Source organism: Kitasatospora sp. NPDC058492 (assembly GCF_042720685.1).
In the GTDB taxonomy this organism is placed as follows: Bacteria; Actinomycetota; Actinomycetes; order Streptomycetales; family Streptomycetaceae; genus Kitasatospora.
This window is the reverse complement of the sequence record NZ_JBHXMU010000064.1, coordinates 1-50,657: the sequence shown is the minus strand read 5'-3', so window position 1 is coordinate 50,657 and position 50,657 is coordinate 1. Positions and strand designations below refer to the sequence as shown.

Genomic DNA, 50,657 nt, shown 5'->3' with positions numbered 1-50,657 from the left:
TCTGCGGCTTGACGCCCCGTCCGACGTTTCAAACTCTAGCCGATCCCCGCTCCGAAAAGCGAATCGGCCGCAATCCAATAAAACGAACACACCGATATACACACCGAGTCTCGCCCGCACACGGCAAGCCGACCCGGCCCGAACCGGGACGTGGTGTTTCGAAAGGATTGGCCGCCCCGGGACCGTCCGCGCCGATGCGTGTCCGGTGCTCCCTGCCGAGCGACTGGCTGACAGTACCCCTCCTCGGCGCCCGAAACAAATGCCCGGCCCGGGGCGCGTGCCCGCCGAGGTCTCGCACGGAACAACGGAACAGACGTGCTCGACCTCGGCGGACGCAACGTCGGCGGACGCAACCCCTACGAACGCGACGCGCAGGCTCAGCCGACGGCGCCGAGGATCGGTGCCCAGGCGGCACCGGTGAGTGCGGCCACCGCCTGCGGCTCGGAGAGTGGAGGAGCGGGACGGGTCGGCTTCGGCGTCTCGGCGCCGGTGCCGCCGCCGGTGCTGTTCCACTGCACCATCTGAAGCTGCGCGCCGGTCGACTTCAGGGTCACCGTCACCGTCCAGCGGCGGGCGGTGTCGGGACGGACCGGGTGCGCGGCCGCGTTCTGCTGGAACATCACCAGGGCCCCGCCGGGAATCTCGGCGCTGCTCGGCAGCTCGCTCATCTTGCAGGTGTCACCGTCCTTCTTGGGCTGCCGCTCGCAGCTCAGCCCGTCGCCGTCCTTGAGCGGCAGTGGGAGCCGCAGGGCCGAGACGCCGACGAAGGCGGCGCCGTGCCCGTCGTCGAGGACCAGTCCGCCGTTGGCGACGCGCCCGTTGGACGGGTCCGAGGGGTTGTTGCTCTGCCCGCTCTCCGCGCTGAACCGGCCCCCGGGGAACGTCGCCTCCAGGGCCTGGATCATCTGGGTGTCGGTGATCGCGGAACGCGGCATCGCCATCGCCACGATCCCGATGTCGGATCCTTCGGAGTGCATCCCGGAGAGCACGTCGGGGATCACCACACCGGCTGCCGCGATCACGGCGCAGACGCCGACCCCGGCGATGACACCCGCCGTACGCCGACGCCGGCGGCTCCGCCCGCGCTCGACGGTTCCGCTCAGGAGCGCGGTGAGATCGGGTTCGAGGGAGTCGGTCGTGCGGTCCAGGGCGTGTGCGAGGTCTGCTTCGAACGGCATGCTGGCGTCACCTTTTCTGTCGCTGATGCTGATGGGGGCTTTGCGGCGGTGGACCTGGTCGCGCACCGGTGCTCAGTGCGCGACCAGGTCGGACAGGCTGTCGCCGAGCAACGCACGCAGCTTGCCGAGTGCCCGGGTGCCCTGGGAGCGGACCGCGCTGCTGCTCAGCTTGAGCATCCGGGCGGTCTCCTCGATGCTGCGGTCCTCCCAGTAGCGCAGCAGCAGCACCGCCCGGTCGCGGGGCGGCAGTTGGCCGAGCGCGTCCAGCAGGGTGAGCCGCAGTGCGGTGTCCGGGCCCGCCGCCGCGCTGTCGGGCATGGTCCCGATGGGGCGCTCGCCGCTGCTCCGCCGACGCCGCAGGCTGAGGAAGGTGCGGACCAGGACCGTCTGGGCGTAGGCGGCCGGGTTGTCCGCCTTGGCCACCCGCTTCCAGTGCACGTACACCCGGCTGAGGGCTTCCTGGACCAGGTCCTCCGCCAGATACGTGTCGCCTGCGGCGAGGACGTACGCCGAGCGGTACAGCGCCTTCGCCCTCGCGGCCGCGAACTCCAGGTACTCATCCTCCTGTGCTGACTTCACTCGGTTCCCGCCTGTTCCCTTGTCCTGTGATCCCCGTGCATACCCCTCATGACTACGTAAGGCGTCAGCATGTCGCGCGGGCGAGGCACCTTCTTTTTTTCACCGGTCTTTTTTCACCGGTGCCGCGTCGACTGCCCTCCACGGACACCCGCGTCTCCCCGTGGCGGCCCCTGGACGGCCCGTGAACGGCCCCCGAGCGGCCCCGGCCAGGGGTGATGCGGTCGGTATCATGCGCCCGGGGGTTCGTTTGCAGGCAGAGGGGAACGGTCGGTGGGTGGGTTGCGGTTCACGGTGCTGGGACCGATACGGGGGTGGCGGGACGGCGGCGAGCTCGCACTCGGGTCGCCGCAGCAGCGGAACCTGCTGCTCTCGCTGCTGCTGAGGGCCAACCACCCCGTGTCGACCGGTCAGCTCGTGGACGACCTGTGGGGCGAGGAGCCGCCCGCCAAGCCCATGGCCGTGATCCGGACGTACGTCCACCGCCTGCGCCGCGTCCTCGGGCCCGCCCCGCTGACCTCGCTCAGCGGGGGCTACCTGCTCACCGTGGATCCGGGGGAGCTGGACATCCACCGCTGCGAGGAGCTCGTCGGCACGGCGAAGGAGTTCAGCGGCGCCGGGGAGCACGCCCGCGCCGCCGCCGCGCTGCGCCTGGCGCTGGCCCTCTGGCAGGGCGAGCCGATGTCCGGGCTCTCCGGCCCCTATGCCGAGCGGCAGCGCGGCGAGTGGACCGAACGCCGGGTGACCGTCCTGGAGTCGTGTCTGGAGGCCGAGATCGAGGCCGGACCGTCCGGCGAGGCCGTCGCCGAACTGACCGCGGTCGCGGCCGAGCACCCGCTCAGGGAACGGTTCTCCGAGCTGCTGATGCTCGCCCTCTACCGGGCCGGACGGCAGGCCGAGGCCCTGAACGTGTACCGCGAGACGGACCGGCGGCTGCGGGCGCAGCTCGGCGTCGCCGCCGGGCCCGGTCTGCGCGAGTTGCAGCGCCGGATCCTGGTGGCCGACACCGCCCTCGTGGCGCCCGCGCCGCCCCGGCCCGACACCACCACCACGGCCCGCCCGCCGTTCCACGCGCCGATCCGGCCGACCCAGGTACCGGCCGACCTCGCCGACTTCACCGGCCGCGAGGCGCAGACCGAGGCGGTGCGGGCCGTCCTGCTCGCGCCCCGCACCGTGCCCGTGGCGACCGTGTCGGGCCTGGGCGGCATGGGCAAGACGGCCCTGGCCGTCCATGTCGCGCACGGGCTGGCCGCCGACTTCCCCGACGGCCAGCTCTACGTCGACCTGCACGGGGCCGACGGCCGCCCGACCCCGCCCGAGGAGGTGTTGGGCGCCTTCCTCCGCGCCCTCGGCGTACCGGCGGAGGCGCTGCCCGCCGGGCTCGCCGAACGCTCCGCCCAGTTCCGCTCGCTGCTCTCCGGCCGACGCGTGCTGATGGTCCTCGACAACGCCCGGGACGCCGAGCAGATCAGGCCGCTGCTGCCCGGCCGGCCCGGTTGCGCCGTGCTCGTCACCAGCCGGGCCAGGCTCGGTTCACTTCCCAACGCGCACGTCGTCGAGCTGCCGGCCTTCGCCCCGGAGGAGGCCCTCGACCTGCTCGGCCAGGTGGTCGGTGGGCAGCGGCTGCGGGCCGAGGCGGACACGGCCAGGGAGCTCGTGCGGCTCTGCGGCCACCTCCCGTTGGCCGTGCGCATCCTCGCCGCTCGCCTCTCCTGCCGGCCGGGCTGGACCATGGCCCGGCTGCTCGACAAGCTGTCCGAGAATCGTCGCCGGCTGGACGTGCTGCGCACCGAGGACCTCGCCGTCGAGTCGGCGTTCCGCTTCGGCTACGACCAGCTGACGCCCGACCAGGCCCGCGCCTTCTGTCTGTTGGCGGTGCCGGACGTGCCCGACCTGTCGCCGGGCGCCGTCGCGGCGGTGCTCGACCTGCCCGAGCACGAGGCCGAGGAGCTGGCCGAGTCGCTGGTCGACTGCTCGATGCTGGAGACCGCGCCGCCGGACCGCTACCGGTACCACGACCTGCTGCGCGCCTTCGCCCAGCGGCTCACCCCGGACACAGCTGATACAGCTGATACAGCAGCCGACGTCGAGGCGGGTACGGGCTCGGGCGCGGGCTCGGCTCCGGCGGCGGACCGCCCGGCCGCCATCCTCACCCGTCTGGTGATCCGCCAGCACGCCGAGACCGTCGCGGCCCTCGGCCCGGCCGCCACCCGCGCCGCCCTGACCGGCTCCGGCGCACCGTACGCCGTCGACTGCCGCGTGGTGGCCCGCGGTCGCGGCGAGTACCAGGGCATCGGCGCTCTGGTCGGCCAGTACGCCGGGCTCCCCCGGCCACCCCGGCTCGATCTGGCGGCCGAACTGCTGCTCGGCGGCAGCCTGTTGTGCGAGACCGGCCAGGCCGCCCGGCCGCTGGGGCACGCGGCCAAGGTCCTGCTCCAGGCCGCCGTCCGGCAGGGCGACCGAACGGCCGAGGTCAGGGCCCGGCTGGTGCTCGGCCGGCTGCTGACCGAGGTCGGCTCCGAACCCGCGGCCCTCGGCGAGCTGCTCAGGTCCCGCGACCTGTGCATCGCCCACGGCCTGCCGGGGCCGCTGCTCGCCCTGGCCCACGCCTCGCTGGCCGCCCTGTTCGTCCAGGTCGGCCGGCCGGGCGACGCGGTCGACGGCTTCGCGGCGGCGATCGCGGTCTGGGAGCGGCTCGGCGACCGGCGCTCGGTGGCGGGCGAACTGCTCAACCTGGCCGGTGCGTTCACCGAGCTCGGCCGGCCCGAGGCGGCGGTCCGCGTCGTCGACCAGTCACTGCTGATCTGCCACCAGCTCGCCGACCACGAGCTCCAGGCGCTCGCCCTCGACTCGTTGGGGACGATCGCCCACGATCGCGGCGAGTTCGAGCAGGCTCTGAGCCACCACCGCGGCGCCCTCGCCCTGCTGCGGCCGGACGACCGGCGCCGGACGGGCCGCACGCTCCTGCGGCTCACCGAGTCGCTGCGAGCCGTCGGCCGCGGCGACGAGGCGGTGGAGGCGGCCGGCCGGGCGGTCGAGGTGCTGACGCTCGACGGCGACCGCCGGGGGCGGGGGCTGGCCCTGGCGGCGCTCGGTGACGCGCTCGCCGACCGCGGCGCCGCCGAGGACGCGGCCCGGGCGTGCCGGTCGGAGGCCTACGACATCCTGGCCTCCATCGGCTCCCCCGAAGCCGACCGGCTGCGCGCCCTGATCGGCCTCGGCGGAACCGCCGACCGTCCCCGCCGGCAGTGGCCGTCCTGGCTGCCGGCGTGATCCTCCCCTCGCCCCGGGGGTGTTCGGCTGCCGGCCGGACGGCTCAGGACAGCGCCCACACCTGGCTCTCCGCGTTGGAGCAGGCCGCCACCCTGACGTAGTTGGCGACTCCGTCGGACGTCAGGCAGCCCTTGGTGGTGCCGTTGACGATCTGGTAGCCGCCCCGGACCGGCACGAAGGACCAGAGCTGGTTGTCGTTGTACGGCGGGCTCGTCCAGATCTGCACGCGCCCGTCACCCGTGTCCAGGTCCAGCACCTTGGTGTAGTTGCTGGAGGCGTTGCGCAGGAAGTACTTCCCCTCGGACAGCTTTTCCAGCCGCCACACCTGGGCCGGCGTGCCGTTGACGGCGAAGGTGCCGACCCGGTTGCCGTTCTCGTCCGCGGAGTAGGAGTTGTCCAGCGCGCCGTTGACGCCGGTGATCTGTGCCTGGGAGGGCAGCTGCGGCTGCGGCTTCGGCTCCGGCGTGGGCGGCGTGGGCGGCGTCGACGTCGCGGACGGCGTGGGCGTGGGCGGTTCGTGGGAGGCGGGCGGGGACGGGACGGCGGAGGTCGGCGCGGGCGAGGCGGGGTTCTGGCTGGCGGTGGGCGCGGCGGAGGCCGAAGGGGACGCGGCGGGGGCCGGGTTCGGCGTACCGGGCCGGACGGGCGCGGTGGGGCCCTGGCCGCCGGTGGCCGTGGCGGAGGCGGGAGGGGACGCGGCGGAGCCCCGGGTGGGCGTACCGGGCCGAACGGGCACAGCGAGGTCCTGGCCGGCGACCGGCGCGGGTCCGGCGCCGGGCGTGGGGCTCCCGCCCGCTTCCGGTCCGGTCGACGGCACCGGGACCGTCGGCTCGGCGGGCTGTTGTCCGGCGGGTTGGCGGTCGGCTGCCACCGCCGCGGGAACGGCCGGGCCCGCGACGAGGCCGGCCACCGGGCCCGCGACGGCGGCGGCGTCCGGAGCGTCGTCCTCGTCGGACCGGATCACCGTCGCTCCGGAGGCCCCGACCACGCAGAGCAGCGACAGCGCCGTCACCCCGATCAGCCCGCGCAGGCGGAACCTGGCCCACCGTGCGCGTCCGACGACCGGCAGGGGCCCGACCGGGACCAACGCCGGCGCCGTCTCCTCGGCCGGTGCGAGGGCGTCCCGCACCGCCGCGGCCATCGCCGCCGCGTCGGGCCAGCGCTCGCCGGGCTCCTTGGCCATCGCCCGCTCGACCAGCGCCCACACCGGCGCGGGCACGTCCTCGGGAAGCGGCGGCACGGGCTCCGTCAGGTGCTTGAGGATCAGTTCGAGGGCGGTCTCCCCGTCGAAGGGGAGCTTGCCGGCGAGGCATTCGTAGAGGACGACGCCGAGTGCGTAGAGGTCCGCCGAGGCGGTGACCGTCCCGGTGGAGGCCTGTTCCGGCGCCTGGTAGGCGGCGGTGCCGAGCACCATGCCCGGTACGGTCAGCCGGGCGTCGCAGCCGGGCCGGGCGATGCCGAAGTCCGCGATCACCGTCCGGTCGCCGCGGACCATCAGGTTGGCCGGTTTGATGTCCCGGTGGACCACCCCGGACTCGTGCGCGGCCTCCAACCCCTCCAGCACCTGGAGTGCCATCCGGAGGGTCTCCTCCACCGGCAGCGCGCCGCGGCGTTCCAGCACGGCGCTCAGCGGTTCCCCGTCGATCAGCTCCATGACCAGGTAGCCGACCGAGGGCCGCCCGTCCACGGCGCTGTGCCCGTAGTCGTACACGCCGACGATGCCCGGGTGGCGCAGCTGCGCCATGACGCGGGCCTCGGCGTGGAAGCGTTCGGCGAAGCCGGATTCGTCCAGCAGGGCCGGCTTCACCACCTTGACCGCGACCCGGCGGCCCAGGACCTCGTCCTCGGCGAGCCACACGTCGCCCATCGACCCGCCGCCCAGCAGGTCTACCAGCCGGTAGCGGTTGGCGAGCACGGTGCCGCGCATGATACTCCCTGAATCAAGCCCGAGGACCGGAGCGAATCCGGAGACCGGCCCGGTTCCATGGGCGCACCTTGGTCCGGGGCGCCCTCCGAGGATCATGACACCGGCAAAACAACTACTGGCTTTCCATCATATGAATCACGGTCGACTCAAGCCATTCCCGCCCCATGCCCCGCCCCACGCCCCCACGCCTCGACGGCCGGGTTGACGGCCGGGTGGGGCGCCGCAGCCGGCCGGGTGGGGTGGCAGGCACCCTCCCCCAGCCACGACCGGTCACCAGTCACCGGTCCACTCGAACGAACGCCGTCGTCGAGCCTTGCGGAAGCCGTCGGCCGGGAGGCGGCTCGTCCTCGGTCCCGGACAGCCGCGGAGCAGGCCGTCAAGGCTCCCCGAGCGCCGGACCGACTTCTCGCGTCAAAGGTTCGTAGCAAAATTACCTGTCACTGGAATGCAGGTCACCGGGCCTTTTCGCATCGCGCCCCCGGACCGGCCGACCTAGCGTGGTTCGCGGCGCTCCTCCCCGACGTTCCTCGCCGCACGCGAGCCATGGGACTGAGCCGCAGATCCGCCCGAGCACAGCTTCGGCGGCAAACGAACAGATGAATTCAGAAAGGCTCAACCATGGGCTTCAACCATGTCGACGCGGTGATGGCCGTTCCCGACAAGCCGAACCAGTTCTGGGTGTTCTCCAACACCGACTACCGGCGCGTCGAAATCACCGTGACGAGCAGCCACCCGTACCCGGACAAGCTCGTCAGCAAGGGCACCATCCGCGAGGACTGGCCCAGCCTGTCGGACTTCGCGAAGATCGACGCCGTCATGAAGGTCCCGGACGGCAGCAACGAGTACTGGGTCTTCTCCGGCGACCGGTTCGTGCGGATCAACGTCGCCAACGGGGAGCCGCACAAGGACACGAAGACCTACGGTCCGGCGCCGCTGAGCGAGTGGGAAGGCCTCACCAAGGGCTGACGGCCGCCTCGGGTGCCCGGACCGCACCTGGCCCGCCGCACCCAGCACTGGACGCCCGGCCGGGCCGACCCCGGCCGGGCGTCTCACGTACCCGTACGCGCCCTGGCCTTCGAGCCCCCATCCGCCCCGCTCACGTTCACCCGCTCCGATCGGAGACCTGCCCATGGGTCAGTTCGTCACAGACGTCAACGTCCTGGTCGCCTACGACGACCCGGTACGAAGTCCGTTCCACACACCCACCGGGTGGGAGTGGATCGACGTCGACCTGAACAAGGGCGCGCACGGCGCCTACCTGTACCTCGTCTTCGAACGGTCCGCCGACGACCGGCCCGTCACCGGCATCCGCGTCCTGAAGGACGACGAGAAGCCGCCCGCCGGGTACCAGAAGCTGCCGGTCGACCTCAACAGGGGGACGCCCGTGCACGGCACGGCCCTGTTCCTGGCCGTCACCCGCCAGGAAGGCGCAGGCCGGCCCATCGTCGACCTCACCGTCACGTACTGGCAGGACGGATCGCAGGAGATCCCTCCCGAGACGGGCTACACCCGCGTCGACACGGATCTCAACAAGGGCGCCAAGGGCGACTTCATCTACCTCGACTACCTCCGGGCCACCGAGAACGCACCCTCCGGTTCGCCCGCCACGCCGGACCAGGAGAACGCGTGAACACTCCCCACTCCCCGCAGAGCGCTCCGTCGCTGCCGGACTCGCTGCTGAAGGCCCTCAAGCGCAAACCCCGCCCCGGCGGCCTGAAGGCCATCCGACACGTGGTCTTCCTGATGCAGGAGAACCGTTCCTTCGACCACTACTTCGGCAGCAACTTCCGAGGAGTGCGCGGGTACGACGACCGCAACCTCGTCACGTTCCCCGGGACCGGCGGCCACACCGTCCTCGACCAGCCCGACCCCGACCATCCGTCCAAGCCCCAGAGGCCCTACCAGCTGAGGCCGGACCAGGGTACGGCCGAGCCCGCGGCCCACACCTGGCCCACCGGCCACCAGGCGTGGAACAACGGCCGCTACGACCAGTGGATCAAGGCCAAGGGGACCGTCACGATGGGCTACTTCGACCAGCCGGAGGTCGTCGGCACCTACCGGGCGCTGGCCGAGCGGTTCACCGTGTGCGACGCCTACCACTGCTCGGTGATGAGCGAGACCACCTCGAACCGCAACTACCTCTTCAGCGGATTCGGCGGCTGGGAGCCCGACGGGTCGCGGGTCACCGGGTCGACCGCGCACGACCGCGAGGACCCCGGGAAGAGCTTGGACAAGGACCTACGGAAGCTGGGTTACAACTGGTCCAGCTACCCCGAGATCCTGGAGGTCAACAACGACCCCTTCGGCGCCGACGGTATCAGCTGGCGCGTCTACCAGGGCTGGGACAACTACTACGACAACAACCTGGACTTCCACGCCGAGTTCAAGCGGATCTTCCAGACCGTGCTGGAGAAGGCCGAGCTCAAGTACCTGAGCCTGTACGACTTCTACAAGGATCCGGGTCAAGTTCAGCAGACGGACGTGGAGGCCCTCGCCAAGGCGGTCGCCGCCCTGCCGCCGGCCGACCGGAGCCTCTACGACCGCGGGCTCTTCCGCTGCCCGCCCCCGCCGGACTCGAAGCAGAACCCGAAGAACTACCGCGACTTCGTCTACGCGTTCGCCCAGGATGTGGCGGCGAAGAGGGTCCCCCGGGTCTCGTACCTGGTGCCCTCGGACGCGGACTCGGAGCACCCGGGCGACGGCGGTTCGGCCCCCATGGCCGGTGAGGAGGTCGTCGCCCAGGTCCTGGACGTCATCGCCTCCGACGAGGACATGTGGGACTCCACCGTGCTGTTCATCAGCTACGACGAGAACGACGGCTTCTTCGACCACGTGCCGCCGCCGGTGCCCCCGCAGGGCGTCGACGACGAGTACGTCGGCGACCAGCCCATCGGTCTGGGCATGCGCGTACCGATGATCGTCGTCTCCCCGTGGACGGTGGGCGGCTACGTCAACTCCCAGGTCTTCGACCACACCTCACAAGTCCGTTTCCTGGAGGAGTGGTTGGGCGTACGGCAGCCCGCCATCAGCCGCTGGCGGCGCACCGTGGCCGGCAACCTCACCTCGGTCTTCGACTTCGACCGCACCGGCGACCCGCCGTCGCAACCCACCGACCCCACCCGGCGTCTGGCCCGCCCGCTGCCGTACCAGCCGGACGCCCACGGCGCCCTGGACCAGCAGCAGGGCGCGTTCGTCCTCCAGCCGACCAACACCGGCGCCGCCTCCGTACACCTGACCCTGTACGACAACGTCGGCACGTCCGGCAGCTACGACGCGCCCCGGCACTTCGACGTGCTCGGCACCACCACGCCCGCCACCAAAGTGCCGGTGCGCGAGGGAAGTTACGACTTCTACCTCACCGGCCCCAACGGATTCCGCCGCGAGTTCGCCGGGAAGGCCGCCGGGGCCGCAGCCGACACCTCCGTGGCCACCGCCATCGCCGCCGCCCCGAAGCGCACCCTCACCCTGACGATCACGTCGCCGAGCGCCACGCCGCAGGCCGTCACCCTGGCACCCCGGCACTACAGCACCGCGAAGGCACTGACCGGGACCGTCGTCACGGGCAAACCCCTCGTCCTCGCCTGGGACACCGAGGACGCCGGCGGCTGGTACGACCTGGACCTCGCGATCGCCGAGGACGCGTCCTTCCGCCGCCGCCTCATGGGCCACGTCGAGAACGGCCACCCGAGCATCAGCGGCTGAACGGCGAAGAGGCCGGCGCCGGGGCGCGGCGCCGGCCTCTTCGGGTATGGGGTGTTCTACCGGCGGCCGCGGGCCGGTGCGGGGTTGAGCTTGGCGCTGAGCACCGACAGGAAGGTCGGGAGCCTGTCCACCGCGGTCTTGGGGACGGGGGTGACCTGGACGGTGTCCCGGACCACGTCCTGCACGACGAGCTTGTAGGTGCCGCCCTCCTCGACGAGTTCGGCGGCGTAGAGCAGTGTTTCTTCCACCAGGGGTCCCTCCGGTTGTCTGTCGTACGGCGGGTCAGGAACCGTTGAGCCAGGCGTTCCACGCCTTGGTCGCCTGCTCCTCGTCCGCTCCCTCGGCGAACAGGTGGTGGCCCAGCCAGATCGGCCAGTTCCAGGAGCTGCCGTTGTAGAACCGGTACAGGGTGTCCGGGCCGCGCAGACCGATGAAGTCGGGGCTCAGGTAGTCCACGACCACCTCTTCCGGGCCGCCGTCCGCGCCCGGGAGGTCGAGTGACAGCCGGTCGCCGACGGCCGTGTCGTCGGCCAGGCCGAGGCGCCGGCGCAGCGTGGCGAAGTCGGCGGGGTCGGCGGTCGGTCCGGGCCGGGCGGCCTTGACGTAGACGGCGGTGCGGTCGGCGAAGTGCGTCAGGTACTGGGCGAGGCTGTGCTGGTAGAGGTCGACGTGCTTCTCGGCCGCGTCCGCCCTGGTGTCCCAGCCGTCGTCGACGACGCCCTCGTGCACCCAGTGGATCCCCATCCGCAGGTGGCTCGACGTGCCGTCGGCCGCCTCGATGTGGTAGCTGAGGGTGTTCGAGAAGCCGCCGTCCCTGGTCGCCCGGACGGCGAAGTGGTGCGGCGGCTCCCAGGCCACGACGGTGCCGCCGCCGCGGGAGACCGTCCCGCCGACGTGCGGCTCGACCTCCATGGGGTACAGCCAGCTGAGGTTGCCGGCGCCGGTGGCGATCGCCTGCCAGACCTGGTCCGGTGCGGCGGGCAGGTCCTGTTCCCGGCGCACCTGGAACTCTCGGGCCATGGTCGGTTCTCCTTCGCAGTCGATGGTCTTGTCGTTCGGTGGGGTTGTCGTTCGACGGGCTTGTCGTTCGACGAGGTTGTCGTTCAGTAGGTGAGCGGCAGGGCGCACAGCCGCCGTTGCAGCGGGTTGGGCCGCCAGTCGAGGGCCGTCCCGTCGGCGAGTGCGAGGCCCGGGAGCCTGCGGACCAGGGTGCCGACCGCCAGTTCGGTCTGGAGCTTGGCGAGCGGTCCGCCAAGGCAGAAGTGCGGGCCCGTGCCGAAGGTCAGGTGCCGGTTGCGGGTGCGCGCCAGGTCGAGTCGGTCGGGGTCCTCGAAGCGGTCCTCGTCGCGGTTGGCCGCGCTGAGGAACAGGTACACCAGCTCGCCCTCGCGCAGCATCCGCCCGCCGATCTCGACGTCCTGCGCGACGACCCGGACGATCGCCTGGGTCGGCGTGTCGTAGCGGGCCAGCTCCTCGACGGCGGTGCGGATCAGCGCCGGGTCCTCGCGCAGCCGGGCCAGCTGGTCGGGGTGGCGCAGCAGGGCGAGGGTGCCGTTGCCGATCAGGTTGGCGGTGGTCTCGTCCCCGGCGGTGATGAGGACGAAGCAGGTGGACAGCAGTTCGGAGTCGGTGAGCCGGTCGTCCGTGGCCTGGGTGGTGACCAGGGCGCTGATCAGGTCGTCGCCCGGATCGTCGCGGCGCTGCCGGATGAGCCGGGACAGGTACTCCTCGTACTGGTCGACGGCGGCCTCGGCCTGCTCGATGTCGGCGGTCAGGTTGCCGATCCGACGGAACCAGGTCTTGACTTCGGGGCGGTCCTCGGGCGGGATGCCGAACAGCTCGCAGGCGACGGCCAGGGGCAGCGGGGAGGCGACCGCCTCGATGAAGTCCATGGCGGGCCCCTGGGCCACGGCCCGGTCGATCAGGTCGTCGACGACCGTCTGGATGCCGTCCCGCAGGGCCTCGACCCGCCGGGCGGTGAACGCCCGGTTGACGAGCTTGCGCAGCCGGGCGTGGTCCGGCGGGTCGGTGTTGGTCATCACCCGGCCGAGCCGGTCGGTGAGCCGGCTCAGGGCCTTCAGGTTGCCGCCCAGGCCGCTGAGGGCCCGGGTCATCCGGTCCCGGTCGTTCGACAGGCGCAGGTCGCTCAGGGCGGCGTCGATGTCGGCGTACCGGGTGAGGTACCAGATGCCCTGGTCGCTGCGGTGGACCGGGCTCTCGCGCCGCATGCGGGCGTAGAACGGGTACGGGTCGCGGCGGGCCTCGGGCGTGTACAGGGCCGCGGCGAGGTCGCCGGGCCCGGCTGCAGCGGCTGTACCGGGGGCGTCGGTTCCGAGGGTGTCGGTGGAGGTCACGTCGGCCGCGCTACTTCCGGGCGTCCATGGCGTCGGCGAGGCTCCTGGGCCGCATGTCGGTCCAGGACTGCTCGACGTACTCCAGGCAGGCGGTGTGGCTGTCGGGGCCGTGGGCGACGGTCCAGCCCTCGGGGACGTCGGCGAACTGCGGCCACAGCGAGTGCTGGTTCTCCTGGTTGACGAGCACGAGGAAGGTGGCGTCCTGGTCGTCGAACGGGTTGGTCATGGGTCAGTCCTCCTGGTGGGAACGGGCGGTGTCGCCGGTGACCTCGGCGAGGCGGGCGGCCACGATCGGTCCGATCTGGGCCAGCGAGCCCGGCTGGGTCATCCGGTCGTGGCGGGTGGTGATGTCGTGCGAGTCGATCCGACCGGTGACGTACGGGCGCCAGGTGCCGGCGCCGGCCGAGTCCTCGGTGCGGTCGATCGTGGAGTTGAACAGCAGCAGGTCCCCCTCGAACCGGCCGGGGGCGTGGGCGACCGCCAGCTCGGCATTGTTGATCATGATCCGGACGACGGCCTCGATGCGCCGTTCGTCCAGGTGCGCCAGGGCGCTGCCCCGACGGCGGAGGATCTCGGCGACCTCGGCGTAGGACAGCGGCCCCTCGCCCAGTTCGGCGGGGTCGCAGTCGAGGATGCCGACGAGCACGTCCCGCTCGGTGGGCACGGCGGAGTCGTCGAGCACCACGTCCTTGACCGGGTAGGCGTCGAGGGTCGCCAGCAGTTCGGTGCGCTCGCCGCGGGCCTGGAGCTCGCAGGCGATCGCGTGGGCGATCAGCCCGCCGGCGGACCAGCCGAGCAGCCGGTAGGGGCCGTCGGCCTGGACCTTGCGGATCTGGTCGGCGTAGTCGGCCGCCATCTCCTCGTACGACGTCGGCAGGGCCTCGGCGTGCGCGAGACCGCGTGCCTGGATCGCGTACACCGGGTACTCCGGGCCGATGTGGTTCAGCAGGCCGGAGTAGGACCAGCTGATGCCGCCGCCGGGGTGGATGCAGAACAGCGGCGGGCGGGTGCCGGTGGACCGCAGGGGCAGCACCACGTCGAAGGCGTCCTCGGCGTCGTCCATGGCCAGCCGGCTGGTCAGACCGGCCACGGTGGGGGCCTCGAACAGGGTGCGCAGGCCCACCGGGACGCCCAGCGTCTCGCGGATGCGCGAGACCAGGCGGGCGGCCAGCAGCGAGTGCCCCCCGAGGTCGAAGAAGCTGTCGTCGAGGTGGACCTGCTCCCGGCCGAGGATCTCGGCGAACAGGGCGCACAGCAGCTGCTCCTGCGGGGTGCGCGGGCCGCGGCCGGCGCCCGTCGCCTCGGACTCGGGTGCAGGCAGCGCGGCCCGGTCCAGCTTGCCGTTGGCGGTCAGCGGCAGCGCGTCGAGGGTGACGAAGGCCGACGGCACCATGTACTCGGGCAGTTCGCGGCCGAGCCGGCGGGCGAGGCCGTCCGGCGCGGGCGCGCCCTCGGCGGCGGGCACCAGGTAGGCGACCAGGCGCTTGTCGCCCGGCCGGTCCTCGCGGGCGACGACGGCCGCCTGGGCCACGCCCGGGCAGGCGGCGAGGAGGGCCTCGACCTCGCCGGGCTCGATCCGGAACCCGCGCAGCTTGACCTGCTCATCGGCGCGGCCGACGAACTCCAGGACGCCGCCGGGCAGCCACCGGACGAGGTCCCCGGTGCGGTACATGCGCTCCCCCCGCTCGAACGGGCAGGCGACGAAGCGCTCGGCGGTCAGGCCCGGCCGGCCCGGGTAGCCCCGGGCCACGCCCGCCCCGGCGAGGTACAGCTCGCCCTCCACGCCCACCGGCACCGCGCGCAGCCCGGCGTCGAGCACGTACGCCCGCATGTTCGCCATGGGTCGGCCGATCGGCACGCTCGCGGCGGCTTCGGGCAGCGCGCGGACCCGGTGGTGGGCCGCGAAGGTGGTGGCCTCGGTCGGGCCGTAGCCGTTGACCACGGCGGTGTGCGGGCAGGCCGCCAGCACCCGGGAGACGGCCGACGGCGGCACCACGTCGCCACCGGTCCACACCTCGCGGACCGTGGCGAGCAGGTGCGGCCGCTCCTCGGCCACCAGCCGGAACAGGCCGGCCGTCAGCCACAGTCCGGTCACCCCGTGCTCGGCGACCGCTCCCGCGAGCAGGTCGAGGTCGAGCCGGCCGGGCGGTACGACGACGATCGTGCCGCCGCCGAGCAGCGGCGCCCAGAGCTCGTACGTCGCGGCGTCGAAGGCCGTGGGCGAGTGCAGCAGCACCCGGTCGTGGCCGCCCTCGCGCCAGCACGGGGCGAGGGCGAGCGCCGCCACGTCGCGCTGGGTGACACCGACGCCCTTCGGCCGGCCGGTCGAACCGGAGGTGTACATCACGTAGGCCAACTGCCGGGGATCGCAAGGGATCTGCGGGTCGGATCCGTCGGGCTCGGCCTGGCTCAGCGCGGTCAGCACGTCCTCGGTGAGCACCAGGGCCGCGCCGGTCTCCCGGAGGATCAGGTCGATCCGGGAGGACGGGAACCGCGGATCGAGCGGGACGTACGCGCCGCCGGCCTTGACGATCGCCAGGATCGCGACGACGAGGTCCGCCGAGCGCTCCAGCAGCACCGCGACCGGGGTCTCCGGCCGCACGCCCTGGCCGATCAGGGCCCGGGCCAGGCGGTTGGCCCGCCCGTCGAGCTCCCGGTAGGTCAGCTCGGCGCCGTCCGCGACGACCGCGACCGCGTCCGGCGTGGCCCGTGCTCGGCGGGCGAACAGCTCCGGCAGGGCGGCCCTGGGCAGTTCGGCCTCGGGCAGTTCAGCGCCGGGCAGTTCGGCGTCGGTCCGGTTGAACTCGACCAGCAGTTCGCGGCGTTCCTCGCCGGACAGCAGGTCGAGCCGGCCGATCGGCTGGTCCGGCTCGGCGGCGGCCGCGCGCAGCAGCCGCACCCAGCGGGCGAACAGCAGCTCCACGGTGGCCGGGTCGAACAGGTCGGTCGCGTACTCGACCGCGCCGAGCACGCCCGCCGGGCTGCCGTCCGGGCCGTACTGCTCGGCCAGGCTGACGGTCAGGTCGACGCGGGCGGTGCCGGTGGGGGCCTCCAGGTGGGCGGTCTCCAGGCCCGGCAGGGTGAACTCCCCGGCCGGTGCGTTCTGCAGGCCGAGCATGACCTGGAACAGCGGGTGGTGGGCCAGCGAGCGGGTCGGGTTGACGGCCTCGACCAGGTACTCGAACGGCACGTCCTGGTGGGCGTAGGCGGCCAGCGCCTTCTGCCGCACCCGGCCGACGAGTTCGGCGAAGCCCGGGTCGCCGCCGGTGTCGGTGCGCAGCACCAGCGTGTTGACGAAGAAGCCGACGAGGTCGTCCAGCGCCTGGTCGGTGCGCCCGGCGATGGGGCTGCCGATCGGGATGTCGGTGCCGGCGCCGAGCCGGGTGAGCAGGGCGGCGAGGCCGGCCTGGAGCACCATGAACATGCTGGCGCCGTGCGCGGTGGCGAGGCCTCGCAGGTCCTGGTGCAGGTCCTCGTCGAGCCGGACCTCGATCCGGCCGCCGCGCTGGGAGGCCTCGGCCGGCCGGGGCCGGTCCGCGGGCAGTCGCACCTGGTCCGGCAGGCCCGCCAGCTCCTCCTTCCAGTAGCCGAGCTGCCGGGTGAACAGGCTGCCCCGGTCGGCGGCCTCGCCGAGCAGGTCGCGCTGCCACAGGGTGTAGTCGGCGTACTGGACCGACAGCGGGGACCACTGCGGTGCCCCGCCCTGGCAGCGGGCCGCGTAGGCGGTGGCCAGGTCCCGGGAGAGCGGGCCCATCGACCAGCCGTCGGCGGCGATGTGGTGCACCACGACCAGCAGGACGTGCCGCCCGGGGGCGAGCGCGTACAGCTCCGCCCGGATCGGCGGCTCGGCGGCCAGGTCGAAGCCGCGCCGGGCCGCCTCGGCGAGCCGCTCGGCCAGCCGGCTCTCGTCGAGCTCGACCACCGGGAGCGGCGGGTGCGCCTCGTCCGCGCCCAGCACCTGCTGGTGGGGCGCCCCGTCCGTCTCCCGCAGGACGGTGCGCAGGCTCTCGTGCCGGGCGACCACGTCCGCCAGCGCTGCCGCCAGCGCCTCCCGGTCGAGGTCGCCGGTCAGCCGCAGGGCGAGCGGCATGTTGTAGGTGGCGCTCGGCCCGTCCATGCGGTGCAGGAACCACAGGCGGCGCTGGGCGAAGGACAGCGGGAGCCGCTCGGGGCGCGGGCGGGCGGTCAGCGCGGGCCGCTCGGTGACGGACCCGTCGAGGCGGCCCGCCAGGGCGGCCACGGTCGGGTGCTCGAACAGCGTCCGGATCTCCAGTTCGGCGCCGAGGACGGCCCGGACCCGGGAGGCCAGGCGGGTCGCCAGCAGCGAGTGGCCGCCGAGGTCGAAGAAGCTGTCCTCGACGCCGACGTGGGGCAGGCCGAGCACGTCGGCGAAGAGTTCGGCGAGGAGCTGCTCCTGCGGGGTGCGCGGTGCCCGGCCGCCGGCGGCCGCCCCGAGGTCGGGGGCGGGCAGCGCGCGGCGGTCGAGCTTGCCGTTGGCGGTCAGCGGCAGCGCGTCCAGCACGACGAACGCCGACGGCACCAGGTAGTCGGGCAGCCGGGCGCCCAGCCAGCTCCGGAGTTCGGCGGCCAGGGCCGGGGCACCGCGCTTTCCGGCCGGGCGGTTGGTGAGCGCGGACAGCGCCGCGCCCGTGCCCCGGGTGGGTCGGTACGCCTCGGCCGGGGCGTCGCCGGGTGCGCCGTCGGGTGCGCCGCCTGGTGCGCCGCCGAAGAGCACGTCCAGGGCGTCCGGGCCGGTGGCCGACCAGGTGACGGACACCCGGCGGCCGAGCGCGTCCCCGAGGGCGTGGAAGTCCTCAGGATCGGGCGCCGCGTCCTCCTGCGGGGCGCGCAGCCGCTCCAGCAGCGGCCCGAGCGGGAGGTCCTCCTCCTGCACGGCCCGGGCCAGGGCCGCCTCGCGGACCACGCGGCGGTTGGGTGCCCCGGTGATCCGGACCGGCCGGCCGTCGTGCCGCCCGAGGAGCTCGCACAGCTCCGGCAGAGCGGTCACGTCCCGGCCCCAGCGGAGTTCGACCGGCTCGTCGCCCTGCGCCGGGGTGGCGGGCTGCTTGCGCAGGGTGACGTCGTAGCGGTAGCGGGTCAGCTCGTTGTGGTGGCGGCCCCGCTTGACCTCCACCGTCACCGCGCCGACGTCCGCACCGACGTCCGCACCGTGCTCCCGCAGGGCGGTGAAGAAGTCCGGGTCGACCAGGAGTTCCTTCTCCACCAGCAGGGACTGCTCCACCGCGCGCCGCACGGCGGGCAGGTCGGCGCCGTCGGCGGCCCGGTGCAGTTGGACGGCGGTGGCCAGCGGGCGCAGCAGTCGCAGGTTGCGGATGTCGCCGAGGAAGAGCGCGCCGCCGGGGGCGAGCAGTCGCATCAGCTTTTCGATCACGTCGGTGAGGTAGTCGGCGGACGGGAAGTACTGCACGACCGAGTTGATGACGATGGTGTCGAAGTGCCCGGCGGGCAGGCCGTCGGTGTCGTGCGCCGGGCGGGTGTGCAGCACGACGCGTCCGGCCAGCTGCTCCTGCCGGGCGACCTGGGCGGCCAGCGCGTCGATCGCGGTGGCGGAGAAGTCGGTCGCCCAGTAGGTCTCGCAGTGCGGTGCGACCTGCGAGAGGAGCAGGCCGGTGCCGACGCCGACCTCCAGCACGCGGCGGGGGTGCAGGGCCAGGATGCGGGCCACGGTGGCGTCGCGCCATTCCCGCATCTGCTCGGCGGGGATCGGGCTGGCGTCGTAACTGCTGTTCCAGCCGACGAAGTTCTGGCCGAAGGCGGTTTCCTCGGGGGTGATGGGCAGGGCGTCGTAGATGTCCTGCCACTCGCCCACGTGGTCGGCTTCCAGGGCGCTGTCGCGGGCCTCCGTCTGGTGGGGGACGACGTAGCCGATGAGGCGGTCGTCCTGGGCGAGGACGGCGGCCCGGGCGACGGCGGGGTGCTCGGCCAGGGCCGTCTCGATCTCGCCGGGCTCGACCCGGAAGCCGCGCACCTTCACCTGGTCGTCGGCGCGGCCGACGTACTCCAACTGCCCTCCCCCAGCGCCCCCAGCCTGGCGGCCGGGAGGTGCCCCCACCGGCCGGGGGGACCCCCATGCCCGCCAGCGCACCACGTCCCCGGTGCGGTACATCCGGGCGCCGTCCGCCTCGAACGGGCAGGCGACAAAGCGACCCGCCGTCAGGGACGGCCGGTTCAGGTAGCCGCGCGCCAGACCCGCGCCCGCGACGTACAGCTCGCCGGGCACGCCGGGCGGCACCGGCCGCAGCCGCTCGTCCAGCACGTACACCCGCGCGTTGGCGATCGGCCGCCCGATCGGCGGCACGCCCGCCCCCGGGGACAGCGGGTCGCTCATCGTCGCGCACACCGTCGTCTCCGTCGGGCCGTACGCGTTGACCATCCGGCGCCCCGGGGCCCAGCGCGCCACCAGCTCCGGCGGGCAGGCCTCGCCCGCCACCACCAGGGTCGACACCGTCACCGCGCCCTCCGGCAGGGCCGCCAGGACGGACGGGGGCACGGTCGCGTGGGTGACCGCGAGGCCCGGGTCGGTCAGCGCGGCGACCGGCTCCGCCGCCGGGGGCAGCACCAGGGCCGCGCCGCGCAGCAGGGCGGTGAAGATCTCCGACACCGAGGCGTCGAAGCTGGGCGAGGCGAACTGGAGCACCCGGCTGTCGGGTTCGATCGCGAACCGCTCGATCTGGGCAGCGACCAGACTGGCCACGCCGCCGTGGGCGACCACGACGCCCTTGGGACGGCCGGTCGAACCCGAGGTGTAGATCACGTAGGCCGGGTGCCGGACGTCGAGGGCCACCTCCGGATCGGTCTCCGGCCAAGTGGACGCCTCGCACCCCTCGGACGCCTCGGCGACCAGCGCCGGATCGTCGACCACCAGCGCCGGGCGGGCGTCCTCCAGCATGTACGCGATCCGCGCCGCCGGGTACGACGGGTCCACCGGCAGGTACGCGGCACCGGCCTTCAGGACACCCAGGACCGCCACCACCGACTCCACCGAACGCGGCAGCGCCACCGCCACCAGCTGCTCCGGAGCGACCCCACGGGCGATCAGCGCATGCGCGAACCGGTTCGCCCGGGAGTTCAACTCCCGGTACGTCAGCTCGGCACCACCGGACACCAGGGCGAGCGCGTCCGGCGTCGCCGCGACCTGCGCCGCGAACGCCTCCGGCACCGGCACGGCGGCCACCTCGCGGGCGGTCGCGTTGCCCCGCTCCAGCAGCCGGCTCCGCTCGTCGGAGTCGAGGAGGTCGATCCCCCCGATCGACCGGTCCGGATCGGCGGTGACGGCCTCCAGCAGGAGCGTCCAGCGCCGCACGAGGACCTCGACCGTCGAGCGGTCGAACAGGTCGGTGGCGTACTCCGCCGCGCCGACGATCCCGTCCGAGCTGCCGTCGGGGCCGAACCGCTCGCTCAGGTTGAAGCCGAGGTCGAACTTGGCCGTCCCGGTCGGCACGGCGAAGGCGGACACCTGGAGGCCGGGCAGCGCGAACTCTCCCATCGGCGCGTTCTGCACGGCGAGGATCGTCTGGAACAGCGGGTGGTGCGCGAGCGAGCGGGACGGGTTCAGCACCTCCACCAAGTGCTCGAACGGCACGTCCTGGTGCGCGTACGCCGACAGCGCCGTCTCCCGCACCCGCCCCAGCAGTTCGCCGAAGCTCGGATCACCGCTCGTGTCGGTGCGCAGCACCAGCGTGTTCACGAAGAACCCGACCAACTCGTCCAGCGCCTCGTCGGTCCGCCCCGCGATCGGACTCCCGATCGGGATGTCCGTCCCCGCACCCAGCCGCGTGTACAGCGCCGCCAGGCCCGCCTGCAGCACCATGAACAGACTGCTCCCGGACCGCCGGGCCAACTCGGCCAGCCCCGCGTGCAGTTCGGGGGTCAGCTCAAGGCCGAAGACGGCGCCCCGGTAGCCGGCGACGGCCGGCCGGGGCCGGTCGGCGGGCAGCGGGATCCGCTCCGGAAGGCTTTCCAACTGCTCGGTCCAGTAGCGGAGTTGTCCGGCGAACCGGCTGTCCGGGTCCTCCGGGTCGCCGAGCAGCTCGCGCTGCCAGAGCGTGTAGTCGGCGTACTGCACCGGCAGGGCCTCGCGGTCCGCCGCGCGGCCCTGGCACCGGGCGGCGTAGGCCTCGGCGAGGTCGCGGGCGAGCGGGCCGGTGGACCAGCCGTCACCGGCAATGTGGTGCATGACCAGCAGCAGCACGTGCTCGTCCGGCGCGAGCGCGAACAGCTCGGCGCGCAGCGGCGGTTCCGCCGCGAGGTCGAACGGGAGCCGCGCCGCGTGGGCGAGCCGTTGCGGCAGCTCGTCCTCCACGGCCTCGGTCACCCGCACCCGGGGCCGGGCCGCCCCGGGGTCGAGGACCCGCTGGCACGGCACGGCGTCGAGCTCCGGGAAGACCGTCCGCAGGCTCTCGTGCCGGGCGACGACCTCGGCCAGCGCGTCCTCCAACGCCTTGCGGTCCAGCGTTCCGGTCAGCCGCAGTGCCAGCGGGATGTGGTAGGCCGCGGCGGCTCCGTCCATCCGGTGCAGGAACCACAGGCGGCGCTGCGCGAACGACAGCGGTACCGTCTGCGGCCGCTCGTACGGCGCCAGTGCGGGCCGGGCCCGGTCGGCCTCGGTGAGCCGTGCCGCCAGGCCGGCCACCGTCGGCGCCTCGAAGAGCGAGCGCAGCCCGACCTCGGCCCCCAGGGCCGAACGGATCCGGGAGACCAGTCGGGTGGCCAGCAGCGAGTGCCCGCCCAGGTCGAAGAAGTCGTCGTCGACACCGACCTGGCCCCGGCCCAGCACCTCCGCGAACAGCTCGCACAGGATCTGCTCCTGCGGCGTCCGCGCGACCCGGCCGACCCCGGCCGCGCCCGCCTCCGGCACAGGGACAGGCGCCGGCAGCGCCGCCCGGTCCAACTTCCCGTTCGGCGTCAACGGCAGCGCCGCCAACACCACGAACACCGACGGCACCAGGTAGTCCGGCAGCCGCTCCCGCAGGTACGCCGCCAGGGCCGCCGGGCGAGCGTCGGCGCCGGGGCGCGGGGCCACGTAGCCGACGAGCCGGTCGCCGTCGGCGAGGACGGCGGCCCGGGCGACGGCGGGGTGCGCGGTCAGGGCCGCCTCGATCTCGCCGGGCTCGACCCGGAAGCCGCGCACCTTCACCTGCTGGTCCGCCCGGCCGACGTACTCCAGCTCACCGTCACTGCGCCGGCGCACCACGTCCCCGGTGCGGTACATCCGGCCGCCCGCCTCGAACGGGCAGGCGACGAAGCGCCCCGCCGTCAGGGACGGCCGGTTCAGGTAGCCGCGCGCCAGCCCCGGCCCCGCGACGTACAACTCCCCCGCGACGCCCGGCGGCACCAGGCGCAGCCGCTCGTCCAGCACGTACACCCGGAAGCCCGCGACCGGCCGGCCGATCGGCGGCACGCCGGAGCCCGCCGCCAGCGGGGCGCTCATCGTCGCGCACACCGTCGTCTCCGTCGGGCCGTACGCGTTGACCATCCGGCGCCCCGGCGCCCAGCGCGCCACCAGCTCCGGCGGGCACGCCTCGCCCGCCACCACCAGGGTGCCGGCCGTGACATCGGTGCTGTCCAGCGCGGCCAGGGCCGAGGGCGGCAGAGTCACATGGGTGACGTCGAGCCGGCGGCCCGTCAGGGCCTCCAGCGGGGCCCCGGACGGGGCGAGCACGAGGGTGGCGCCGGTCAGCAGGGCGCTGCACAGGTCCCAGAACGACGCGTCGAAGCTGGGCGAGGCGAACTGGAGGACGCGGCTGCCCGGCGACACGCCGAGCCGCTCGACCTGCGCCGCCACCAGGCCCGACACCCCGCCGTGGCTCACCACGACGCCCTTGGGACGGCCGGTCGAACCCGAGGTGTAGATCACGTACGCCGGGTGCCGGACGTCGAGCGCGACCACCGGATCCATATCCGGCCGGTCTCCGTCGCCCACCTCGCGCACCTCGGCGACCAGCGCCGGATCGTCGACCACCAGTACCGGGCGGGCGTCCTCCAGCATGTACGAGATCCGCGCCGCCGGGTACGCCGGATCCACCGGCAGATACGCGGCACCGGCCTTCAGGACACCCAGCACAGCCACCACCGACTCCACCGAACGCGGCAACGCCACCGCCACGACCTGCTCAGGCCCGACCCCACGGGCGATCAGCGCATGCGCGAACCGGACGGCCCAGACATCAAGTTGACGATACGTCAGCTCCACTGTCCCGTCGGTCAGCGCGGGCGCGTCCGGCGTCGCCGCCACCTGCGCCGCGAACGCCTCCGGCAGGCTCACGCCGGCCACCCCGGGCTCGGCGGCGGGCAGGAGTTCCCCGCGCTCCCGCTCGTCCAGCAGGTCGATCGCACCGATCGGCCGGTCCGGATCGGCGGCGATCGCCGCCAGCAGCCTGGTCCAGCGGGCGACCAGGGCCTCGACCGTCCCCCGGTCGAAGAGGTCGGTGCTGTACTCGACCGCACCGGTCAGCCCGGCCGGCGTGCCGTCGGGCCCGCGGTTCTCCGCGAGGCCGAAGGTCAGGTCGACCCGCGAGGTCCCGGTCGGCACCGGCACCCCGGAGACCGTCAGCTCGGGCAGCTCGAAGTCGCCCATCGGCGCGTTCTGCAGGGCCAGTACGGTCTGGAAGAGCGGGTGGAGCGACATCGACCGCGCCGGGTTCAGCGCCTCCACCAGGTGCTCGAACGGCACGTCCTGGTGCGCGAAGGCCGACAGCGTCGTCTCCCGCACCCGGCCCAGCAGTTCGAGGAAGCTCGGGTCCCCGCTCGTGTCGGTGCGCAGCACCAGCGCGTTGACGAAGAACCCGACCAGGTCGTCCAGCGCCTCGTCGGTGCGCCCCGCGATCGGGCTGCCGATCGGGATGTCCGTCCCCGCGCCCAGCCGCGTGTACAGCGCCGCCAGGCCCGCCTGGAGCACCATGAACAGACTGCTCCCGGACCGCCGGGCCAACTCGGCCAGCCCCGCGTGCAGTTCGGCGGGCAGCCGGATGTCCAGCAGGTCGCCGCCGTAGGTCATGACCGCCGGCCTGGGCCGGTCGACGGGCAGCGCGAGCTGCTCGGGAAGCCCGGCGAGCGCTTGGCTCCAGTAGCCGACCTGGCGGGCGAACGCGCTGTCCGCGTCGGACTCCTCGCCGAGGATCTCGTGCTGCCACACGGTGTAGTCCGCGTAGCTCACCGGCAGCGGTGCCCAGCCCGGGGCGTCGCCGCGCCGGCGGGCGGTGTACGCGGTCGCGAGGTCGCGGGAGAGCGGGCTCATCGACCAGCCGTCGCCGGCGATGTGGTGCAGGACGACGAGCAGGACGTGCTCGTCGGGGGCGAGCGTGAACAGCTGCGCCCGGACGGGCAGGTCCGCCGTCAGGTCGAAGGCGCGCACCGCCGCCTCGCTCAGCAGCCCCGGCAGCTCCGACTCGCCGGCCCGGCGCACCGGGATCCGGATGGTGGCCTCCGCGGCGCTCAGCACGCGCTGGCGCGGGACGCCCTCGGTGTGCGGGAACACCGTGCGCAGGCTCTCGTGCCGCGCCACCACGTCCGTCAGCGCCGCTCCCAGCGCCTCCTGGTCGAGGTCGCCGGTCAGCCGCAGTGCCAGCGGCATGTGGTAGGTCGCGCTGGGCGCCCCGAACTGGTGCAGGAACCACAGGCGGCGCTGTGCGAAGGACAGCGGCAGCGGTTCCCGGCGCGGCCGGGGCACCAGCGCCTGCCGTGCGGTGGCGGCGTCGTGCAGGCCGGCCGCGAGCCCGGCCGGTGTCGGTGTCCGGAACAGGCGGCGCAGCTCCAGTTCGACCCCGAGGGTCGCCCGGACCCGGGAGACCAGTCGGGTGGCCAGCAGCGAGTGCCCGCCCAGGTCGAAGAAGTCGTCGTCGACACCGACCTGCGCCCGGCCCAGCACCTCCGCGAACAGCTCGCACAGGATCTGCTCCTGCGGCGTCCGCGCCGCCCGACCAACCCCGACGACGCCCGCATCCGGCGCCGGCAGCGCCGCCCGGTCCAACTTCCCGTTCGGCGTCAACGGCAGCGCCGCCAACACCACGAACACCGACGGCACCAGGTAGTCGGGCAGCCGCTCGCGCAGGTACGACGCCAGCACCGGCACCGTGGTCCCGCTCTCGGCCGCGGGTACGACGTAGGCGACGATCCTGGTGTCGCCCGGCCGGTCCTCGCGGGCGAGCACCGCGACCTGGGCCACGCCGGGGTGGGCGGCCAGCTCCGCCTCGATCTCGCCGGGCTCGACCCGGAAGCCGCGCACCTTCACCTGGTGGTCCGCCCGGCCGGCGAACTCCAGCTCCCTGTCGGCGCGCCAGCGCACCAGGTCCCCGGTGCGGTACATCCGGCTGCCCGCCGGCCCGAACGGGTCGGCGACGAAGCGCCCGGCCGTCAGGCCCGGCCGGTTCAGGTAGCCGCGGGCCAGCCCGGCCCCGGCCAGGTACAGCTCGCCCGTGACGCCGGGGGCGACCGGACGCAGGGCCGCGTCCAGCACGTACGCCCGGCTGTTGGCGATCGGGCGGCCGATCGGCACCGGCAGCGGGCAGTCGGCGGGGTCGGCCGGCAGCGGGAAAGCGGTGATCACGTGGGTCTCGGCCGGGCCGTAGTGGTTGTGCAGCACCCGGCCGGGCCCGCGGGCCTGGAGGCGCCGCAGGCCGCCGCCCAGGCGCATCGGCTCGCCGGCCTGCGCGATCAGCCGCAGGTCCGGCAGGTCCCGCCCGTGTTCCTCGGCCGCCTCCGCCAGTGCCTCGATCACCAGGTTGGGGGCGAAGAGCTCCGCCACCCGGTGCTGTTCCAGCCACCGGGCGAGGAGTTCGGCACTGCGGCGCTGCTCGTCGGTCGGCACCACCAGGGTCTTGCCGAACAGCAGCGCGGAGAGCACCTCCTGCACCGAGACGTCGAAGCTGAGCGCGGTGAACTGCGCGGTGCGCGTGCCCGTCCCGCCGCCGACGGCGCGGTGGTGCCAGTGCAGCAGGTTCGTCAGGGCGCCGGAGGGCATCACCACGCCCTTGGGCCGGCCGGTCGAGCCGGACGTGTAGATGACGTACGCCGGGTGCCGGGCGTCCGGTGCGACCAGCGGGTCGGTGTCCGGGTACGTCCCGGGCGCGTCGACGGCCGCGAGGTCGTCGAGCACCACGGCCGGCCGGGCGTCCTCCACCATGTACGCGATCCGGGCGGCCGGGTAGTCCGGGTCGACCGGCAGGTACGCGGCGCCGGTCTTGAGCACCGCGAGGACGGCCACCACCAGCTGTACCGAGCGCGGCAGGCACAGGGCGACGAGCTGCTCCGGCCCCACCCCGCGCCCGATGAGCGCGTGGGCCAGCCGGTTGGCGCGGGCGTTCAGCTCCCGGTAGGTGAGCACGGTGTCCTCGAACACCACCGCCTCGGCCTCCGGGGTGGCCCTGGCCTGCGCCTCGAACAGCGCGGCCGGGCCGGTGCCGGGGTACGGGCACCCGGTGTCGTTGCGCCCGGCCAGCAGTTCGTGCCGCTCCTCGGCGGTGAGGACGTCGATCCGGCTCAGCGGCCGGTCCGGCTCGGCCGCCGCCGCCGCGAGCAGCCGCAGCCAGCGGGCGAGCAGGGCCTCCACCGTGGCCCGGTCGAACAGGTCGGTGGCGTACTCGACGTGGCCGATGATGCCCTCCGGCGCCCCGCCGGTGCCGCCGCGCTCCAGCAGGTGGAAGGAGAGGTCGAACATCGCGGTGGGCGACTGCAACAGCACGAGCTCGGTGGCCAGGCCGGGCAGCTCGAAGGCGGAGCGCGGCGCGTTCTGCAGCGCGAGCAGCACCTGGAACAGCGGCTGACGGGCCGACGACCGGACCGGGTTGAGGGCCTCGACCAGGTGGTCGAACGGCAGCTCCTGATGGGCGTACGCGGCCAGCGCGGTGTCCCGGACGCGGCCGAGCAGCTCGGCGAAGGTCGGGTCCCCGCTCGTGTCGGTGCGCAGCACCAGCGTGTTGACGAAGAACCCGACCAGCTCGTCCAGCGCCTGGTCCGTCCGGCCCGCGATCAGGCTCCCGACCGGGATGTCCTCGCCCGCGCCCAGCTTGCCGAGCAGGGCCGAGAACCCCGCCTGGAGCACCATGAACACGCTCGCGCCGCGCTCACGGCCCAGGCGGACCAGCGCCTCGTGCAGTTCGGCGTCCAGCTCGACGGGGAGGTGTCCGCCCCGGCTGGAGACGGTGGTGGGGCGGGGCCGGTCGGCGGGCAGCCGGATCTGCTCCGGCAGGCCGGCCAGCTGCCCGGTCCAGTAGTCCGCCTGCCGGGCGAACAGGCTCTCCGGGTCGGTGCGGTCCCCGAGCAGCCGGTCGTGCCACAGGGTGTAGTCGGCGTACTGCACCGGCAGGTCCGCCCAGGCCGGTTCCTCGCCGCGCAGCCGCGCCGCGTACGCGGTGGACAGGTCGGCGGACACCAGGCCCAGCGACCAGGCGTCGCCCGCGATGTGGTGGATCACCACCAGCAGCACGTACGCGTCCGCCGCCAGTTCGAACAGCTCGGCGCGCACGGGCGCTTCGGCCGCCAGGTCGAATCCGCGGCCCACGGCCTCGGTCAGGGCCTGGGGCAGGCCCGCCTCGTCGGTCAAGGTGACGGACAGGCGCGGCCGGGCCGTCTCGGCGTCCAGGACCTGCTGGTACGGCACGCCGTCGATCTGGGGGAAGGCCGTGCGCAGGCTCTCGTGGCGGGCGACGACGTCCCCGAGCGCGGCCCGCAGCGCGTCCTGGTCCAGGTCGCCGGTCAGGCGCCAGGCCAGCGGGATGTGGTACATCGCGCTGGCGCCCTCCAGTTGGTCGACGAACCACAGCCGCCGCTGCGCGTACGACAGCGGCACGCGGTCGGGCCGCTCCGCGCGGCCCAGGGCGAGCCGTGCCCGGTCGGCCCCGCCCAGGCCGGCGGCCAGCCCGGCCACCGTCGGGGTCTCGAACAGGCTGCGCAGCTCCAGCTCCACGCCCAGGGTCGCGCGGACGCGGGCCACCAGCCGGGTGGCGAGCAGGGAGTGCCCGCCGAGGGCGAAGAAGTCGTCGTCGGCGCCGACCTGGGACACCCCCAGCACCTCCGCGAACAGTCCGGCGAGGACGTGTTCCTGCGGGGTGTGCGGAGCCCGGCCGGCCGGGGCGCCGGTGGTGTCGGGCTCGGGCAGGGCGCGCCGGTCGAGCTTGCCGTTGCCGGTCAGCGGCAGCGCGTCGAGGGCGACGTACGCGGCCGGCACCATGTGGTCCGGCAGCCGCTCGCGCAGGTGGGCGCGGAGCTCGTCCGGCTCGACGGCCGCCCCGGCCACGGGCACCAGGTAGGCGACCAGCCGGGTGTCGTCGGCGCGGTCCTGCCGGGCGATCACCGCGACCTGGCGGATCTGCGGGTGCTGGGCCAGGGCCGCCTCGATCTCGCCGAGCTCGATCCGGAAGCCGCGCACCTTCACCTGGTCGTCCGCCCGGCCCGCGTACTCCAGTACGCCTGCGCGTCGGCGCACGAGGTCGCCGCTGCGGTACATCCGGCTGCCCGCCGGCCCGTACGGGTCTGCGACGAAGCGCCCGGCGGTCAGGCCCGGCCGGTTCAGGTAGCCGCGCGCCAGCCCGGCGCCGGCCACGTACAGCTCGCCGACGACCCCGGGGGGCACCGGCTGGAGGTACGCGTCGAGCACGTGGGCGCGCAGGTCGGGGATCGCGGTGCCGATGACGCTCGCCGGGCCGGCGGAGTGCGCGCCGTCCAGTTCCGCGTAGGTGACGTGCACGGTGGTCTCGGTGATGCCGTACATGTTGACCAGCCGCGGCACACCCGCCGGGTGGCGCTCGAACCAGGGCGCCAGCCGGGCGGGCTCCAGGGCCTCGCCACCGAACACCACTGTACGCAGGGCGAGTTCGCACGGGTGCTCGGCGTCGGCCTGCATCAGCTGGTAGAAGGCGGACGGCGTCTGGTTGAGCACCGTCACCCGCTCCCGGGCGAGGAGCTCCAGGAACCGCTCCGGTGCGCGGGTGACGTCGAACGGCACCACGACCAGTCGGCCGCCGTGCAGCAGCGGCCCCCAGATCTCCCACACCGAGAAGTCGAAGGCGTAGGAGTGGAAGAGCGTCCAGACGTCCTCGGCGGAGAAGTCGAACCAGTGCCGGGTGGCGTCGAACAGCCGCACCACGTTGCGGTGCGGGACCACCACGCCCTTGGGCTTCCCGGTGGACCCGGAGGTGTAGATGACGTAGGCGGCGCTGTCGGGTGCGACGGCGACCGCGGGGTCCGTGTCCGGCAGCCCGTCCAGGTCGGCGGTGTCCAGCAGGAGCCGGTCGACCCCGTCCGCGCCCGGCAGGGCGCCGCTGCGACGGTCCGTCAGGAGCAGCGCGGGCCGGGCGTCGTCGAGCAGGTGGGCGATCCGGGCGGCCGGGTAGTCCGGGTCGACCGGCAGGTACGCGGCGCCGGCCTTGAGCACGGCGAGGACGGCCACCACCAGCTCGGCCGAGCGCGGCAGCGCCAGCGCCACCAGTTGCTCCGGCCCCACACCCCGCTCGATCAGCGCGTGCGCGAGCCGGTTGGCCCGGGCGTTCAGCTCGCCGTACGTCAGCGCGGACTCGCCGCACACCACCGCGACCGCGTCCGGCCGCTCCCGCGCCTGGGCCTCGAACAGCGCGGACAGCCCGGTGGTCTCGGCCGTCGTCGCGGGGACCGGTCCCGCCGGCAGCAGTGCGTGCCGCTCCTCGGCGGAGAGCAGGTCGAGCCGGCTGAGCCGTCGCCGGGGGTCGGCGACCGCCGCCGTGAGCAGGCGCACCCAGCGCGCGATCACCGTCTCGACGGTCGCCCGGTCGTACAGGTCGCAGGCGTACTCGACGAATCCGTCGATCCCCTCGGGGGCGCCGTCCTCGGAATGCCGTTCGGACATCGAGAAGATCAGGTCGAGCTTGGAGGTGGTCGTGGTCAGTTTGACCTCGCCGGTCTCCAGCCCGGGCGGGGCGAAGTCGGCCCTCGGGGCGTTCTGGAGCACCAGCATGACCTGGAACAGCGGGTGGTGGGACAGCGACCGGGCCGGGTTGAGGGCCTCGACCAGGTACTCGAACGGCAGCTCCTGGTGGGCGTAGCCGGCCAGCGCGGTGTCCCGGACCCGGCCGAGCAGCTCGGCGAAGGTCGGGTCCCCGCTCGTGTCGGTGCGCAGCACCAGCGTGTTGACGAAGAACCCGACCAGCTCGTCCAGCGCCTGGTCCGTCCGGCCCGCGATCAGACTGCCGACCGGGATGTCCTCTCCCGCACCCAGCTTGCTCAGCAGGGCCGAGAGCCCTGCCTGGAGCACCATGAAGAGGCTGGTGCCGTGCGCGCGGGCGAGCTCGCGCAGGCCCTGGTGCAGCTGCGCGTCCAGTCCGGTGCGCACGAAGTCGCCCCGGTGCGAGGCCAGCGCGGGGCGGGGCCGGTCGGTGGGCAGCTGGAGCTGCTCCGGCAGGCCGGCCAGCTGCCCGGTCCAGTAGTCCGCCTGCCGGGCGAACAGGCTGTCCCGGTCGGCGGCGTCGCCCAGCAGCTCGTGCTGCCACAGCGTGTAGTCGGCGTACTGGACGGCCAGCGCCTCCCAGGACGGCTCCTCGCCCCGGCGGCGCGCCGCGTAGGCGGCGGTCAGGTTCTGCGCCAGCGGGCCGAGCGACCAGCCGTCGCCCGCGATGTGGTGGACCACCAGCAGCAGGACGTGCTCGTCCGGCGCCAGTTCGAACAGTTCGGTGTGCAGCGGCAGGTCCGTGCCCAGGTCGAACCGGCAGGCCAGCGCCGTGGCCAGGGCCGCGTCCAGCTCCGCTTCGGTGGTGCGGCGCAGGTGCAGCCGGGGGCGGGCCGCCACGACGTCCAGCACCTGCTGGTGCGGCACGCCGTCCACGGCCGGGAAGAGCGTGCGCAGGCTCTCGTGCCGGGCCACCACGTCCGCCAGCGCCGCCGTGAGCGCCTCGCGGTCGAGCGGTCCGGTCAGCCGCCAGGCCAGCGGGATGTTGTAGTTGGCGCTGGCGCCCTCCAGCTGGTGCAGGAACCACAGCCGGCGCTGGGCGAACGACAGCGGGGTCTTCTCCGGGCGCGGGTAGGGCGCCAGGGCCAGCTGGGCGCGGCGGGCGCCGGCGAGGGCGGCGGCCAGCGCGGCCGGGGTCGGGGACTCGAACAGGGTGCGTAGCTCCAGCTCGACCCCGAGGGTCGCGCGGACCCGGGCGGCCAGCCGGGTGGCGAGCAGCGAGTGCCCGCCGAGGTCGAAGAAGCTGTCCTCGACGCCGGCCTCGGCCACCCCGAGGACCTCGGCGAACAGCTCGCAGAGGATCTGCTCCTGCGGGGTGCGCGGCGCGCGGCCGGCTCCCGTTCCCGACGAGACGAGTTCCGGTGCGGGCAGCGCCCGGCGGTCGAGTTTCCCGTTGGTGGTCAGCGGCAGCGCGTCCAGCTCGACGAACGCCGAGGGCACCATGTACTCGGGCAGCCGCTCGCGCAGGTACGCGCGCAGCTCGGCCGAGCGCGGGGCCGCGTCGGCCGCGGGCACCAGGTACCCGACCAGCCGGGTGTCGTCGGCGCGGTCCTGCCGGGCGAGGACGGCGGCCTGGGCGACGCCGGGGTGTGCGGCCAGCGCCGCCTCGATCTCGCCGAGCTCGATCCGGAAGCCGCGGACCTTCACCTGCTGGTCGGCCCGGCCGACGAAGCTCAGGCTTCCGTCCGTGGCCCTGCGCACCACGTCGCCGCTGCGGTACATCCGGCTGCCCGCCGGCCCGTACGGGTCGGCGACGAAGCGCCCGGCGGTCAGGCCGGGCCGGTTCAGGTAGCCGCGCGCCAGACCGGCGCCCGCCACGTACAGCTCGCCGGCCACGCCCGGGGCCACCGGCCGCAGGTGGGGGTCCAGCACGTAGGCGCGCAGGTCGGGGATGGCGACGCCGACCACGCTGGCCGCCCCCGCGGTCGCGGCCGAGCGGTCGAGCGCGGCGTAAGTGACGTGCACGGTGGTCTCGGTGATGCCGTACATGTTGACCAGCCGCGGCGCGTCGTCCGGGTGCCGTTCGTACCAGGCCGCCAGGCGGGCGGGCTCCAGGGCCTCGCCGCCGAACACCACCGTGCGCAGGGCGAGTTCGCGCGGGTGCTCGGCGTCGGCCTGCATCAGCTGGTAGAAGGCGGACGGCGTCTGGTTGAGCACCGTCACCCGCTCGCGGGCGAGGAGCTCCAGGAACCGGCCGGGCGAGCGGCTGGTCTCGTGGTCCACGACCACCAGCCGGCCGCCGTACAGCAGCGGGCCCCACAGTTCCCAGACCGAGAAGTCGAAGGCGTAGGAGTGGAAGAGCGTCCAGACGTCCTCGGCGGAGAAGTCGAACAGCGCCCGCGTGGTGCCGAACAGCCGCACCACGTTGCGGTGCGGGACCACCACGCCCTTGGGCTTCCCGGTGGAGCCCGAGGTGTAGATGACGTACGCCGGGTGACCGGGATCGACGGCGACGGCGGGGTCCGTGTCCGGCAGGCCGTCCAGGTCGGCGGTGTCCAGCAGGAGCCGGTCCACGGACTCCGCGCCGGGCAGGTCGCCGATCTGACGAGTCGTCAGCAGCAGTGCGGGGCGCGCATCCTGGAGCAGGTAGGAGATCCGGGCCGCCGGGTACTGCGGGTCCACCGGCAGGTACGCGGCGCCGGCCTTGAGGACGGCCAGGACGGCGACCACCAGCTCGGCCGAGCGCGGCAGCGCCAGGGCGACGAGCTGCTCCGGCCCCACGCCCCGGCCGATCAGCGCGTGCGCGAGCCGGTTGGCCCGGGCGTTCAGCTCGCCGTACGTCAGCGCGGCCTCGCCGCACACCACCGCGACCGCCGCCGGGTCGGCCCGTACCCGCTCCTCGACGAGCGCGGTGATGGTGCTCTGCGGAGTGTCGTCCTCGGCACCCGCCGCGGACGGCAGCAGTTCGCGCAGCTCGTCCGGCGACAGCACGTCGATCCGGCCGATCCGGCGGCCCGGGTCGGCGGCCACGGCCCGCAGCAGGCGCAGCCAGCGCTCGACGAGGTCCGCCGCGGTGGCCGTGTCGAAGAGGTCGGTGCTGTACTCCAGCACGCCCGACAGGCCGTCCTCGCCGGGCTGTTCGGTCAGGATGAAGGTCAGGTCGCACTTGGCCGTACCGGTGTGCACCAGATCGGTCGTCACCCGCAGCCCCGGCAGGTCGAAGGTGCCTGTGGGCGCGTTCTGCAGGGCGAGCATGGTCTGGAAGAGCGGGTGGTGGGCGAGCGACCTGGTCGGGTTCACCGCCTCCACCAGCTGCTCGAACGGCAGGTCCTGGTGGGCGTACGCGGCCAGCGCGCCGGCCCGGACCCGGCCCAGCAGTTCGGTGAAGGTCGGGTCGCCGGTCAGGTCGGTGCGCAGCACCAGCGTGTTGACGAAGAAGCCGACCAGCTCGTCCACGGCCTCGTCGGTGCGCCCGGCGATCGGCGTGCCGATCGGTACGTCGGTGCCGGCGCCGAGCTTGCCGAGCAGGGCGGCCAGCCCGGCCTGGAGCACCATGAACAGGCTGGCGCCGCCGCCCCGGGCGAGCTCGCGCAGGCCCTGGTGCAGTTCGGCGTCGAGCCGGACCGGCAGTTGCGCTCCCCGGAAGGACATCGCGGCCGGCCTGGGCCGGTCGAAGGGCAGCTCGGTCTGTTCCGGCAGCCCCGCGAGCCGCTGCGACCAGGAGGCGAGCTGCCGGCTCTGGAGGCTGTCCGGGTCGCTCTCCGCGCCGAGCAGCTCCCGCTGCCACAGGGTGTAGTCGGCGTACTGGACGGGCAGTCGGGCCCACTCGGGCTTCCCGCCCGCCGCCCGTGCGGCGTACGCGGCGGTCAGGTCCCGCGCCAGCGGGCCCATCGACCAGCCGTCGCCCGCGATGTGGTGCACCACCAGCAGCAGCGCGTGCTCGTCCGCGCCCAGCTCGAACAGCTCGGTGCGCAGCGGGGGCTGGGCCGCCAGGTCGAAGCCGTGCCGGGCCGCCTCCGCCAGCCGCTGCGGCAGGTCGCCCGCGGCGACCGCGGTGACGCGCAGCCGGGGCCGGGCGGCGTCGGGGTCCAGCACCCGCTGGCACGGCTCGCCGTCGACCACCGGGAAGACGGTGCGCAGGCTCTCGTGCCGCTCGACGACGTCGGCCAGTGCGGCTTCCAGGGCCCGCCGGTCGAGGTGCCCGGACAGGCGCAGGGCCAGCGGCACGTTGTAGGTGGCGCCGGGCCCCTCCATGCTGTGCAGGAACCACAGTCGGCGCTGCGCGAAGGACAGCGGCACCGTGGCGGGCCGCTCGCGTCGTGACAGCGCGGGCCGCGCCCGGCCGGCCCGGTCCACGGCCGCCGCCAGGCCCGCGACGGTCGGCGCGTCGAACAGGTCGGCCAGGGCCAGCTCCACGCCGAGCACCGAGCGGGCCCGGGCGATCAGCCGGGTGGCCAGCAGCGAGTGCCCGCCGAGGTCGAAGAAGCTGTCGTCCGCCCCGACCCCGGACACGCCGAGGACGTCGGCGAAGAGGCCGGCGAGCACCTGCTCGGCCGCGCTGCGCGGGGCCCGTCCGGCGGTGACCGGCGCCGGGCCGGGGGCCGGGAGCGCCTGGCGGTCGAGCTTGCCGGTGGGCGTCAGCGGGAGCCCGTCCAGCAGCACGAACGCGCCGGGCACCAGGTGCTCCGGCAGCCGTTCGCGCAGGTGGGCGCGGAGCCCGTCCGGCTCGACCCGCTCCCCGGCGGTCGGGACGACGTAGGCGACCAGCCGGGGCTCGTCGTCGGTCCGGGCCACCACGGCGCTCCGCGCGACCCGGGGGTGGGTGGCGAGCGCGGCCTCGATCTCGCCCGGCTCGATCCGGAAGCCCCGGATCTTCACCTGGTCGTCCGCCCGACCGAGGAACTCCAGGTGGGCGTCCGCGCCCCACCGCACCCGGTCGCCGGTGCGGTACATGCGGGCGCCGGCCGGTCCGTACGGGTCGGCGACGAACCGCCCGGCGGTCAGGCCGGGCCGGTCGAGGTAGCCGCGGGCGAGGCCCGCACCGGCGATGTACAGCTCGCCCGGCACCCCGGCGGGCACCGGCCGCAGCGCGGTGTCCAGCACGTACAGCCGGGCGCCCGCGACGGGGCGACCGATCACCGGGCGCGGGCTCGACGCCGCCGGCGCGACGGCCGCGTCGACGGTGCACTCGGACGGCCCGTAGAAGTTGAAGCAGGCCACGCCGTCGGCGTCCCGCAGCTGCGCCCACAGCTGGTCGGGGACGGCCTCGCCGCCCGCCACGAGCACCGCCGGGCGGTGTTCCGCGTTGCCCAGCAGGCCGTGCGAGAGCAGGAGGTGCAGGTAGGACGGGGTGGCGTTGACGAAGTCGATCCGGTGCCGCACGGCGTAGTCGACGAAGGCGTCCGGGTCCGCCCAGGTGTCCAGGCCGGGGATGTGCAGCTGGTGTCCGGCGAAGAGGCCGAAGAGCTGGTCCCAGGAGGCGTCGAACGCCGCCGAGGTGGTCAGGGCCACCCGGGCACCGTCCCCGAGCAGCGGCTGGAACAGCTCCCGCCACTGGTGGACGAAGAGGTGCGCCAGGGCGCCGTGTGTCGACGCCACGCCCTTGGGCCGCCCGGTGGAGCCGGAGGTGTAGACGAGCTGGGCGGGGTGGCGCGGGTCGACGGCCACCGCGGGTTCCGCCGCCGGGCCGTCGGCGAGCCGGGCGGCGGTGGCCGGGTCGTCGAGCACCAGCCGCTCGGCGGGGCCGGATCCGGGCAGCCGGCCGGCGGTGCGGGCGTCGGTCACCAGCAGCACCGGCCGGGCGTCGTCGAGCAGGTACGCGATCCGGGCGGCCGGGTGCTCGGGATCCACCGGGAGGTAGGCCGCCCCGGTCTTCAGCACGGCCAGGATCGCCACCACCAGCGCGGCCGAGCGCGGCAGGGCCAGCGCCACCGACCGCTCGGGCCCGGCGCCCCGGGCGATCAGGGCGTGCGCCAGGCGGTTGGCGCGGGCGTCGAGTTCGGCGTACGTCAGCGTTTCCTCGCCGGAGACCACCGCGACGGCGCCCGGCGTCTCGCGCACCCGGGCCCGGAAGTGCTCGGGCAGCAGGGCCGCGGGGGCTTCCGTCGTGATGCCGGTGTCGGAACCGGAACCATTGCCGGTGCCGAGGGCCAGCAGTTCGCGCTGCTCGTCGGCCCCGATCAGGCCGATGCGGCCGAGCGGCTGCTGCGGGTCGCAGTCCGCGAGGGTGTCCAGCAGGGCGAGCAACCGCCGCTGGTGGGCGATGAGTTCGGCCTCCGTGCACATCTGCGCGTAGGCCCCGAGCTCGATCCTCGGACCGTACTCGTCGCGCCCGCCCACGGCCCAGACCGCCAAGTCGTCGGCGGAGGTACCCAGGGGCGCGTACACCGTGGCAGGCCGCCCGGCGAAGCTCGGTTCGGAGTCGAAGGACATGATGTTGACGACCAGTGGGAACGCCGTCTCGATCGTGCCGGCCTGCCCGAGGTCCCGGAGCAGGTCCTCGCTGCGGTACCGCTGGTGCGCCAGCGCGGCGGCGACTTCCCGGTCCACCTGCTCGACCAGTTCCGACCAGGGCAGGTCCGGCCGCACCGACAGGCGCAGTGGCACGAGGTTCGACACCGCGCCGGGCGTCGCCGCCAGCACCGGGTCGCCCACCCGGCCGGTGACGGGGAGGCCGAGCAGCACGTCCCGGGCCCCGGTGAGCCGGTGCGCGTAGAGCGCCGTCGCCGCGAGCACGACGCGGGACCAGCGGACGCCCGTCCGCTGTGCCGCGTCGCGCAGCGCCTCGGGGCGCAGCGGTCCGGCCGGCGGGGTGCGCCGGAACGGGGCGGACGGGCCGCCCGGCCGGCGCTCCGACAGCCGGGTCGGCGCCGGCCGGTCGGCGAACCGTCCGGTCCAGTAGGCACGGTCGGCGAGGTACTGCTCCGAGTCGCGGTAGGCCTCGTCGCTGGCGACCAGGTCGCCCAGCGAGCCGAACGGGGACGGCGGCACCTGCCGCCCCTCGGCGAGCGCCGTGTACACCTGCGCCACCCGCCGGCCCACGACGGCGTACCCGAACCCGTCCATCACCAGGTGGTGGTAGCTCTGGTAGAAGACGCACCGGTCCGGCGCCAGCGTGATCAGCGCGTAGCGGAACAGCGGGTCACGGGCGAGGTCCAGCGGCCGGCGCCGGTCCCGGTCCATCCACTCCCGGGCCGCCGCGAGCGGCGCGGCCTCCCCACTGACGTCGACCTGCGCGGGCTGCCACCGCGTGTGCGTGTGGACGACCTGGTGCGGGCCCTCGGCGCCGTCGACGAAGCGCACGTGCAGGGCGTCGACCTCGTCGACGACGCGGCGCAGCGCGGTCGCGAACAGGTCCGGGTCGACCGGGCCGTGGATCTCCAGGTAATCGCCGATGCGGTAGGCCGGAATCGCCGTGCGGGCCCGTTGTTCGGCCAGCCAGATCTCGCGCTGGGCCGCTGTCAGGGGAAGGGTGTCGCCGTCGCGACGGGACATGGGGGTACCTCCAGGAATGTGGGCAGGCGTGAGGGCGCGCCGGGGCGGGCCGGGGCGCGCCGACCGCGGTGGCGTCACGCGGTCGGCGGGCGGGTGGCGGGTGGCGGGGCTGCTGCGGTCAGGCGGCGAGTTCGCCGGCCTGGAGCTGCCACAGGGATGCGTAGAGTCCGCGCCGGGCGAGGAGTTCGTCGTGGGTGCCCTGCTCGGCCACGACGCCGCCCTTGTCCATGACGTAGATCCGGTCGGCGTGGCGGACGGTGGAGAGCCGGTGAGCGATGATGACCATCGTCCGGTCGACCGCGAAGCCGCGGAGCGTGCGCTGGATGGCGGCCTCGGTCTCGTTGTCCACGGCGGAGGTGGCCTCGTCGAGGATCACGACCGGCGTGTCCTTGAGGATCGCGCGGGCCAGGGCGATCCGCTGCCGCTGGCCGCCCGAGAGCGCGGCGCCGCGTTCGCCGATCACCGTGTCGTAGCCGTCCGGCAGCGTCGCGATGAAGGTGTGCGCCTCGGCCGTCGCGGCCGCTTCGACGACGGCCTCGTCCGAGGCGGCGAAGCTGCCGTAGCGGATGTTGTCGGCGATGCTGCCGTCGAAGAGGAACGGGTCCTGGGCGACGAACCCGATGGCGTCGCGCAGGTCGCGGCGCGGCACCTCGGACACGTCCCGCCCGTCGAGCAGCACGGCGCCGGACTCCGCGTCCTGGAAGCGCATCAGCAGCTTGGCGATGGTCGTCTTGCCGGAGCCGGTGGCACCGACGAGGGCGGTGACCTGCCCGGCGGGGATGGTCAGCGAGAGGTCCTCCAGCGCCGGCGGCCGGCCCGGGTAGGCGAAGGTCACACCGTCGAGGACGATCTCGCCCTTCACCGTCTCGACGTCGAGCGGCCCGCCGGTCCCCTCGGCCTCCACCGGCAGGGCCCGCAGCCGCTGGACCCGGTCGTAGGCGGCCAGGGTGCGCTGGTACTGGTCGACGATGCCGCCGAGCCGGCTCATCCGGAACAGCACCATCTGGGGCAGCCCGATCAGCGGGCTGAACACCTCGAAGCGCAGCGTGCCGTTGAGCACCGCGCGGCCGCCGACCAGCAGGGTGCCGGCCATCGAGGCGGTCGTGCAGGCCCGGACGGTCTCGGCGTGGCGGATCGTGCTCCGGTCGGTCTGGTGCCGGCTGTCCTGGGCGACCGCGCTCAACCCGTCGATGCGTTCGGCCTCGTAGTCCTCGGTGCAGAAGCTCTTGACCGTGGCACCGGCCTCCAGCGTGTTGACCAGCTGGCTGTGCAACCTGGCCCGGTGCTCACCGGAGACGGCGTAGTCGCCCGCGACCTTCTCCTGGTAGCGGAAGGAGAGCCAGGCGATGACCGGGATGGGCAGGAACGCGATCCAGGCGATCTGCGGCGCCATCAGCAGGAACACCGGCACCAGGACGGCCAGACTGGTGCCCAGGTGCAGCACGTCGTTGGCCGAGGTCGCGAAGAACGCGCCCAGCTGACCGACGTCCTCGGTGAGCACACCGGCCACCCGGCTGGTCCGCTCGCCCTCCAGGTGCCGCAGTTCGAGGTGCTGCACGTGGGCGTACGTCCGGCTGCGCCAGTCGTGCTCGATGTCCTGGCCGAGCGCGCGCCACTGGAGGTTCGACGCGTACGACAGGCCCGCCACGGCGGCGCAGGCGGCCGCCACCAGCCCGGCCAGACCCCAGAGTTGGGCGGACGCGGTGGCCAGGCCGAGGCTGACCAGCGGCGCGGCCTCGCCCTTGATGAGCACCAGTCCCGTCCAGCCGAGGAAAGTGCCCAGCGCCATCTCCGCGACCTGGCAGGCCACCGACAGCGCGCAGGCGCGGCGCAGCCGTCGGCGGTGCGGTCCGACGATCTCCAGCAGGGGGTGGCGTTCGGCTCCGGCCCCGGACAGCTCCCGGGTCGTGTCGACCGTCCGGCGCCAGGCCTTCCGGGCGACGGCCGCGGTTGCCGCCGCCACACCGCCCAGCGCGACCAGCTGCCTGCTCAGCGCCGACCCGCGGATCAGCGCGACGGCGGCCGCCACGCCGCCCCCGACGGCGAGCACGGGGCGCACGACGACGCCGCGGTCCACCCGCGGAGCCGGTTGGGCGCCGGGCCGGTCGGGCGCCCGGTGTCCCGCGCCGGCCGGGCCCTGCGCGACCAGGGTGACGGCTCTGCGGACGATCCGGTCGACGTCCGTGGCGCTCACCCGTGCGTCGTGCCGGACGAGGACCCCGCCGGTGACCGGGCTGGCCTGCGCCTCGCTGATCCCGGGGACGCGCCGCAGGGCCGCGGCGAGGACTTCGGCCGTCCGGGGCCGCCCGAGGACCAGCTTGACGTCCCAGCGCTGCCGGCCCGGAATGACCGAGCGCGGGCGCACGTCCGCGTCCACGTCCACGGAGCGGTATCCGGCTGCGGCACCCAGCAGAGAGGGCATGTGTACGATCACCTGTTTGCGGAGGTCGCGAGAAAGACCGTCACGGGCACGGCGGAATCGCTGCGACGAGGCGGGAATTCTTGAGGGGGAATTGCTGCTACCGACGGGCCCGCAGCCGACCGCCGCGCGGGAGCCTCATTCCGATATCCATCCATCCATCGGGAAGGTGCGCTCACACGGCGGCCGGGGTCGCCGGGCAGACCGTCAGTGCACCTTGCCGGCGCCGGCGCCCACGCGGATCTTCGGGCTCCTCGCCTCGGCTTCGGCCCGGGCGGCGGCCTCGTCCTTCCCGCTGCTCGGGGCGGCGTCCTCGGCGGCGCGCCGGCCGTCACCCGAGGGCGATGCGCCGTCGCCGGCGGAGACCTGCGCCGCCACCACCTCGGCGGCCACCTCGGCCGCGAGGTCGTGGATGTTCTCTCCGGCCTCGTGGGCCGCCTTCTTCACCTCAAGGACGAGGCCGACGGACGTCTTGACGACGCCTCGCACCAGCGGCTTGAGGAGACGCTTGGCCAGTGGCGCGACGATGAGGCCGACCAGGAAGGGCGGTACTAGGGGCGGCATGATGCTCCATCCTCTCTACGCGGACGTATGACAGGGACCCCGGGCAACTGCGGACGCACCGGAGCACCGCACGACTAGGCGGACGGAAGCACCCGACTGCGGAATTCGACGTTCCCCGCCGGATTTCCCGCCGGGATGAATTCCGCACTCGATGGATCAACCGCCCGCTCTGGCTTCACCGTAGTCGAGCCGGGCCCGTCGAAGCCAAACCTTCTCATCCGGTTTCACTCGTGCGAGCGTTCTCGGCCCGTTTTTGTAGCTCGGATTAACGAACAAATACCCACCCGACAATCCACTTATATTCTTTTTCACTCATCGGGCCTGCCGAGTTCACGTGCCACCCGCCGCCGGAGGGCGGGAAACGGCAGCCCGCCGCCGCCCAGGACCGCCTCGTGGAAGGCCCGCACCTCGAACCCGCCGCCCGGGCCGGCCTCGGCCCGGACCCCGGGGCTGGCCTCGGCCCCCTCCCGCAGCCGGGCGAACTCCAGATACCCCGCACGGTAGGACAGCGCCTGCCCGGGCAGGTCCGTCGAGTACCGCAGCAGGTCCGAGGCGATCTGGGCGTCCGCCTCGGTGGAGTTGGCGCGCATGAAGTCCCGCGCCTGCTCCAGTCCCATGGTGCCGAGGTTGAGCCCGGTGTCGACGACCAGGCGCTGCGCGGTGAACCGCTCCTGCGCGAGGCGCCCGTACGCGTCCCACGGGTCGTCGTAGAGGCCCATCTCCCAGCCCAGACCGGCCGCGTACTCGGCCCAGCCCTCGTTGAACGCGCCGAACCCGGCCACTTCACGGCGCAGCCGGGGCAACGACCGGTTCTCCGCCTGGCGGGCCAGGTGGAAGTGGTGGCCCGGAGCCAGCTCGTGGTAGATCAGCGAGGCCGCGCCCAGCAGCGACCGCCCTTCCAGCCCCGCGCCGTTGTAGCGGTAGCGCCCGACCGGGTCCGCCGCCGTGGGCTGCTGGTAGTACCCGAACGTCAGCCCCGCCTCCAGCGCCGGATCCAGCCGGGCCAGCCCGTACGGGGCGCCCGGCAGCGCGGCGAACCACCGCGGCAGCAGCGGCGCCAGCCGGTCGAGGTACCGGCGGTAGCGGGCCTCGACCTCCTCCGGCGTGCGGGCGTACAGCCGGGGCTCGCTCCGCAGCCGCTCGTGGAACTCCTCCTCGGGGCCCGGGAATCCGAGGGCGGTACGGACCTCCCGCATCCGCTCGGCCAGTTCTCGGCACTGCTCGCGGCCGAGCTCGTGCAGCCGCTCGGGCGGCGTCCCACCGCCCGTGTGCGTCCGGACGAACTCCCGGTACGCCTCCTCACCGCCCTCGTACCGCGCCCAGCCCACGGCCTGCGGCGCCTCGCGCAGCTGGTCCGGACCGTCGACGGCGGCGAGCAGGCCGTCGAAGGCCGGCAGCAACTCGGCTTCCACCAGCCGCCGCACGCCGTCTCGGACCCGCCCGCGCTCGGCGGGGCCCAGCCCACCGAGCCGGCCCTCGTCCACCTCGACGCGCTCCGCCACCGACGCCCGCAGGCCCGCGAGGGTGGCGCGCACCCCGGGCAGGGCGGGTGCCGGCACCCGGAAGCCGCGCACGGCCTGCCCCGCCACCTTGTCGCCGATCGAGCCGACCACCCGGGCCAGCTCACGCACCAGCACCAAGTACCGCTCGGCGTCCGGAGGTTGGTCGAAGCGGTGGGGCCGCAGGACGGCATCGACGTACTGCGACAACGGGAACAGCCGGTACGGCGTGACGGCGGGCGTCAGCCAGTAGCAGCGGTGGGCCCGCAGCTCCTGCTCGGCCGACCCGACGAGGAAGGCGGCCGTATCGGCATCGGCGCCGCAGAGCTCCGCGCCGTCGAGCGCCCGGACCCCCTCCACCACCACCCCGACCCGCTCCACGACACCCGCGGCGAACCGCGCCCGCTCCTCGGCCTCGGCCGGCGACACCCCCGGCAGCGACTCGACCGGGAGCCCCTGCCGGGCCCGCAGCAGCGGGTCACGCTCCAACAGGAACTCCCAGTAGCGGTCCGCCAGCCGACCGATCTCCCGGCCCGGTTCATTCGTCGTCATCCGGCCATCCTGCCGAGGACGCGCCGCCCGGCCACCCCGGTCCGCGCACAACCGGCCACGGCGCCCCCCGAACGGGTGAACCGGATCGACCCCCGCCACCCGTGCCCCCTTCCGCCCGCCAAGGCGGCACACGGCCAAGACCTTTCGAACAGGCTTGCCGTACAGGTGAGTTGACTCGCCAGCGCCAGCACTCGGTGGCACCATGACGCCATGCCCCGTCGCCCCCTGCCGGTCCCGCTGGCGGCTGCCCTGACCACCGCGGCCGTCACGGCCGGCGCACTCACCGGCTGCGGCAGCGTCGCCCCCTCCTCCACGACCGGTCCCCTCGTGGACCGCGGGACCGTACGGATCGCGGCCGCCAGCGAGACACCCAGCTTCAACCCGTACACGGCCTTCGGCGCCGGCCCGGCCCGCTACGCCTACGACTCGCTGGTCAACGTCTCCGCCGACGCCACCCTGGTCTCCGGCCTGGCCTCCTCCTGGGAGGCCACCACCACCACGGCCGCCTTCACCCTCCGCCCGGGAACCACCTGCTCCGACGGCACCCCCCTCACCGCCACGGCCGTCGCCCGCGCACTCACCTACGCCGCCGACCCGGCCCACCAGCTCGCCGGTGCCCAGACCGTCCTGCCCACCGTCCCGTTCACCGCGAGCGCCGACGACTCGACCGGCACCGTGACGGCGACCACCACCGCCCCCTTCCCGTTCCTCACCCGCACACTCGGACTGCTGCCGATCGTCTGCCCCGCCGGCCTCGACCGGCCCCAGTCACTCGACCGCTCCACCCGGGGCACCGGACCGTACGTGCTGACCCACTACACCCCGGGCGGACCGTACGAGTTCACCGTGCGCGAGGGCTACACCTGGGGGCCCGCCGGAGCCACCACCGCGGAACCCGGCCTCCCCGCCCGCATCGTCATCTCCGTGCTGCCCCAGGCCTCCACCGCCGCCAACCTGCTGCTCACCGGCGGCATCGACATCGCGAGCGTCAACGGACCCGACCGCGCCCGGCTCACCGACCACGGCCTGGCCACCGCCGACGTGGCCACCATCATCGGGCTGACCTTCTTCAACCAGCGCCCCGGCCGCCCCCTCGCCGACCCGGCCCTGCGCCGGGCCCTGGTCTCCGCCCTCGACCGCCAAGGGCTCGCCAACGTCGCCGTCGGCGGCACCGGCACACCCGCCACCGACTTCGGCGCCCAAGGCGCCGTCTGCCACGCCGACCTCGCCGCCGCCAACCTGCCCGCACAGGACGCCACCGAGGCGCTGCGCGCCGCCGGCTGGACCCGCGCCGCCGACGCCCGACTGACGAAGAACGGCCGACCGCTCCGGCTACGCCTGATCACCAGCCCCGACCTCGGCCCGACGCTGGCACCCGTCGCCGAGCTGATGGCCCGCTCCTGGACGGCCCTGGGCGCGGACGTCAAGCTGGTCACCGAGAGCCTGCCCGCCCTCGTCAACGCCATGTACCAGACCGGCGACTTCGACGTCGTCGTCGGCACCTCCCCCGGCTTCGCCCTGCCCGTCGGCTTCATCCCGTTCTTCTCCGGCCCGCCCCCCGCCCAGGGCCTCAACTTCGCGGGCGTGGCCAATCCCGCATACGACGCCCTGGTCGCCCAGGCCCTTCGGGAGCCGGACACCGCGGGCTGCGCCACCTGGAACCGGGCCGCCGCCGCGCTCTTCCGCTCCGCCGACGCCCTGCCGATCGCCGACGGCCGCAGCACCGTGTACGGGCGCAGCACCACCTTCGCCACGACCTTCGGCGGCCAGGTCATCCCCACCAGCATCCGCCTGCACCGATGACCGGGGGATCCCGCGTGACCGCACTCCGTCGTTCGCCGCCTCTGCCGCGTCTGCCACGTCTGCCGTGGAAGCTCATGCCCCGTCTCCTGCGGCACCCGTGGACGGTGTTCCTCGGCCGGCGCACCGCCCGGTTGCTCCTCTCACTCGGGGTCGTGCTCACCGCCTCGTTCGCGATGATCCGCCTGGTGCCCGGAGACCCGGTCCGCGCGGCGCTCGGCGTCGACGCCTCCCCCGCCCTCGTGGCCGCACGCCGGCATCAACTCGGGCTCGACGAACCCTTCCTGGCCCAGTACCGGCACTATGTCGACGGCCTCGTGCACGGCGACCTCGGCACCTCGCTGGTCACCTCGACACCGGTCGCGGAGCTCGTCCGCACCCGGCTGCCGGCCACCCTCGAAATCGCCGGCCTGGCCTTCCTCGTCACCCTCGCCGTCGCCCTGCCCTGCGGCCTGCTCGCCGCCGTCCGCACCCGGGACGGCCGGCACCCGCGCAGCGAGCTGGCGTTCACGACGCTCACCGCCGGCCTGGCCGGGATCCCCGACTTCGTCCTGGCCGCCGGGCTCACCGCGCTACTGGCCGTCGGCCTCCAACTGCTGCCGGTGGCCGGCACGGCGGGCGCCGGATCCTTCGTCCTGCCGGTCCTCGCGCTCTCCGTGGCGCCCACCGCCGTCCTGGTGCGCATCGTCCGGGTGGAGGCGCTGAAAGTGCTGTCCGAGGACTACCTGCGCACCGCCCGCGGAAAGCGGCTGTCACCGCTACGCCGCTACCTGCGGCACGCGGCGCCGAACATGGCCACCGCCGCACTCACCGTCGCCGGAGGCCTGCTGCCCGCCCTGATCGCCGGCACCGTGCTGGTGGAGAAGGTCTTCGCCTGGCCGGGCATCGGTTCGGCCCTGGCGCAGTCCGTGAGCTCGCAGGACTACCCGGTGATCCAGGCGATGGTGCTGATCCTGGGCACGACCGTCCTGCTCGCCGCGCTCCTGGTCGACATGCTGCTGGCGCTGCTCGACCCGCGCTCGACGATCCGGGAGAGCTGAGGTGCCGATGCCCCTTCCCACCAGGTACCTCCGCTCGTCCATGGCCTGGGCCACCACCGCCATGCTGGCCTCGCTGATCGTGCTCGCCCTGGCCGGCCCGCTCCTCTGGGGCGCGGCGGCAGACCTCCCCGACCCCTCGGCGGTGCTGCAAGGCCCCTCCACCGCCCACCCCTTCGGCACCGACAACCTCGGACGGGACCTGCTCGCCCGGGTCCTCACCGCCACCCGGCCCTCCCTGCTGCTCGCACTGGCCGCGACCGCGATCGGCGCGAGCACCGGCATCCTCCTCGGCGCGTCCACCGCCGTCGTCGGCCCCCGCGCCCGCCGCCTGCTCGCGGCAGTGATCAACCTCCTGCTCGCCTTCCCCGCACTCCTGGTCGCGCTCTTCCTCGCGGTCGTGTTCGGCGCGGGCGCGGCCGGGGCGATGCTCGCCCTCGCCGTCGCCGGTGTACCCGGCTTCGCCCGGCTCGCCCAGACCCTCGCCGCCGCCGTCGCGGGCACCGACCACCTGGCCTCGGCCCGGGTCCTCGGCCTGCGCCGGCACCGGCTGCTGTGGCGGCACGTCCTGCCCAACATCGCCGAACCGCTGCTGCTGAGCGCGACCACGGCGGCGGGCACCTCCCTGGTCGCGCTCTCCGGGCTGAGCTTCCTCGGCCTGGGCGTCCAACCGCCCGGCTACGACTGGGGGCAACTGCTCAACCAGGGGCTCGACCGGATCTACGCACAGCCGCTGCCCGCCCTCGCCCCCGGCCTGGCCATCCTCTACGCGGCGGTGACGTTCCAACTGCTCGGCGAGGTCCTGGCAGGAGGCGCCGCCCGGCGCAGCCCGGCGGGCCGTACGGACCGTACGCCCCAGCCTACGATCGCGCCGAACGGGCCCGCCGAGGACGGTCTCGTGCTCCAGGTCGAGGACCTGAGCGTCGAACTCCCCACCCCCGACGGCGTGATCCGGCCCGTCCGCGGCGTGAGCCTCTCCCTGCGGCCGGGCGAGATCGTCGGACTCGTCGGCGAGTCCGGCTCCGGCAAGTCGCTCACCGCGCTCGCGATCGCCGACCTGCTCCCCGAGCACGCCCGGGTCTCCCACCGCACCCTCCGGCTGCTCGGCGCCGACCTGGACGCCATGACGCCGAAGCAGCGCGACCAGCACCTCGCGACCGGCCTGGCCATGGTCTTCCAGAACCCGGCCACGGCACTCAACCCGTCACTCCGGATCGCCACCCAGCTCACCGAGGCACCCCGCACCCACCTCGGCGCGAGCCGCACCCAGGCCCTGCGGGACGCCGAGGACGCCCTGCGCCGGGTGGCCCTGCCCCCCGCCCTGCTGCGGTCACGCCCCCACCAGCTCTCCGGCGGCCAGCGCCAGCGCGTGATGATCGCCGCCGGCCTGATGATGCGGCCCGGCCTGATCATCGCCGACGAGCCGACGACCGCCCTCGACACCACCGTGCAGCGGCAGATCACCGAACTGCTCTCCGACCTGCGGCGGGACACCTCCGCCGCCGTCCTGTTCATCAGCCACGACATCGCGCTCGTGAGCGGATTCTGCGAACGCGTCCTGGTGATGTACGCGGGCTCCATCGTCGAGGCCCTCCCCGCCGACCGGCTCGCCACCGCCGCCCGGCACCCCTACACCCGGGCCCTGGTCGCCTCGGTGCCTGACCTCACCGCGGACCGCGACCGGCCGCTGCCCACCGTGGCGGGCGCACCGCCCGACCCGATCGCCCCCACCCCGGGCTGCCCGTTCGAGCCCCGCTGCCCGTACCGGCTGGACCGCTGCGCTCTGGAGGCTCCGCGGCTGGACCACGTGGACGCGCTCCAGCAGGTCGCCTGCTGGAACCCCCCGCCGGTGGAGGAAGAAACGGTCCAGGCTACGGAACATCAGGTGGAGGCGGACCCGTCATGACCAGCCTGCGGCTCTGCGACCTCACCGTCCGCCACCACGGCCCGCGCGGCCCGGTCACCGCCGTGGACCGCGTCTCACTGGAGGTCCCGGCCGGCACCACGCTCGGGCTCGTCGGCGAGTCCGGCTCGGGGAAGTCGACCCTGGCCCGCGCGATCGTCGGGCTCGCCCCCGTGCACGGCGGCCGGGTCCTCGTCGACGGCCAGGACGTGCGGGTCCGTACCGTCCGCGCCCGGCGCCGGCTCGGCCGACTGGTCCAGATCGTCCTCCAGGACCCGGACACCGCGCTCGACCCCCGGATGACCGTCCGCCAGAGCCTCGTCGAGGCCGCCACCGTCTTCCACCGGCTCGACCGGCACGCCCGTACCGAGCGCGTCGCCGAGCTGCTCGACCTCGTCGGGCTTGACCCCCGGCTCGCCGGCCGCCTGCCCCGGCAGCTGTCCGGCGGCCAGCGCCAACGGGTCGCCGTCGCCCGCGCCCTGGCCGTCGGACCCGGACTCCTGATCGCCGACGAGATCACCTCGGCCCTCGACGTCTCGGTGCAGGCGTCCGTCCTCAACACGATCCGCGAACTCCAGCAACGGCTCGGCCTGTCCATGCTGTTCATCGGCCACAACCTGCCCGCGGTCTGCTACGTCTCCGATACGGTGGCGGTGATGCGGCTCGGCCGGATCGTCGAAACGGGCCCCACCGACGCCCTCCTGCGCGACCCGCAGCACCCCTACACGCGGGAGCTCCTCGCCTCCGTCCCCCGCCTGTCCGGCCCACCGCCCTCCCGGAGGTCCCGATGACCGTCGACCGACCCGACGCGGTGGTGATCGGGGCCGGGGTGATCGGCACCGCCGTCGCCCTCGAACTCGCCCGCACCGGACGGCAGGTGGTCGTCGTGGACAAGGCCGGCGCGCCCGGCCACGGATCGACCGGCGCCTCCAGCGCGATCGTCCGGTTCAACTACTCCACCTTCGACGGCGTCGCCACGGCCTGGGAGTCCCTCCACCTGTGGGCGTCCTGGCCCGAGCACCTCGGGCTCACCACCGACCGCCGCCCGCTCGCGGCCTTCCGCCGCACCGGCGCCGTACTGCTCGACCCGCCCTTCCCCGAACCCGCCGACACCGCGGCCCTGTTCGACCTGGCCGGCGTCCCGTACGAACGGTGGGACACCGCCGCCCTGCGCGAGCGCCTGCCCGGGATCGACGTCGGACGGTACTGGCCGCCGAAGCCCGTGGACGACGACGCCTTCTTCGACGGCCCGGCCGGTGCGCTCGGTGCCCTGTTCACCCCGGACGCCGGGTTCGTCGACGACCCGCAGCTCGCGGCCCAGAACCTCGCCGATGCGGCGGGCGAGCTGGGTGCGCGCTTCCTGTTCCACCGCACCGTGGTGGCCGTCGACCGGCGCTCGGACCGCGTGGCGGGCCTCCGCCTGGCCGACGGGGCCCGGATCGCCGCGCCGGTCGTGGTCAACGCCGCCGGCCCGTGGTCGGGGGGCCTCAACCGGCTGGCGGGTGTCGGCAGCGACTTCACCATCGGGGTACGTCCCCTGCGCGAGGAGGTCCACCAGATCGCCGCGCCCGACAGCTCCACCACCGGCGCCACCACCGGGCCCGCCGCCGGCCCTGCCACCGGCTCCGCCTCCGGGCCGCTTCCGGTGGTCGCCGACGTCGACCTCGGCACCTACCTGCGCCCGGCCGCCGGGGGCCGCCTGCTCATCGGCGGCACCCAGCCGGCCTGCGACTCAGCGGAGTGGATCGACGACCCGGACGAGGCCGACCCACGCCCCACCGCCCACCGCTTCCGCACCCAGGTGACCCGCGCGGCCCGCCGCTTCCCGGGGATCACCGTCCCCAACCGGCCCGTCGGCGTCGCGGGCGTGTACGACGTCGCCGACGACTGGACCCCGATCTACGACCGCACCGCCCTCGACGGCTACTACGTCGCCATGGGCACGAGCGGCAACCAGTTCAAGAACGCCCCGCTGGTGGGCCGCTACCTCGCGACCCTGATCGACCTGGTCGAAGCCGGCCACGACCACGACGGCGACCCGGTCCGCTACCGCTGCGAGCACACCGGCAACGTCGTCGACCTGGGCGCGTTCTCCCGCCGCCGCCCGGTCCGGACCGGCTCCGCCCGCACGGTCATGGGCTGAGGGTGCGCAGTTCGCTCACCAGATCCGCGACCACCCCGACCACGAACCCGGGCTCCTCGGTCGGGAAGTCATGGCCGGTGCCCGTCGGCGTGTGCACCACCCGGGACGTGGTCGACGCCGCCAGGTAGCGGGTCCGGGCCCCGAGGTAGAACCGGCCGATCCGCTCGGCCTCGGCCGCGTCCCCGGCGGCGGCCAGCACCGTCTCCCCGCCCGTGAGGTCGCGGGGTATGACCAGCACCAGCGGCAGGTCGCCTAGGTCCCCGTCGTAGACCACGGTCTCCCAACCCACCTCCGCCAGGCCGGCGGGCGAGAGCTCCGCGAAGATCGACGCGGCGGCGCAGTAGTGGCCGGTCCGAGCGCCACGGCCGCGGCCCCGGTGAGCGCCGAACAGGTGCCGCACCGCCGTCAGCAGGAACTCCCGGCGCATGCCCGCGACCAGCCGGTTGGGCGGCGCGAAGGCGATCACCTCCAGGGGCGTCGGATCCAGCAGCACGAGTCCGGCCACCAGATCCGGCCGCCGCCTGGCGGCATTCGCGACCAGCAGCCCGCCGAAGGAATGGCCGACGAACACGTACGGGGCCCGCTCCCCCGCCGCCTCCAGCGCGGCCACCAGCTCCTCCGCCTCGGCCGCCGTCGTCCTCGGGAAGGGCCCGACGTCACTCCAGCCCGAGCCGAACCGGTCGACCAGCACCGAGCGGGTCCGGGCCGCCATCATCGTGTGCAACTGCCCGAACTCCTCGCCCGGCGCGTGCCCGCCCGGCATCCAGACCACCGTCGGCCCGTCCCCGGCAACCCCCTCGGCGAGGACGTGCATCCGGCGCCCGCCCACCCCGACCAGCCGCCCCGGCGCCCCGCCCGCCCCCGCGCCCCGGCCCACCAGCAGCAGATGCCGCACCGCGCCGACCGCCAGCACCACACCCACAGCCACCGCTAAGCACCCGAGCGCCACCAGCCAGCCCGCACCGCCCCCGACCAGCCCGACCCCCACGCCCACCACCAGCACCGCGACCGGCACTCCCAGCCAGTCCCGGCTCAGCAACGCGAGCAGGGCATCCGCCACCCGTCCGTTCCGGCGCATCGGTCCTCCACGGCATCCGAGAGGCGACCTCTCCCCCTGTTCTTCCCGCATCCGCCCGCGTCGACGCGCCCCCGCGAACACGCATTCGACACCCCAGGCCCTGCCCGCTCCGCCTCCGCCCAGCCCGCGCCCCGCCGCCGTGCGCTGCCCATCGGAGAAGAGCCGGTCACCAGGCCACGGCCCCGGAAATGCAAAGAACCCCCATCCGGTTTCCCGGATGGGGGTTCTCTGTGAATGATTGTTCGGCGGCGTCCTACTCTCCCACAGGGTCCCCCCTGCAGTACC

21 protein-coding genes are annotated in these 50,657 nt (G+C 74.2%); 9 read left to right on the top strand and 12 right to left on the bottom strand.

Annotation, left to right across the window (positions count from 1 at the left end; translation table 11 throughout):
* Nucleotides 1–377 precede the first annotated feature (377 nt).
* Together ACFWPI_RS32075 and ACFWPI_RS32070 are read right to left on the bottom strand one after the other, a co-directional pair.
* The gene (locus ACFWPI_RS32075; protein WP_380378513.1) at nt 378–1,178 is read right to left on the bottom strand and encodes a hypothetical protein; all 801 of its coding nucleotides are present in this window, start codon (nt 1,176–1,178) and stop codon (nt 378–380) included.
* A 72-nt stretch (nt 1,179–1,250) separates the two neighbouring features.
* Nucleotides 1,251–1,757, bottom strand: coding sequence for a SigE family RNA polymerase sigma factor (locus ACFWPI_RS32070; RefSeq protein ID WP_380378514.1), 507 nt, complete (start codon nt 1,755–1,757; stop codon nt 1,251–1,253).
* Between the two features lie 291 nt (nt 1,758–2,048).
* Here ACFWPI_RS32070 and ACFWPI_RS32065 point away from each other — a divergent pair, with 291 nt between their 5' ends.
* Entirely contained in the window at nt 2,049–5,027 is a 2,979-nt protein-coding gene (locus tag ACFWPI_RS32065; protein WP_380378516.1) for a BTAD domain-containing putative transcriptional regulator, read from the top strand.
* A gap of 43 nt (nt 5,028–5,070) precedes the next feature.
* Here the strand turns inward: ACFWPI_RS32065 and ACFWPI_RS32060 are convergent, their stop codons facing one another.
* Nucleotides 5,071–6,954, bottom strand: coding sequence for a protein kinase (locus ACFWPI_RS32060; RefSeq protein ID WP_380378517.1), 1,884 nt, complete (start codon nt 6,952–6,954; stop codon nt 5,071–5,073).
* A gap of 618 nt (nt 6,955–7,572) precedes the next feature.
* Here ACFWPI_RS32060 and ACFWPI_RS32055 point away from each other — a divergent pair.
* From ACFWPI_RS32055 to ACFWPI_RS32045, 3 genes are all read left to right on the top strand, one after another.
* Entirely contained in the window at nt 7,573–7,920 is a 348-nt protein-coding gene (locus ACFWPI_RS32055; protein WP_380378519.1) for a hypothetical protein, read from the top strand.
* Nucleotides 7,921–8,083: 163 nt separating this feature from the next.
* Entirely contained in the window at nt 8,084–8,584 is a 501-nt protein-coding gene (locus ACFWPI_RS32050; protein WP_380378521.1) for a hypothetical protein, read from the top strand.
* On the top strand, nt 8,581–10,656 hold the full coding sequence (locus tag ACFWPI_RS32045; RefSeq protein ID WP_380378522.1) for an alkaline phosphatase family protein: 2,076 nt from the start codon (nt 8,581–8,583) through the stop codon (nt 10,654–10,656). Before ACFWPI_RS32050 ends, ACFWPI_RS32045 begins: the two co-directional genes overlap by 4 nt.
* A gap of 56 nt (nt 10,657–10,712) precedes the next feature.
* On the opposite strand, the gene ACFWPI_RS32040 is transcribed toward ACFWPI_RS32045, so the two are convergent.
* From ACFWPI_RS32040 to ACFWPI_RS32005, 8 genes are all read right to left on the bottom strand, one after another.
* On the bottom strand, nt 10,713–10,904 hold the full coding sequence (locus ACFWPI_RS32040; RefSeq protein ID WP_244293816.1) for a hypothetical protein: 192 nt from the start codon (nt 10,902–10,904) through the stop codon (nt 10,713–10,715).
* A gap of 34 nt (nt 10,905–10,938) precedes the next feature.
* The gene (locus tag ACFWPI_RS32035; protein WP_380378523.1) at nt 10,939–11,676 is read right to left on the bottom strand and encodes an SRPBCC domain-containing protein; all 738 of its coding nucleotides are present in this window, start codon (nt 11,674–11,676) and stop codon (nt 10,939–10,941) included.
* A gap of 83 nt (nt 11,677–11,759) precedes the next feature.
* On the bottom strand, nt 11,760–13,010 hold the full coding sequence (locus ACFWPI_RS32030; protein WP_380378525.1) for a cytochrome P450: 1,251 nt from the start codon (nt 13,008–13,010) through the stop codon (nt 11,760–11,762).
* Between the two features lie 10 nt (nt 13,011–13,020).
* Nucleotides 13,021–13,236, bottom strand: a complete 216-nt coding sequence (locus ACFWPI_RS32025; protein WP_363377310.1) for an MbtH family protein — start codon at nt 13,234–13,236, stop codon at nt 13,021–13,023.
* A 3-nt stretch (nt 13,237–13,239) separates the two neighbouring features.
* The gene (locus ACFWPI_RS32020; protein WP_380425200.1) at nt 13,240–37,377 is read right to left on the bottom strand and encodes a non-ribosomal peptide synthase/polyketide synthase; all 24,138 of its coding nucleotides are present in this window, start codon (nt 37,375–37,377) and stop codon (nt 13,240–13,242) included.
* A 118-nt stretch (nt 37,378–37,495) separates the two neighbouring features.
* Nucleotides 37,496–39,799 carry an ATP-binding cassette domain-containing protein gene (locus ACFWPI_RS32015; protein ID WP_380373397.1) on the bottom strand — a complete coding sequence of 768 codons (2,304 nt, stop codon included), beginning with the start codon at nt 39,797–39,799 and terminating at the stop codon, nt 37,496–37,498.
* A gap of 204 nt (nt 39,800–40,003) precedes the next feature.
* Entirely contained in the window at nt 40,004–40,360 is a 357-nt protein-coding gene (locus tag ACFWPI_RS32010) for a DUF5132 domain-containing protein (RefSeq protein ID WP_380373394.1), read from the bottom strand.
* A gap of 308 nt (nt 40,361–40,668) precedes the next feature.
* Nucleotides 40,669–42,411, bottom strand: coding sequence for a DUF885 domain-containing protein (locus tag ACFWPI_RS32005; protein WP_380373392.1), 1,743 nt, complete (start codon nt 42,409–42,411; stop codon nt 40,669–40,671).
* 210 nt (nt 42,412–42,621) lie between these two features.
* On the opposite strand from ACFWPI_RS32005, the gene ACFWPI_RS32000 reads away from it, so the two are divergent.
* From ACFWPI_RS32000 to ACFWPI_RS31980, 5 genes are all read left to right on the top strand, one after another.
* On the top strand, nt 42,622–44,214 hold the full coding sequence (locus tag ACFWPI_RS32000) for an ABC transporter substrate-binding protein (protein WP_380373389.1): 1,593 nt from the start codon (nt 42,622–42,624) through the stop codon (nt 44,212–44,214).
* Nucleotides 44,215–44,288: 74 nt separating this feature from the next.
* A complete protein-coding gene (locus ACFWPI_RS31995) occupies nt 44,289–45,251 on the top strand; it encodes an ABC transporter permease (protein WP_380373386.1) in 963 nt (320 codons plus the stop codon).
* A 7-nt stretch (nt 45,252–45,258) separates the two neighbouring features.
* The gene (locus ACFWPI_RS31990) at nt 45,259–47,154 is read left to right on the top strand and encodes a dipeptide/oligopeptide/nickel ABC transporter permease/ATP-binding protein (protein ID WP_380373383.1); all 1,896 of its coding nucleotides are present in this window, start codon (nt 45,259–45,261) and stop codon (nt 47,152–47,154) included.
* Nucleotides 47,151–47,942 carry an ABC transporter ATP-binding protein gene (locus tag ACFWPI_RS31985; protein WP_380373380.1) on the top strand — a complete coding sequence of 264 codons (792 nt, stop codon included), beginning with the start codon at nt 47,151–47,153 and terminating at the stop codon, nt 47,940–47,942. The genes ACFWPI_RS31990 and ACFWPI_RS31985 overlap by 4 nt, the downstream gene beginning before the upstream one ends.
* The gene (locus ACFWPI_RS31980; protein ID WP_380373377.1) at nt 47,939–49,294 is read left to right on the top strand and encodes an NAD(P)/FAD-dependent oxidoreductase; all 1,356 of its coding nucleotides are present in this window, start codon (nt 47,939–47,941) and stop codon (nt 49,292–49,294) included. The genes ACFWPI_RS31985 and ACFWPI_RS31980 overlap by 4 nt, the downstream gene beginning before the upstream one ends.
* Here the strand turns inward: ACFWPI_RS31980 and ACFWPI_RS31975 are convergent.
* Nucleotides 49,284–50,372, bottom strand: a complete 1,089-nt coding sequence (locus tag ACFWPI_RS31975; protein ID WP_380373375.1) for an alpha/beta fold hydrolase — start codon at nt 50,370–50,372, stop codon at nt 49,284–49,286. The two genes, ACFWPI_RS31980 and ACFWPI_RS31975, sit on opposite strands and share 11 nt — an antisense overlap.
* Nucleotides 50,373–50,657 lie beyond the last annotated feature (285 nt).

Excerpts from the sequence above, each read along its gene's own strand:
- ACFWPI_RS32075 (WP_380378513.1), bottom strand. The coding sequence starts at position 1,178 with ATGCCGTTCGAAGCAGACCTCGCACACGCCCTGGACCGCACGACCGAC.
- ACFWPI_RS32060 (WP_380378517.1), bottom strand. The coding sequence starts at position 6,954 with ATGCGCGGCACCGTGCTCGCCAACCGCTACCGGCTGGTAGACCTGCTG.
- ACFWPI_RS32055 (WP_380378519.1), top strand. The coding sequence starts at position 7,573 with ATGGGCTTCAACCATGTCGACGCGGTGATGGCCGTTCCCGACAAGCCG.
- ACFWPI_RS32050 (WP_380378521.1), top strand. The coding sequence starts at position 8,084 with ATGGGTCAGTTCGTCACAGACGTCAACGTCCTGGTCGCCTACGACGAC.
- ACFWPI_RS32035 (WP_380378523.1), bottom strand. The coding sequence starts at position 11,676 with ATGGCCCGAGAGTTCCAGGTGCGCCGGGAACAGGACCTGCCCGCCGCA.
- ACFWPI_RS32025 (WP_363377310.1), bottom strand. The coding sequence starts at position 13,236 with ATGACCAACCCGTTCGACGACCAGGACGCCACCTTCCTCGTGCTCGTC.
- ACFWPI_RS32020 (WP_380425200.1), bottom strand. The coding sequence starts at position 37,377 with ATGTCCCGTCGCGACGGCGACACCCTTCCCCTGACAGCGGCCCAGCGC.
- ACFWPI_RS32015 (WP_380373397.1), bottom strand. The coding sequence starts at position 39,799 with ATGCCCTCTCTGCTGGGTGCCGCAGCCGGATACCGCTCCGTGGACGTG.
- ACFWPI_RS32010 (WP_380373394.1), bottom strand. The coding sequence starts at position 40,360 with ATGCCGCCCCTAGTACCGCCCTTCCTGGTCGGCCTCATCGTCGCGCCA.
- ACFWPI_RS32005 (WP_380373392.1), bottom strand. The coding sequence starts at position 42,411 with ATGACGACGAATGAACCGGGCCGGGAGATCGGTCGGCTGGCGGACCGC.
- ACFWPI_RS32000 (WP_380373389.1), top strand. The coding sequence starts at position 42,622 with ATGCCCCGTCGCCCCCTGCCGGTCCCGCTGGCGGCTGCCCTGACCACC.
- ACFWPI_RS31995 (WP_380373386.1), top strand. The coding sequence starts at position 44,289 with ATGCCCCGTCTCCTGCGGCACCCGTGGACGGTGTTCCTCGGCCGGCGC.
- ACFWPI_RS31990 (WP_380373383.1), top strand. The coding sequence starts at position 45,259 with ATGCCCCTTCCCACCAGGTACCTCCGCTCGTCCATGGCCTGGGCCACC.
- ACFWPI_RS31985 (WP_380373380.1), top strand. The coding sequence starts at position 47,151 with ATGACCAGCCTGCGGCTCTGCGACCTCACCGTCCGCCACCACGGCCCG.
- ACFWPI_RS31980 (WP_380373377.1), top strand. The coding sequence starts at position 47,939 with ATGACCGTCGACCGACCCGACGCGGTGGTGATCGGGGCCGGGGTGATC.
- ACFWPI_RS31975 (WP_380373375.1), bottom strand. The coding sequence starts at position 50,372 with ATGCGCCGGAACGGACGGGTGGCGGATGCCCTGCTCGCGTTGCTGAGC.